The sequence below is a fragment of the Actinoplanes awajinensis subsp. mycoplanecinus genome (genome assembly GCF_001509495.1).
Lineage (GTDB): Bacteria > Actinomycetota > Actinomycetes > Mycobacteriales > Micromonosporaceae > Actinoplanes > Actinoplanes palleronii.
In genome coordinates this window covers 1-54,575 of sequence record NZ_LLZH01000342.1, presented here as the reverse complement: position 1 = coordinate 54,575, position 54,575 = coordinate 1, and the positions used below count along the sequence as shown (strand labels likewise).

The following is a 54,575-nucleotide window of genomic DNA, read 5'->3' as shown; positions in this document are numbered from 1 at the left end:
CAGGCCGTCGCCCAGCCGAACACCGGCCCGAAGGCGAGATCGACCAGCCGGCCCGCGCGCCCCCACCGCGTCCGATAGGCATAACCGGTCAGGAACCGCACCCCGCCGGCGACCGGGACGTACCGCCAGTACCCGGCGCCCTCCCGGATCGGTGACCGCCGGTCCGCCGAGCCGAACCGCAGCGACGACACCGCCTCGCCGCCGTCGCGCTGCCGCTCGCCGCTGTGCACGCCGTAGCCGGCGATCTCCACGCCGGGCAGCACCGCGGTGGCATAGGTGAACGCGGCCGGCTCGCTGCCCGGCACCGGATCGATCCGCCCGAACCGCGCGTCCCACCGCGGATGCTGCCGGTGATCCTGCGTCGCCGCCCAGATCCGCTCCATCGGCGCCGCGATGATCGTCTCGACATAGATCCTGGCCACGACACACCTCCCACAGGTTTGAGCGACCGCTCAAACCTAGCAGATTTGAGCGACCGCTCAAGACCCCCGGTCTTCGGCTGGCGCTCAGGGGTGCCTCGGCACCCCTGAGGCACCCCTCAGACCCAGCCGCCGACAGCGAGCTGGGCCGGTTCTGGAGTGGGCTGGCGGCCAGGGGTGTCTCAGCGTCGCTGAGACACCCCTGGGAGCCAGCCGGATTCCGGGGGCGCGCTGCGGCCGGGAGTGGGCAGCATCTCGCGCGAGGCCACCGCGGACGTGGCGGCGCGGCGTGGTCCGGAGTGGGCGCGGTCTCGCGCGAGGCCACCGCGGGACTCGGCTCGTAGCCTGCGGGCGGGCGCTCCGTATGCGTACCAAATGGGGTTTAGGGTTTGAGAACGATCGGGCTTTCGATGAGGCGGGCGTGCAGTTTGTCCTGCGGGGCCAGCCAGGACTCGTGCGGCTGGCCCTCCGGGGTGACGCGCCAGCTGCGGGAGACCTTGCGGACGCCGATCGGATAGATGGTCAGCGTGCCGTCGGCGGCGACGTGCAGGCGCAGGAACGACTTCGAGTCGACGATGCCCTGTGCGGAGAACAGCTCGTTGAGGTTCACGTTGAAGCGGGCGGCGATCAGCAGGTAGACGGCGACCAGCTCGGTGGCGGCCAGGCCGGAGAGCACGCCGTAGATGCCGATCTCGGCGATCAGCGACCAGGGCCACGGCCAGGCGTGCAGCGGCAGGACCCACCAGGCCCAGGTGCCGAGCGCGGCCAGGCCCAGGTGGGCGATACCGTGCAGGACGCCCAGCACCCGGCGCCGCAAGCCGCCGAGGACCGAGTCGCTCAGGTGGGCGAAGGCGTAGGTCCCGGCCATCACCAGCGACATCAGGAACACCAGCGGGACCAGGGCGAACTTCTGCAGCGGACTGCCGAAGTCGCTCTTGATGACGCCGCTCGCGGCCAGCAGGATCGCGGTGTGCAGGGTGCCGACCATGGCGATGAAGCTCGGGTTGTCCTTGGGGAGGCGGGCGAAGATGCTTGCCGCGTACGCCTGGGACAGCCGCTTGCCGGGGAACCGCGAGCGCAGGCTGAACGTCTCCCGGGGCGTCGGCGACGGCAGGTCCGCGGGCGGCACCTCGATCGTCTCCGGCAGCTGGTGGGTCGGGAAGAGGTACGCGCCACCGCCGCCACAGGTGATCAGCTCGCGCTCGTCGTTGCCGTAGCGCGCGTAGTGGTGCCAGTCGCCGGAGAGCATCACCCGGACCTGCGCCTCGGTGGGCGCGACCACCGACCGGACCAGGTAGTCCAGCGACGCGTAGACCCCGGGCACGTCGTCGCCCTGCACCCAGGTCGGGCTGGCCGACGCGACGATCACCTTGGTCTGCGGGCCGAAGTTCGCCGCCACCCGGCTGAAGTAGGCCAGCTGCGGGTCGTCGATGTACGTGGAGTCCTGGTCGTCCACGGCCAGCAGCCACCAGTCGCCGGGCAGCTCCACGGCGAAGTACGACCGGTGCTGCGGCAGCCGCCAGCCACCGATCCCGGTCCGCCGGGTGCCGGTGAACAGGCGCAGGAACGCAGTGAGCCCGTCGTACCAGTCGTGGTTGCCGGGCAGCGCGTACATGTTCGGGTGGTCCTCGCCGGGCGCCACCGCGGGCAGCGCGGCGTGATAGGGCCCGACCATCCGGTTCTCGTACCGTTCCGCGTTCGGCGTCGGGTAGACCTCGTCACCGCCGAGGATCAGCGCCCGGCCCCGTGGCAGCACGTGCTCACCGACGGTGAGCTGCGGCTGGGCCAGCAGGTACGCGATCGAGTAGGTGGCGTCGAACCCGTCGCCGAGGTCGGCCACGAAGTCGATCCAGCAGTCCCCGTCCGGGCCGATCTCTCGGTGCACCTCGTCCGGGAAGGACGCCTGCAGCTCGCGTTTGTCCAGGTAGCCGCCCTGGATCGAGGAGAGCGCGACCCGCAGCCCGGTGCCGGCCAGCTGGACCGGTGACAGCCAGGCGACCGGGGAGGCCGGGATGAAGCCGAGTTCGGCCGGGGTGGTGTCGCGCGGCCGGTGCGCCGGGGTGGGCGCTGCCTGCTCGGGTCCGTTGACCATGGGTTCACCGGTTCCTTCCCTGAGTGCTGGGAGGAGTATCCAGAACGTGAATCCGGGTCCGGCACCGGGCTCGTGCGTACCATCGACGGGCATGACTACGGAGTCGGAGCTGCAGACGGACGTGCCGCACGCGGCGCGGATCTGGAACTACTGGATGGGCGGGACGGACAACTTCCCCGCCGATCGGGCCGCGGGCGACGCGGTCGTACGGGTCTATCCGGAGATCGCGGTGATGGCGCGGGAGTCGCGCCGCTTCCTGACCCGGGTGGTGCGGTATCTGGCCGAGGAGGCCGGGATCCGGCAGTTCCTGGACATCGGGACCGGGCTGCCGACCATGCAGAACACCCACGAGGTGGCCCCGGCGGCCCGCGTCGTCTATGTGGACAACGATCCGCTGGTGCTCGCGCACGCCCGCCGGCTGGGCACCGGTTCCTACATCCACGCCGACTACCACGAGCCGGAGCGGATCCTGGCCGAGGCGGAGCTCGACTTCAGCCAGCCGGTCGCGGTGATGTTCATGGGGGTGCTCGGTTACGAGCCGGATCTGGACGTGGTGCGCTCCATCGTGTCGCGGACGCTCGCCGGCACCGCGCCGGGCAGCCATCTCGTGCTGTGGGACGGCACGAACACCACGCCGGCCGTGGTGGAAGGGGCGAAACGGCTCGCGGAGAGTGGTGGGGTGCCGTACATCCTGCGTGGCCCGGACGAGCTGGCGAGCTGCTTCGACGGGCTGCCGCTGATCGAACCCGGGCTGGTGCCGATCACGCGGTGGCGGGCCGAGGGGGACTTCATCGACGCGTACGGCGCGGTGGGTCGATCATTGGGGGCATGAGTGTTCTGGTGACCGGGGACGGTTTTCCGCTCGCGGTACAGGTCAGTGGGCAGGTGGACGGGCCGGTGCTGCTCCTGCTGTCCGGGCAGGCGAACTCGCACGTGTGGTGGACCGGGTTGCGGGAGGCGTTCGAGGATCGCTTCCGGGTGATCACTTTCGACTATCGCGGGACGGGTTCCAGCCGCGGCCCGGTCGGCGAGTGGAGCACGGCCGGGTTCGCCGACGACGCGGCGGCCGTGCTGACCGGGGCCGGGGGTGGGCCGGCCGCGGTCTACGGCACGTCGATGGGCGGCCGGGTCGCGCAGTTCCTCGCCGCCCGGCACCCCGATCTGGTCTCCCGGCTGGTGCTCGCGTGCACGTCACCCGGCGGTCCGCATGCTCAGGAGCGGTCATCCGAGGTGCGCCACCGCCTCGCCGACCCGGTCCTTTCGGCGCGGCTGCGGGCCTTACGCGAGCTGTTCTACACCGATGGCTGGACCGGTCGCAGCCATCTGTTCGGCGATCCGGCGATGAGTGCCGCGGAGAGCCGCGCGCATCTGCGTGCCAGCAACCGGCACGGCGCGTGGGACCTGTTGCCGCAGATCACGGCGCCGACGCTGGTCCTGCACGGCAGCGACGACCACATGGTCCCGACCGCGAACGCCGCGCTGCTCGCCGGCCGCATCCCGCACGCGGAGCTGCACCTGCACGAGGGCCGGCACGGCTTCTTCGACGAGTTCGCGAGCGGGGTGGCCCCGCTGATCAAGGACTTCCTGCGCTGATCACAAACCGTCCGGCACGCGCGAGGTCCGCGCCCCCGAGTGCTCGGCTGGTGCTCAGGGGTGCCTCACCATCCGCGAGACGACCCTGAGCGCCGGCCGGGGTCGGGCAGCGGGCGGCCGCTAGTCGCGGCGGAGCACGACGATCAGGACGCGCAGGACGAGGACCACCGAGATGGTCAGCAGGCCGTAGCCGAGCAGCGGGAACAGGCTGATGCCCGCGCTGACCCGCGGGCCTTCGCCGCTCCCGAGCAGCAGCGTCGCCATCACGCCGGCCGCGGCGCCGATCACCGTGAGCAGCGTGCGGTGGATCAGGCCGGTGACCAGGCGGCGGTCCTGATCGTCGGAGAAGAGGCGGACGTTGAGGCGCAGACGTCCGTTCTCGATCGTGTCGCCGATGCGGTCCAGGCGGCGCGGGAGGCCGCGCATCATCGGCAGCAGCGTGATCAGTTCTTCCTGGAGGGTGCGGGGGAGGTGCTGCGGGTCGAGCATCTCGGTGAGGCGGCGTCCGGCGACGGCGCGGGCCTGGCCGATCAGGTCGAAGCCGGGGCGCAGCAGGCCGAGGGTGCCCTCCAGGGTGGTGAAGGCGCGGAAGACCGCGGCGACCGGTGCGGGCACGCCGAGGCCGTGCGACGTGAACGTCCGCAACAGTGCGGAGACCGCCGCGACGCCGGCGCTGCTGCCGGGCGCCGCGTAGCGGACCAGCAACATGCCGAGCGCCCGCTGCAGCTCCCGCTCATCGACCTCGCCACCGCGGTCGGCCAGGTCGAGCAGGGCGTCGCTGGCGGCGACCGGGTCACCGCGGCCGACGGCGGCCAGCAGCCGCCCGACCGCGGCCCGGGTCACCGTGTCGAGCCGGCCGACCGAGCCCAGGTCGAGCATGCCGAGCGTGCCGTCCGCGCCGACCAGCAGGTTTCCCGGGTGCAGGTCGGCGTGGAAGATGCCGTGGATCAGCACCTGGTCGAGCAGGCTGTCGAGCAGGTCCGCGGCGATCGCCTGCCGCCGGTCGTCGTCGAGCCGGGCCAGCACCGGCTCGGCCGCGCCGAGCGGGGTGCCGGGGAGCCGGCGCATCACCAGGACGCGTTCCGAGCTGAACTCCGCGTACGCGAGAGGCACCTGAACGCCCCGCCGCGGTGACATCGCCAGGGCCGCGGCCATCGTCTGCAGGTTGTCGCGTTCGACGGTGAAGTCGAGTTCCTCACGCAGCGCCTCGGCGAAGCCGAGCGCCAGTCCGCGCACGCCGAACGACCGCCCCCACGACGTGCGCGCCTCGAGAGCCTCGGCGAGCCGGACCAGGATGTCGAGGTCCCGTTCCACTACGGCCCCGATGCCCGGCCGCTGCACCTTGACCACGACCGGGGTCCCGTCCGGCAGCCGGGCGGTGTGGACCTGCGCGATCGACGCCGCCGCGAGGGGCTCCCGGTCGATCTCGGCGAAGACCCGGTCGCCGAGTTCGGCCTCGAGGACGGCGGCGATCTGGTCCCACGGCACCGGGGTGGCCCGGTCCTGCAGCGCGGTCAGCTCCTCGACGAACTCGGCGGGCAGCAGGTCCCGCCGGGTCGATAGCAGCTGGCCGACCTTGACGAACGTGACACCGCCCTCGTCCAGTGCGTCCCGCAGCGACCGGGCGAGCCGGCGCCGGGCGGCGGCCGAGGTCGGCCCGGCCTGCGGGCGGCCGCGCAGGAACCGGCCGAGGCCGTGCCGGAGCGCGATCCGCACGATCGTCGAGTACCGCCGGGTCCGCGCGATCCGCCGCCGGGTGCCGCGCCACACCTCCACCGGCCCGGGCATCGACCCGGTCGGCAGCAACACCTCCAGGACGACCAGGGCGGCCATGGCGAGCAGCGCCGCGAGGCCGGCCGCCGCGAGGACGAGCAGGACGCCCTCGGCGAGCCCGACGTTCTTCGGGTCCGGCGGGGCCAGCCCGGCCAGCACCGGGGACGTCACGAGCAGCGCCAGCACGGCCGCGAGCAGGGTCCGGCCGGGTCCGACCCGGACGCCGAGCAGCCGCCGGATGATCGCGGCGAACAGCCACACGATGAGGGCCAGGAACGGGATGAACAACAATATCGAGAACACGTTCGCCACCCGGCGACCATAGGCGAGTTTCGCTACGTCATGGGGGCGCGGCGCCGTCGCAGGTGCTCGCGTTCGGCGTGGTCGTGGGTGAGGCTGATCGCGGTGTCGTAGGCGGATACCGCCTCCGCGGCCCGGCCGAGCTTCGCCAGCAGGTGGGCGCGGGTGACCCAGGCCGGCTGGAAGCGGCCCGGGTCGGTGAGCAGCGCGAGCCCGGCCGCCGGACCGTGCACCTCGGCGGACACCGCGGCCAGCGCGACGGCGCCGCCCCGCGACGGGGCGATCTCCTGGAGCACCCGGTGCAGGCCGAGCAGCGACTCCCAGTCGGTCGGGGCGGTGGCGGTTCGCGCGCAGTGCACCGCCTGGATCGCCGCTTCGAGCTGGAAGCGGCCGAGCTGCCCGCGGGCGTGTGCGGCGCGCAGGTGCCGGTGCGCGCGGTCGATCAGCGACCGGTCCCACGACGCCGGGTCCTGATCGGCGAGCGGCACGAACCGGCCCCGCTCGTCGAGCCGGGCCGCGGACCGGGCGGTGGAGAGCTGGATCAGCGCGGCCAGCCCGTGCGCTTCGGGGTCCGCGGGGACCAGCGTGGTCAGCACCTCGGCGAGGTGCACGGCCTCGGTGGGCAGCGGGCGCTCCTGCGGGCCGGTGGTGCCCCAGTCGATCACGTGCACGCCGTAGACCGCTTCCAGCACGGCGGTCATCCGGTCCGGCAGGTCGCCGCGGTCCGGGATGCGGAACGGGATGCCGGCCGCCTTGATCCGCCGTTTGGCCCGGACCAGCCGGGTGGCCATCGTGGTGGCCGGCATCGAGAACGCCCGGCCGATCTGCTCGGCGGTGCAGCCGAGCACGGTGTTGAGCATCAGCGGGGTGTGCACCGTGCTGTCGATCGCCGGGTGCGCGCAGACCAGCATCAGTTCCAGGCGCCGGTCAGGGATCGCCTCCGGATCGGCGGCCGGCGCGGTCACGTCGAGCGCCGTGTCCAGGGCGACCGTGCGCTGGAAGCCGGCCGACTTCCACAGGTCCCGCAGCCGGTTGCGGGCCACGGTGAGCAGCCACGCGTCCGGGTTGGCCGGCACGCCCCGCTCCGGCCAGGTCCGGACCGCCTGCTCGAACGCGTCGGCCAGGGCGTCCTCGGCGGCGGCGAGGTCGTTCGTCGACGTGGCCAGCAGGGCGAGGAGGCGGCCGTAGCTGTCCCGGGCGGCGTGCTCCGCCGCCCGGGACGCAGATGTCAGCTCGTCCACCGGCCGTCGAGGAAGGCGGTGGCGACCGGGCGGATCTCCACCACACCCCACTGGCTGCCGGGGCACTTCTCGGCCCAGCCGATCGCGGCGTCCAGATCGGGCACGTCGACCAGGAACAACCCGGCGAGGGCCTCCTTGGTCTCGGCGAACGGGCCGTCCTGCACCCGCAGGCCACCGTCACGGCGGGTCACCGTGGTGGTGGTGTCGGAGGGCCGGAGCACGTCCGCGGAGCGCAGCACGCCGGCCTCTTCCAGTGCCGTCGCGTACGCGGCGAAGGCCTGCTGGGCCTCGGCGATCACGGCTGCGTCGAGTTCGCCCGGGGCCGGCTCGCCGTAGTGCATCAACAGTGCGTAGCGCATTGTCGTCTCCTCTCAGGTCGAGTATCACCAGGATGACGAGCGAGCCCGGCCCGGATCGTCAGGCGCGGCGAAGAATCGTCAGCGTGGTGACGTCACCCGGCTCGACGTGGGTGAACCGGAACTCGGCGGGCCGGCCGGCGGCGAAGAGCGGATCACCCGACCCCGTGACGATCGGGAACGTCACCAGCCGGTACTCGTCGACCAGGTCGGCGGCGGCCAGTGCGTGCACCACGCTGAGACTGCCGATCACCACGATGTCGCGATCGGCCCGTTCGGCCTTGGCCCAGGTGATCGCGTCGCCGTCGATGGCTTGCGAGTGCTGCCAGGCGGCGGCGTCGATGCCGGTCCGGGTCGCGACGGCCTTGGGTACGGCGTTCATCCGCCTGGCGTAGTCGCCCTCCCGGGACGGCCAGACCTTGGCGAAGTTCTCCCAGGTCTTCCGCCCGTACAGGTGGACACCCCGGTCCATCCGCGGGCCGAGACCGAACCTGTCGTCGCTGACCGGGCCGGTCCCGTGCCGGAAGGCCCAGCCGCCGTGCGAGGTACCGCCGCGGCCGTCCGGGTCGGAGGCCACGCCGTCCAGCGTGCAGAATGCGATGACGATGATGTCGCCCATCAGGGGCTCCCTCTGCTCGTGGCGGCTCGGTTCCGGGCCGCTCACCCGGTATCTACCGGCGCCGGGCGGCGAACTCATCGCCCCAGTGGCAGGGAGTTTCCGGTGAGCCTCGATCGGCACGAAGAGTTCCGCGGTGACCTGCTCGCGCACTGCTACCGGATGCTCGGTTCGTTCCACGAGGCCGAGGACGTCGTCCAGGAGACCATGGTGCGGGCCTGGCGGGCCGCCGACCGGTACGACCCCCGGCAGGCCTCGGTGCGCACGTGGCTCTACCGGATCGCCACCAACGCGTGCCTGACCGCGCTGGAGGGCCGGACCCGGCGCCCGTTGCCGAGCGGGCTCGGCCCGGCCGGCGACGACCCGCACGTGGCGCTCACCCCGCGCCGGGACATCCCGTGGCTGCAGCCGTTCCCGGACGCCCGGCTCGGTGACCCGGCGGACGCCGCCCAGCAGCGTGCCGGGCTGCGGCTGGCCCTGGTCGCGGCTCTGCAACTGCTGCCCGCCCGGCAGCGCGCGGCGCTGTTGCTGCGGGACGTGCTGCGGATGCCGGCCGCCGAGGTGGCGCAGATCCTGGACAGCAGTGTCGCTTCGGTGAACAGCAGTCTGCAGCGGGCCCGGGTCACGCTCCGGGCGGCCGCGCCCGACATCGACGAGTTGCGCGAACCGGTGGATCCCGGCGAGCGCGCCGTGGTGGAGCGCTATCTGGCCGCGTTCGAGGCGGCCGACGTGCCCCGGCTGACCCGGTTGCTCGCCGACGACGTGGTGCTGGAGATGCCGCCGGTCGCGCTCTGGCTGGCCGGGCGGGTCCACTACCGGCAGTTCATCGAGCGGGTCTTCGGCATGCACGGCGCCGGGTGGCAGATGGTGCCGGTACCGGCGAACGGGGGCCCGGCGCTGGCCGCGTTCACCCCGGACCGGAAACCGCACTCGGTGCAGCTGTTCACCGTCGCGGGCGGGCTGATCCGACGCTGTGTCACGTTCGTCGACCCGGCCGTGGTCGGCGTGTTCCTGCCGCCGGGGGATGGGAAAGCGTATTCCCGCTGACGCGAGGCGTTGCACCCATTTGCCTTCATCGATAGCATCGGCCTGTCAAAAGTTACGGTCCGGTTAACTGGGCGGTGTGCTGAATCCCCGTCAGCGCATCGCCTCATCCCCAGTCCCCCATCCACGTTGGGATCCCCCATGCCCCGAATCAGAATGCTGTCCGGTATGACCGCGGCCGCCGCCGCGGTGCTGCTGGCCGTCGGCGGCGTCCCCGCCGCCGAAGCCGCTTCCCCGGCCGAAGCCGCGTCCCCGGCGGTCACGACCGACAACCTCGACCGCGGGCTGATCAGCCTGCGCACCCCGACCGGCAACTTCCTGTCCTGGCGGTTGCTGCAGGCCGACCCGGCCGGCGTCGCGTTCCACGTGTATCGCGGCGGGACGCTGGTGAAGACCACGTCCGGCACCAACTTCACCGACACCGGTGCGCCGGTCGGCGCGTCGTACACGGTGCGTCCGGTGGTGGCCGGCGCCGAGACTCTCGCCGCTGCCACTCCGGCCGTGGCGCTGGCGGCGGCGTACCAGGACGTGCCGATCCAGGTGCCGGCCGGTGGGACGACGCCGGACGGGGTGGCGTACACGTACTCCGCCAACGACGCGTCGGTCGGTGACCTGGACGGCGACGGGTCGTACGAGATCGTCCTCAAGTGGGATCCGTCGAACGCCAAGGACAACTCCCAGTCCGGCTACACCGGCAACGTCTACATCGACGCGTACAAGCTCAACGGCACCCGGCTGTGGCGGCTCAACCTCGGCAGGAACATCCGGGCCGGCGCGCACTACACCCAGTTCCAGGTGTTCGACTACGACTCGGACGGCAAGGCCGAGGTGGTGATGAAGACCGCCGACGGCACCACCGACGGCACCGGCGTGGTGATCGGCAGCTCCAGCGCCGACTATCGCAACTCGTCGGGATACGTGCTGTCCGGCCCGGAGTACCTGACCGTCTTCAACGGACAGACCGGCAAGGCGATGGCCACCGCCGACTACGTGGTGCCGCGGGGCACCGTCTCGTCCTGGGGTGACAGCTACGGCAACCGGGTCGACCGGTTCCTGGCCGGCACCGCGTACGTGACCGGCTCGTACCCGAGCATCATCATGGCCCGCGGCTACTACACCCGCTCGGTCGTGGTGGCCTGGGACTACCGCAACGGCGCGCTGACCCGGCGCTGGACGTTCGACAGCAACTCGTCCACGAACGGTTCCGCCTGGACCGGTCAGGGCAACCACCAGCTCTCCATCGCCGACGTCGACGCGGACGGCAAGGACGAGATCCTCTACGGCGCGATGGCCATCGACGACAACGGCGCCGGCCTGTGGGTGAACGGCCAGGGGCACGGCGACGCGTACCACGTCGGCGACCTGATCCCGAGCCGCTCCGGCCTGGAGATCTTCAAGGTCGACGAGGGCACCACGAAGCTCGCCGCCTGGATGGCCGACGCCCGCACCGGTCAGATCATCTGGTCGAACGCGTCGTGCGGCTGCGACAACGGCCGCGGCGTCTCCGACGACATCTACGCCGGCAGCCCCGGCGCGGAGTCCTGGTCGTCCGCGGTCTCCGGCCTCTTCAACACGTCCGGCCAGAACATCGGCCGCAAACCGTCCAGCGCCAACTTCGTCATCTGGTGGGACGGCGACGCCCAGCGCGAACTGCTCGACGGCACCCACATCGACAAGTACGGCACCAACGCCGACACCAGGCTGCTGACCGCGAGCGACGTCCACTCCAACAACAGCACCAAGGCCACCCCGTCGCTCCAGGCCGACATCCTCGGCGACTGGCGCGAGGAGGTCATCTGGCCGACCACGAACAACACCGCCCTGCGCATCTATTCCACAACGGATGCCACGAGCATCTCGCACGTCTCCCTGATGCAGGACCGCATGTACCGCGAGGCCGTGGCCTGGCAGAACACGGCTTACAACCAGCCGCCGCACCCGTCGTTCGCCATCGGCTGAGGTTCGCTTAAAGATCAAATTCAAGATGTCGTGCGTCCGCCGGGATGCAGATCGTCGCTCCCGCCGGGACCCTCCGGGCTTCGCTGGCCGCTGACGCGTCCAGAACGCGAAGCCCTCCGGGCGACGTCCGCGTGTGGTCAAGGTCAACCCTTGTGCGTGTGAAGTTCGGGTGCGCTCCGCACCCGAACTTCACACACACCGTCGGTCACCTGACAGGCCGGCCCGCCCAACCGCGCTGACCATCGCGTGCCGCTCCCGGCTGGCCGTGAGCGCCGTTATCCGACCCCGATAGGGGCCGCCGTGACCAGCCAGCAACGCGGAGCACGCGGGCGGCGCGGGGGTGCCGGCGGTCCGGGCGGCCCGGGCGGCCCGGGCGGTGCGAGCGGTGCGGGCGGTGAGAGTCCGCATTGCCGGATTGCGTGCGGCTGCCGCCCGCCTGGGGGCGGTGAACGCACGCACAGCCCGACCGCGGACCGCCACCGCCCCCGAACCCGGCCCCACGCGGAGCTCGGCCGCCCCTGAGGTTCACACGCAAGGGCCTGGCGCTCACGCGCTGGGTTTCCGGGAGGGGGCGCATCAGCCCGGATGCGGCGTCGCGGTCCGGAGGGGCCGGCGGCGTCGCGTTCAGCCACGGGACGGGGCAGTGCGGTTGGGGAGGTGTAGGTCGTACCGAAGACGTTTGTGAATTATTGTTCCACTGTGGACGAGGTTAGTGCGGCGGCGGCGGGGCTGGCGCCGGAGGTGGCGCATCCGGCTCGGCGGTATGACTACTGGCTCGGTGGGGCGGACAATTTCGCCGCGGATCGGGCTTCCGGGGATGAGCTGGAGCGGCTGTTCCCGAAAGTGCGGCTCGGGGCGCTGGCCAACCGGGCGTTGCTGGGGCGGGCCACCCGGTTCTTGGCCGCGGAGGCGGGGATCCGGCAGTTCCTGGACATCGGGACCGGGCTGCCGACCGCGGGGAACACCCATGCGGTGGCGCAGCGGTGGGCGCCGGACAGCCGAGTGGTCTATGTGGACAACGATCCGCTGGTCACGGTGCATGCGCGGGCTCTGCTGGACAGCGCTCCGGAAGGCCGGACGGCCTATCTCGAGGCCGATCTGAACGATCCGGAGTCGATTCTCGCCGATCCGGTGCTGAATGCGACGCTCGATCTGGGGCAGCCGGTCGGGCTGATGCTGATCGCGGTGCTGCATTTCCTGCACGGCGACGGCGCTGCTGAGGGAATCGTGCGGCGGCTGCTGACCGCACTGCCGCCGGGCAGTTATCTGGTGGCCACGCATGCGACGTCCGACTTCGGGACTCCGGAGCAGCAGGCGCTGTATCGGCAACTTGTCGAGCAGGGGAAATCCGACGTGTGGACGCGCGGGCGGGACGAATTCACCGGGCTGTTCGACGGGCTCGAGCTGGTCGACCCGGGCGTGGTGCCGGCCAGCGAGTGGCGGCCGGAGCCGGGGGCGGAGATCCCGCCGCGCTCCGACATCAACATCTGGACGGCTGTCGGCCGGAAACCTTGACCCAGCCATCGGTGATCACCCAGGCTGATCCGCTGTGCGGAGAATCGCGGTGGTGCTGGCCCTGCTGGTGACGATGGTGGTGATTCCCGCGTCCCCGGCCGTGGCGGCGATCCCGGCCGGGCTCACCCACCTCGGTAACGCCCGGCAGGTGATCGTGGTGTCCGGGACGAGCTGGGGCTCGACCCGGGCGACGCTGCGCGCCTATCAGCGCGGGACCGACGGTAGGTGGCGGCAGGTCTTCGCGGCGATGACCGCCAGGACCGGGTACGGCGGGTGGGCGTGGGCGTCGCAACGCGTCCAGGACACCGGGCAGACACCGGCCGGGACGTTCACCATCACGCGGGCGTTCGGGGTGCGGGCCGACCCGGGGACGCGGCTGCCGTACCGGAAGGTGGACGGGAACGACTACTGGGTGGGTGACCGGCGGGACCCGCGGACGTACAACGTCTTCCAGCCGTCGGCGTCGAAGAACCGCACCTGGCGCATCTCCCAAGTTTAGTGGCGTTAGAACCCATGTAACTGAGGAGCACTCATGCAACCGACCACGACCACCGCCAGCAGCAACGGGCACAAGCGGATCGATCAGCCGGTGCTGACCAGCCGCGCCGAGCTGCAGCGCATGATCCGCGCAGAGGTCGCCGCGGTAGCGGCGCGGCCGCAGCGGGGCACCTCGGTCGCCACCATCGTCGCGCTGATCTGGCTCGGGCTCACGCTCGCCGCGGCCCTGACGGGTGCGATCGACTTCGTCTAGAACATCCGTACGAAGAAACGCCCGGGCAGAGGGAGCGCCATCCCCCGCCCGGGCGTTCGTCTGTGAGGGCCCTACAGCGGCCGTAGGTACTTCACCCGGAAGAACGACGTGGAGGTGGCGTTGACGAACGTGCTGGCCGCCGCGGCCGCGGTGTTGGTCTGAAGGCCGTACAGCTCGAGGTAGTCCGTCGTCCCGTTCATGGCGATCTCAACCGGCGAGTGGTGGACGGAGCGCACCGTGTTCGTGGCGTTCGGGCCGACCCGGTGCGGGGTCTCCAGCGTGGTCGAGCCGTTCTTTTTGATCGAGGCCTGGAGCGTGGTGTAGTCCGCCCTGGCCGCCCAGTACACGGCGCCGACCGCCTCGTAGATCCCGGCGATGTTCGGCGTGATCCGGGAGTTGTTCGTCGTCTCCGAGTGCCAGCCGTGAGTATCGAACAGCTCCGAGCTCGTCCCGAACGTGATCAGGACATCGGCGTTGTTCGTGAACGCGGCGGACTGCGCGGTGGTCTGGATCAGGCGGCAGATCGGCACGTAGATCGTGTTGGCCACGTCGGACCAGAACGCCTTGTCGCCTGCGCTCATCTCACAGTCCCCATCTCTTGTAGTCGTTGACGGTCACCTGCGTGCCCGCGCTCTGTGCCTTGATCACGCCGTTGACGGACCGGATGGCCGTGATCGTCTGGAGATAGGTGCCGCCGGATGGGACCGGTGCGGTGATCGCGGTCGCGGTGACGCGCTCGCCGCCGATCATCAGGTCGAGCGGCAGGGACGCGGGCGCGGTGGTCAGCACATCGGCGAGGTTGCTGGTGGTCAGCGCCAGACTTGTGGCAGTGCTGGTAGCGGCGGACGCCAGGGTGGTGGTCGCGGTGTCCCACCGCCAATCGGTGGCGTCCCAGATCCCGACCCGGTAGGCCTCGTAGGGCTCGACCTGGATCGTTACCCGGCGCTCGATCGCACCAGTGACGCCCTTCATACCGGTCACCAGCAGGTGGATATCGTCGGGCGGGTAGCCGGTGATCACGACATGGTGTCCGGGCCGGAGCGCGGCGACGGTGGCGATCAGCCCGGGGTTGGCCAGCAGGTCAACGGTGAACTCCCCGTAGCGCGGGCCCTCGGTGGTCAGGCGCGCCAGCTCCCAATTCGCCCGCTCGGTGACATCCGAGGCGGCGTAGAGGTTCACGTCGAGCGAGCCGCGCTTCTCGCTGATCCCGGCCGGCGGCGGCTGCGTCGAGTTGAGCCCGCTGGTCAGCGACGCCGTGTACTCGCCCTGGTCGCCGTTCTTGATCGTGATCGTGTTGACGACGTTGCTGGTGTCGGTGAGCCGGCGGAACGGGATGGCGATCTGCCCGGCTGCGTAGTCGAACGTGGCGTCCGGGGTCCGGGAGTACGAGCCGCGCCGGGTGAAGAACCGCATGCCCGCCACGGTCGGTTCGTCGTTGATTCGGCCGCCGTCCGTCTGGACGATGTCCTTCAGGATGTTCGCCACGGTGTCAATGGGCTGCGGGCCCATCTTCATGGTCGAGGGCGCGACGCCACCGGTGTAGAAAGCGCCGCCGGACAGGCCGATGTCCGCGAGGTTTCGGGTGTACCGGTCGAGCGCGCGCTCCCCCGTGTAGCCGTTGAAGACCATCAGGGCGTCGGCGGACTGCAGGTCGTCGGCGACGCCGGTCACCGCGAACACGTGCGAGAGCCAGCTCCCGTCCGCCGTGGCGTTCCCATCGTGCCACCAGCCCCTCAGCGCGCCCACCGTGCCGACGAAACCGTCCGTGGTGCCCAGCGGCGCGGTCGCACCCTGTTGGTACCAGGCGGGCTCGACGACCACGTTGCCGCCGGACTGCGACACCTTGAAGCGCATGGTCACCCAGCTGGTGGGCGGCGCCGCCGTGAACGTGATGTTGGACGACTGGAGCGAGACCCCGTTCACGTCGGCGCACGACCACCGCCAGGCGGTATCAGTGAACTCCGCGAGCCAGGTGTAGCCGTTGCTGGTGGTCCACCGCAGGATGCGGCCGTAGACCCCCGAGCCGGGGAGCGCGTCCGCCAGGAACGAGAAAGAGATCTGCCAGCCAGCGGTACTGCTGGCGGACTTGAAGGTGCCGGCCAACTGGGTGTCCGCGCTGAGGCGGACCGTGCTGGCCGCGCCGAACGGCCGCTCCGACTCCTCTAACGAGGGCGCGCCCTTGACCGTGCCGGCCTTACCTGCGGCGAGCGTGTTGGTCAGCGTGCGCGCGTACCGGGGGTCCTCGAGGGGCCAATGCCCGAGCGACGTCGCCCGGGCGGAGATGGTCCGGAACATAGGGGAGCGCACCGGGTCGGTCCAGCCGGAGATCCGATCGAGCTGCCCGTTCGCGGTGAACGAGACCCAGGATCGCCCCCGGTGCTGGCCCGGCTGGTGCTCGGGGGTCCGGTCCGGCACCCAGGAATTCGCCTCGCCGTAGACGTACGTGGTGCCGTCGATCCGCAGCCGCGCCGGGGTGGCGCGGCCGGCGACCCCGTAGATCGGCGACTCCGGCCGCGCCGGGTCCCAATCGAGCGAGTCGTTGTCGATCTCGCAGGTGATCTCCGACGGGTAGGGCCACGACGTGCCGTACGCCTCGTTCCCCCAGGAAAAGCTGGCAGGGGTCGCGGTGTAGAGCGGCACGTCGGTCCATACCCCGGCGAGCAGCACCTGAAGGGAGACGTCCTGGCTCATGCCCGCAGCGCTCCGCCCACGACCTTGACGCCGAGCGACGTCGCTCGGCCGCCGCGCCGCGCGACCTCCGGCGCGATGACGTCGAGCAGCGCGGCGCCCAGCGAGCCCATGTCGATCCGGAGCCACTGCTCCCCGCCGCCGCCGCCGCTACCCACTGCGGGCGTGACCCGCTCGCCAGCCTGGAGCACGGCGAGCTGCTCGCTGCCGGGCGGGCCCCCGACCACGCCACCAGAGTGGAAGTGCGGCAGCTGCGGCGCCGAGATGCTGTTCCCGCCGACCCCCGGGACCCACCCGGGCACCGACCAGTGCAGCCGGCCGATCGTGTTGTTCCACGCGTCGGCGACCAGGTTGAACGCGGCTTTGAACGGCGCGAAAATGAAGTCTTTGATCTTGGAGAACGAGGTCTTGAGCTTGCCGGGGAGGGTCTTCATCCACTCCCACACGTCCATCGCCTTGTTCTTGATCGAGTCCCATGCGCCCTTGATCCACTTGCCCCACAGGGTGTCGCGGAACCACCGACCGACCGCAGCAGCGGCGTCTTTGATCGCGCCCCACGCGGTCTTCCAGGCGGTCTGAAACCACGTCGTCTTGGTGGCGATCAGCACGATGATGGCGATCAGCGCGACTATGCCGAGGATGATCCAGGTCGTAGGCGAGACCAGCTGAGCGGCGTTCCACGCCAGCTGGGCCGCGGTGACCAGCCCGACGACCGCCATCAGTCCGGACAGTAGCGGGGTGACCATTGCGATCTGATCGGCCCACTTTTGCATGTCCGGCGGGTTGGCCGCCTTCTCCGCCTCGGTCAGGTCGAGCTGTGCGTCGGTCTGGTCGAGCATGGCGGTCTTTTCGTCGTCATGCGCGCGCTTACTGTCCTCCGTGGCCTGCTTGACGTCCTGCTTCGCGCGCTTAAGGTCGATCATGGCGCGCTTGGCATCGTCACTGTTCTTCCCGTGCTTCTTGACCGCCTTGTCGTAATCCTCTTGCGCGTCCGCGACGTCGAGATTTGCCTCTTCGAGATCGATCGCGGCCACGCCCGCGTCGAGCTGCGCCTGTTTCTGGTCGCGGATCGCCGTGTTGTAGTCCTGCTGGGCGCGCTTCACGTCCTGGAGAGCGCGCTTCATTTCCTGCGCCTTGGTATCCGCGGAGTTCTGGATATCCACGACCGCCTGAAGACCCTCGGACGCCGCACTAAAGGCGTCCGTTACGCCCGAGACGCCTGCGCCGAGGCTGCCGAGCTTCGTGGTCAGGTCAGCCGATTCGGTGCCGGATTTCTTGAAGCTGTCCGTGGTGTCGTCGGACGCCGTGGTCACGCCGTCGAGAGACTGCTCCGCCTTCTTGCTGGCCGCGGCCAGCTTGGTGGCGTCGCCGGCAAACTCCAGGTTGACGGTGTTGCCGGCCATCAGTCCACGTCCAATCCGGCGCCACGGGCCACCTCGGTAAGGCCATCGAGCAGCAGCTGCTGAATCTCCGGGGTGATCTCCGCGAGGGTCACGTAGACGTAGCGCCCCTCTCGGTAGAACGGGCGCACGACCGAACCGCGGATCCCGGTGCGGCCGCCGAAGTCGAGCCACGGGAAGTAAGGGGCTCGACGGCCGCCGACCGATACGCGCGCGGAAGTCCTGGTGCTCTTGGCCTTCATCGAGGCGACGGCGTTGCCGCTGATCCGGGGGACCTTCGGCGTGGTCCGCTTGATCAGCAGGTTCGCTGCCTCGTTGTGCACGAGGCGGAGCTGCTTCGGCGCCTCACTGTCGAGCTGGCGCAGGCTGCGGGAGAACTCCGCCAGGCCCTCGATCCTGATCACTGACTCCGGCATCGTTCACCCCGCTCTCATCTGTTCGCCAGCTCTTGGCGCTGCTGCTCACGTGCCAGGTAGACGTTCCAGTGCATCCATTCGCGCTGCGAGACCCGGCGCCGCATCTCCGCAACGGGCATCCGCAGCTTCGCTGCGAGGATGAAGTCGAAGTGGAACGCCGGGTCAGTCTCCAGACGCAGGTACGTCGCTTTTCTGGGCTCCCTCGCTGGTGCCGGCCAGCTCGCGGATCGCGTCGGACACCCGAGCGACATCGCCGGCCGCCGAGGGGCGCTTGCGCCACGCCTCCACCTGCTTCTCGGTCATCTTCGGCGAGATCATCGCCGTGGTGATCGCCTTGTTCTCGTAGTCGTTACCGTCGCCCTCCTGAGAGGTCTTGGCGATCAGGAACGACTCGTAACGGGACAGGGCTCGGACCGTGACGACCTTGCCGCCGGACAGGGTCACGTCGCGGGTTTCGTCCTCCCCGGCGAGCAGGTCGTCGGCGGTGGCGTGTTCGGTGCTCATGGAGTGGCGCTCCTCTGTGCTGGTTAGCTGGCCTGCGGGTCACTGTCGACGTCGCCGGAGAACTGGAGATCGACCGCCCACGTGACGATGTCGGCGACCGGGTGCGTCTGCGTGTACTTCGTGACGAGCGCCTGCACCACGTCCTGCGGCTTGCCGGTGCCGGTGCCCTCGGGGCGGTGGACGAACTCAACGACGGTGCCGACCAGCGGCTTGATCACGGCCCGGGGGCCGGTCACGGCGGTCGAGTCGTAGAAGCCCGAGATGGTGGCGTTGCCGTTGAGCAGACCGCCGCTGAAGACGTGCGAGTCATTCCCGTAGGTGGTCACGTCGTGAGAGTCCGCAGAGAACTCCAGCTGCGAGTTGTTGCTGTAGTCGGTCAGCTCGACCCCGTCGAGCTCGACTTCGGTCTTATTGCCGCGAATGATCACGGTCATTCCCTTCCGGACCCGATGATGTCTGCGGTGAACGCCGCGGCGAGGTAGTCGACGCCCGCGACGGTTTCGACGTCGAATGAGCAGGACGTGACCGTGAGGTCGTCGCACGACGTCCAGGTGTGTGCTTCCATGCGCGCCTTGACGCTCTGACCGCCCGCGCCGGCCGCCCAGGTGGCGACCTGGTCGCGGGTCGATGGTTCAGTGGGCTCGCCGGCCAGCAGGGCGATGGGCAGGCCGGTGATCCTGTCGACGCCCCGGCCGTACGCCGCATCGAAATCGACGGACGCGGGGTAGGAGACGTAGCCGGCCGGCGGCGAGAGGGTGGCGGGCGGGTAGGCGAAGACGTTGAGCCCGGTGATCTCGCCGAGCACACTGGCCACTTCATCCATGATCGCCGAGAGGTTCATACCGCCCACCGCTCCCGGCGCAGCCCGGCGACCGCGGTCCGGAGATCCGGGTCGAGGCTGGCGCCGAGCATCTTGATCTCCGTGCCCTGCGACGGCGACCCGGCGATGCCGAACGGTGAGTCCCGGCGTTTCGCCAGGCGGGCCGCCTGCAGCAGCGCGGCGTTGACGACCTCGGTCGGAACGGCCGGCCAGCCCCAGAGCGCCTCGATCGTGAGCACGCCACCGCGAGGCGAGCGCAGCTCCGTCCAGACGCGTCCCTCGGCCACCGCGTTGCGGGGGTAGAGGCTGGTGCCGGTGACCGCCAGCGCGGACTCGTCGAGCACCTCGACGGGCGCGGTGGCCAGGTCCGGGATCTCGTAGACGTGGCTGCCGAGCCGCCGGTCCCACACGCCCTCAACCTCGCGGACCGCCGGAGCGTCCACGACGCCGAACTGACGGTGCGTGTAGTTGTCGACGCAGCGAGAGGCGGTCGTGACGTGGATCGCCAGCTCCGCATCGCCGTTGGCGTGCGTGATGTTCAGGTAGTGCTTGAGCTGCGCAAGCGTGATGTAGTCCGGCTTCCAGGCCACGGCCGCCTCCCTCCTGCTACTCGTCGTCGGTGGTGGATCAGGCGACCGGGTCGTAGGTGACCTGGCGGACGCCGTTGATGTCGAGGTTGGCCAGGGCGATGTCGCCGTAGATCCCGATGGTCACGTGCGAGAGCTGCGGGATATTCGCGGTCTGCACGGTCGCGCCGAAGTTCCACTCGAGCCGCTCCGGCGCCGACGCCCACCCGCGCACCTTCTGCGGGTCGAACAGCCAGCTGTTCGCCGAGGCGGTGCCGGTCGCGCCGAGCGCGTACGAGGGCACCACGCGGGTGCCGGCGACGTTGAGGTAGCTGAAGAGCGCCTCGGCGGTGCCGTTCGCGTTGGTCGGGTTGATCATCGGGTACAGCGGCCGGCCGGCCGTGTCCTTGACCCGGGCCAGCATCTTGAACAGGTCAATGTGCGCGGCGAACGCCCGGAAGCGGTTTCCGCCCCGGACGAACTGAAGCGACGCGATGGCCGCCTCTAGGTCGCCGACGCTGATCAGGTCCGACGCGTTGGTGCCGGCACCGGCCGTGATGGCGATGTCCGCCGCCGCGGTGAGGGTGTTCAGGAAGGTCGCAACCGCGGCCTCCCGGTCCTCGTAGTACTCCCGCAGCATCTGGTCCCAGAGGATCCCGGACAGCTCCGGGCGGCCGCCGCGCCGCGCCGTCTGGCGGGTGATCTCGACCTTGCCCCACACCTGCGTGGGCGTGATGGTCTGCATGGTGAAGGCGGCCGCTCCGGCGGCGGGCTCGACGCCCTCGGTGGCAGGGCCGACCATTCCGCTGGAGGAGCCGAACTTCGGCACATCGAACGGGGCGCCATCCGTGGGGCCGGACCCGATCATGTCCCATAGCGGGGTCGCGTAGTCCATCTGCGGCTGCCACAGCTCGGGCGCGTAGCGGTTCGGGTTGAGCGCGGCCGTGTCGGCGCGGTCAACGTCGTTGCGCGGGCGGAACGCCGCGCCGAGCAGGGCGCTAACGCGCTTCTCCGCCTCGGGCGCACGGCCATCCTGGTTGATGATCGCGAACACGTCCGACGAGAAGTCGTGACCGTTGGTGCCCGGCTGGAAGATCGACCGGCCCGAGGTCCGGGCCACGTTGTACGGGAGCGGCTCGCGGGTCACGACCGCAGTGGCCGGCCGGGCCGTCATCGGGACGGTGTTGTACGCGGCGTTGCGGTTGCGGATCTCGTGGTCGCGCTGGGCGCCCTTGAGCTCCGTCTCCATGGCCTCGTACTCGGTGACCTCGTCGTCGGTGAGGCTACGGTCCGCAGCCCCGTCAACGAGCGCGGTCATCGCGGAGGTGATCTCCTCGATGGTGCGCATCAACCCTCCCGGGTTGTCAGGGCCCGAACGCGGGCCGTGATGAGCCGAGACCGGTTGTCCGGCCCGGAAGTCTTGGTGTCGCGGCCGCCGGTCACGCGGTCCGCGAGCTTCGCGGCCACGGCCTCGGCCGCCGAGTACCAGGTGGTGGCGGTCATCGCCTTACGCCAGGTGGCGCGGCTGCCGCCCGCTCGCGCGGTGTAGATGTCGGCGATGTCGTCGCTGAGCATGTCGACCATGTCGGCGATCTCGCGCAGCTCCGCCGGGTTCCCCTCGGCCACTACCGCGGCATCGTGGATCATCATCCGGCCGCCGGTCATGATGTCGACCGTGTCGCCGGCCTGCGCCAGGAACGAGGCGGCGGAGCCCGCCAGGCCATCGATCTTGACGGCGACCTTCGCCGGGTGCGACCGGAGCGCCTCGTACATCGCCATCGCGTCCCATGCGAATCCGCCGGGCGAGTTGATGTGCACGTCCATCGCCTTGGCGTCGAGCGCGTGCACGGTCCGGACGAAGTCGGTGGCGTCGTTGTCCAGCCCGCCGATCATGCCGAACACGGTCAGCTTCGGCACCGCGGCGTTGGTCACGGTGAAGCAAGGGGTGTCGTGGTTCGCGACCCCGTTGACGGCACGCCAGCTCGCGCGGAGCGCGGCGAGGTTACTCGGCAGGTGGCGCATCGTCGTCCCCCTCGTCGTCGGCCGGCGGCGCCGGGGCGGGAGCGGGCTCCGGGAGCGGCGGCAGGTTGCGGATGGCGCGAGCCTCGTTCTTGGTCAGTAGGCCTGCCTCAACCTGCTTGACCAGCAGATCGATCTCGACGGCGATGTTGGGCCGCTCGAGCGACGCGAAGTCGAACTCACACCACCGCGGGTTGGCCAGCAGCCGGGAGGCGCGCTGCTCGAAGCGGCTCGCCCAGTGCCCGAGCACGTACTTGCTCAGACCCCGGTTCTGCTCGTCGACACCGGTGCCCCAGCTGGTCTGCTTGTCGGTTTGCATGAGCAGGTGCGGCGGCACGCCGGAGTAGCGGGAGATCTCCTCGATCGAGAACTGGCGAGACTCGATGAACTGCGCCTGCTGCGCGGTCATCGTCCAGGGGGTGAACTTGAGCCGGCGCGCGATGACCGCGATCCTGCCCGCGTTCTCCACACCGAGCACCGCCCGGTCGAGGTCCTGCCGGATCTTGACGGGGTCGGTGTCGTTGACGTCGTCGTCGTACTCCGGCGTGACCATGCCGCTGATGAACGCGCCCTGTGAGAACGAGCGGCCCGCAGCCTCGTCGCCGGCCACTGCGGTGCCGAGCGCGTTCACGCCCGCGTCGAGGATGCCGATGCCGGTCTTGCCGTCCATGGACAGCGCCGGGACGTACCAGAAGTCGTCGCCGTCGAGCTTGACCTGCGAGTTGTTGTCGAGCGTGACCCAGAACCACAGTCCGCCGCTCGGCTGCTGCGAGTCGGCCGCGGTGGGCAGCTCGACGCGGAATGCCGACGGGGGCACCAGCGGTAGCGCGACCAGCGCACCGGCCGCGTTCCGGACCTTCAGGGCACCGCAGCGGCCGTGCAGAATGAGCTGCGCGAACGCAGTCTCTTTCCACTCGAACGGCGTCTGTCCGTCCGGGTCCGGGTTGTCGAAGATGCTCGGGACCTGCTTGCGCGCCTCGCCCGTGCTGCCGCCGGTGTACGACTTCAGCGCCAGGCTCGCCAGCGTGCCAGCGATCAGGTTGACCGCCCGCCAGACCGCGGACTGGCCGAGCGCCTCGCGCTCGCCGACGTTGACGCCGGAGAGGCTCCGGCCGCCGGGGGAGAACATCGAGGCGACCAGCTGATCGGTCACGGGCCGGGCGACGGCGTTCGTCGGCGACGCGAAGCGTCCCCGTGCGTCCCGCAGCCTCGCGCCCATGATGCTGAGGTTACCTCATTGCTGCTTCAGCAACTACTCTCGGAGCATGGCATTCCGCAGCGCAGGGTCTATGGAGAAGGCGGTGCGTGCCGCGCTCGGCGCCAAGCCTCCGGCGGACAGCGACAAGGCGACCGCTGAACTGGCACTGGTGCTGGCGCGGCAGGTGGACGAGTGCGGCGTGGACTACAAGACGTCCGGCGCGCTGCTGGCCGCGCTCGAGGCGCTGCAGATGTCGCCCCGAGCCCGGGCGGCCGCACCGTCGAGGGGCGGTGAGAAGCGCGATGACAAGCCCGCTGCAGCTGCCGGCCTCGACGAACTCCGAAACCGTCGTCTACGGAAGTCCAGTTCCGGTGATCGAGACACCGCCACGCCGTAGCGACCTCGAGACCAACGAGGACGCCTCGTGGGGGTACGACTTTATCGACTTCGTGGACTACATCGGCGCCGAGCTCGACCCGTGGCAGAAGCGCCTGAGTATCCACCTCGGCGAGCTTGACGCGCTGGGCCGGCCGATCTACGACACCGCGATCATCATGGTCCCTCGCCAGAACGGCAAGACGGTATGGACTCGACTGCTGATCGCCTACTGGATGACGCAAGAGCAGGTGCCGACCATCCTCGGCACGTCCTCGGACCGCGGCGAGGCGAAGCGATCGTGGGACGAAGTGGTCACGATGATGGAGGGGAACGAGGCGCTCGCGGAGACCCTCCCGGGGAAGCACACAACAGCATCGAACGGGTACGAATCGTTCTTCAACAGCTACGGCAGCAAGTACCGGTTCGCCGCCCCGAACCGGCGGGCTGGCCGCGGCGGAACGCTGCACCGATGGATCTGCGACGAGCTGCGCGAGCACAGGAACCGGGACTGCTGGAATGCGGCCATGGGTGCGATGGCCGCGGCGGCCAGCACCGAGGCCGGCGCCCTGGCGGTTTGCATCTCCAACGAGGGCGACGAAAACGCGACGGTGTTGCACACGGAAGCCGACGCGGCTGAGCTATTCGCGCAGACCGGCGAGGGCAACCCACGGACGTACTTCGCCGCCTGGCGGGCGGACAGCGACGCCGACCCGGAGGACGTGGAGCAGCTGATCAAGTCCAACCCGGGGCTCGGCCACCGCGTCTCGATCGACTGGCTGATCGGCAAGGGCAAGGCGGCGAAAGCGGCCGGCGGCCGGGACCTGGCGGACCACAAGACGGAGCACATGTGCGTGCGCGTCGACCGCCTCGACGCGGCCATCCGCCCGGAGGACTGGGCGGCGTGCGGCGTGCGGCCAGACAGGGTCGTCGACATCACGCAGCACCGGCGCCGGCTCGTGCTGGCGCTGGACATCGCGCACGAGGACGCGGCCCACGCCACGCTGACCGCGGCGGCCGTTATCGACGGCGCGACGCACCTGCAGGTCGTCAAGCAGTGGCAGGGGCACGATGCCCGGGCGCAGCTCCGGCGTGACCTACCCGGGCTGCTTGCAAAGGCGCGGCCACGGAAGCTGTTGATCCAGAGCGGTGGGCCGGCCGCGGCCATCGCCGCCGAGCTGCAACAGCGGTCCGGGTGGCCCGCTGGCGTCCGACTGGAGATGCTCGCCAGCGAGGATGTCGTACGCGCGTGCATGGGGCTGGAAGAGCAGGCCGCAGCGCGGCAGCTACAGCATCCGTTCGATCCGCTGCTCGACAAGCACGTGGCGCTATGCGAGCGCCTCCCGCAGGGCGACGGCTGGCGGTTCTCCCGCAGAGGCCCGGCGCCGATCGACGCTGCGTACGCCGGCGCGTTCGCCGTGCATGGTGCCCGGGCGCTACCGGTGCTGGCCGAGTACCGATCGGCGTACGACGACCACTCATAACCCTAATCCCTATGGGCCATATTCGTTTTTACGGTCCGAACTAATCGGGGCCCCTGGGCGGCCGGTTTCTGGCGGACGCCGGGGAGGGAAAAACACTTCAGCGGGTGGTTGGGGTGCCCTGAATCTTGAAGAATTCGGACATTCTTCTCACCACCATGGCAGTGCACGGTGCTCGGGTTGCGGCACCGGCTCGCGGTCACCGCGACCGAGGTTGCACGCTGAGCATGATGCCCGGCAGTTCGCAGGGTCGTACTTGTGTCCGCCTCGGGACAGCAGCTGAATGTGGTCCACGCAGTCCGCGGCGCCCGTGCACTTCGGGCCCGCGATGGTGCACGTCCATCTGTCCCGCTCCAGGATGGTCAGGCGGAAGCCACGCCACCGCGTATCGCTTCCGCCTGACCACTGCTTGCTCACTAGAACCTCGCCTCGCCGGTGTGTCCGCTCTTGGCGATGTCCTGCCAGAACTGCTCGACCTCGGCCTCGGTACCGAGGTACCCGCCGTGATCCTCGCTCAGCTCGCCGCACGTGGGCGTGATGGGTACGGGTAGTCGCGTGATGTCGCCCTCGGTGATGAGCCAGGCGATCACGGGCTCCGTGTGCAGCGTGCCGTTGTGGTGGGTGTGCACGACCCACAGCGGATATCCCTGAGGTGTGATCACGGTTTTTCGCCTTCCGTTGCGAGCACCACGGTTCCCCACCCTTATAGGGGTGGGGAAGACCGTTGTCCAGAGTGCTAATTGACCGTGGTCAACCGTTGCACACCGTTGTCAGTATCGGTATTAGGCCAGCTCAGCGGCGGTATGGCGAAAGCGTTGTCGACCGTTGCGGACCGTTGCGGCAAACCGTGGTCGGAACCGTGGTCGGCAACGGTCGCCGCAACGGTTCCGAAGAGCCCATCTTCCAGCCCCTCGGCGGGCTCGGTGAGCCGCCAGCGGCGACCCGCGTTGTCCGTTGCGCCCTGCTTTTTGCCGTGGTTCAGTGCTGCCCGCACGGAGGCATCCTTGAACGGCTCCCGCTTCGCGCTCTTGCAGGCCACCTTGACCTCACGAATAACCTCGGCAAGCGTCATCCCGAAGCGATGTGGATCGAGCTGGTCAAGCACGCGATGCACCACGCCGTAGCAGTCTGTCGAGCGTCCCTCGGCGACGGAAAGCTCAACCTGTTCCACTGCGGGCTCCGTGGTCCGCTTGTCGCGCTGCTGCCCGATGACCAGCGAGGAAATCTTGTCGCCGTCATCGTCGAGGCCGAGGTCGATGACGTCCATGATGAATGACCACTTCGCGTCGTCCGAGCCGTCTTTCATCTTGTCGCAGCTCAGCGTGAACGCGAGATTCTTGTCCTTGTCGACCCGCCATTCCGCGTCCTGTGCACCGTCGATCGCGGACGCACCTCGAGCGTCGCCACCGGCGCGCCCCGTGTGGTGCACGACCAGGACGCAGCAGTCCGCAGCTTTCTTGATCATGTCGACCGCGCGGACCCAAACGCCCATTTCGGAGTTGCTGTTCTCCTCCATGCCGACGCTCAGGCGAGCCTGCGTGTCCAGCACGACGAGGCCCGGCTTCCGCTTCGCCACCAGCGTCACCAGCTCGCGCCACTGTGCGGAGACGCTCGACTTGTCGTCGCCACGGGCCTGGACCGGCACAGGGAGGATGAGCAGGCTGTCCAGGTCCGTGCCGTGGCGCCTCTCCCATGCCGACACTCGATCCTGGAAGCCCTCGGCGCCCTCGGCCAGGACGTAGAGCACCTCGCGCTGCTCGACCTTCCGCTCCCGCCACTCCAGGCCGGCCGCCACGTGCGCAGCCCAGTCCAGCGCGACGAACGACTTGTACGACCCCGGCGCCCCGATTAGCCACGTCGCGGAGCTCAGCTTCAGCACCCCCTTGATCAAGTGCTTCGGCCGAGGCCGATTGCGGAGCTGCCCCGGCGTGAGCAGTTGCGATTCAAGTGAGGCCGGCTGCGCGGCCTCGACCGCGTGTACTCGGTCCGCCTGCAGCCTCGCTATGGACGCTGCGTACTCCGCGTCCTCGACGTTCGCGCAGGGCAGGCAGTACATCGGCCGCACGCTCCTGAGTGACTCGTTGAGCGACCGCGGATGCACCAGCTCGGCCTCCGTGGTGCCGCATTTGACGCAGGGGCGGGTCATGGGCCCACCGCCCGCAGGCGCACCAGCTCGGCCCGCAGGCTGCCGGACATCGTCGACCAGGCCGCGGCCGCAGCAGCAGCCAGCTCCGGCGTGGCCACGTCGACCGGCCCGATCAGCCGCAGGCCGGCCGTGACCCACTCCGTCCGGTACACGCCACCGGCGACCGGCATGAACGCGATCTCCCGCATCCGTGTCCGACCCTCGTACAGCTCGATCGGACCGACCCAGAGCACGCCGAGGTGCTCGCCGAGGTACCAGAACCGATCACCCACCTGCAGGTCGAGCATCGTCGACCGGGAGTGGTCGAGGCCGTGCAGGCGCATCAGGTCGCCGAGCTCGAAGGATTCCGCCTCGGTCAGCAGCGCGCTACCATTCACCTCAGTGTTTGCCACACTTTGAGGGCCGCCTACCGGGATGGGGCGGCTCTCGCCATTTCCGGGGTTGATCACTTCGCACCACCGGCCAGCAGCGGGCGCAGCTTCTCGACCTGCTCGGGAGTGAGCTCCGGGGCTCGCCGGACGATCGAGTCGATGTACGCGTCGAGCGAGTGCCGGGCCGCGGCGGCCTTACGGCCGCGATCGGACAGCTGTTCGGGGGACAGGGTTTTGGCCGCAGCCATCGGGACCTCATCAGGGATTTCAATGAGGCTTGGCAGTCGAAGCCGAGTTCATGCCTGCCGCGTGACGCCCTGATAAGGGGTGCTCGCCTACGCCAGCCGGGGTAATTTCCTGCGTCCCCGCAGGGCGGTCCCGTCGTTCCGCTAGCCGCTTTCGCGTTGCGGCCAACGATAGACACTAACTAGCAAGTCCGTCAAGCCCGATCATGGCGCTGACCTGCGGAAACCTGCTAGGTACCTGCTATGTGGACTACTCCTCGGCCCGCTCCGGCCGGTGCTCGCGGACCCATGCCTGCACTTCGTCGATCAGCCAGACCTGCACGCCGCCCGGCAGCGTGTCGAATGGCTCCGGGAAGTCCTCGCGGCGGTCGTTGACGATCTGATTCACGCGCTGCCGGGCGACGCCGAGCCGGTCGGCGATATCGCCGGTGGTCCACAGCTTCCGCGCCCGCGCCATCACGTTGATCACCGTACGTACGGGCGAACTTGCTTATTGTCCGTTCGGAGGTCCTTTACCACCAGCAAGGTTGCGCGTAGCTTGCTACCTAGGTCGCGGCGCTCGGCTGACCCCCCATGTCCCGGGCGCCGCTTCCTCTCAAGGCCGGAGGCGCAGGATGGACCGAGAGCAGTGGTGGCGGGTGCTCGACGAGCGGATGCGCGAGCTCCTCGACGAGACCAGGCCGGCGCCGGAGGACGGGATCGACATCCTGCGCGCCATCGCCGTCGAGCCGGGCTCCGGCCTGGTCGAGATCGCGGACGGCGTGTACAGCGCTCAGCGCGACGGCGGATGGGGGTCAACCGGCTAGGCGTAGCTCGCGCCACGTCCGGTCGTCGCCTACCCAACGGGACTCGTCCAGGCGCATCAGCGCATCCTCGGCGCGCTCCTCTGGCGTCGCCCAGCGAGAGAAGCGGCGCAGGGACGGTCCGAGCCTGATCTCCGCCAGGTGCCGGACCACGCTGCGCTTCGCCGCGATCTCCATTCCTGCCCATACCTGCCCCGGGTCCACCGCGCCGGTGAGGTCGTCGAGCAGCCCACCCACCCCATCGGGCCGCGCTCGGCGTTTCGCGTCCTCGATCAGCGGCGCAAGGGCGCGTTCCTTGCGCGCCAGTGCTTCCGCGCTGATCCCGTCGACCGCCTCGAAGCTCTGGCGCGCTTCCTCGAGCTGCTGCTCATATCGAGCCTGCTCCGCCTGCGCCTGCTCGAGGTCCGCACTGTCGCGTGCGAACAGCCCCCGGGCGTTCGGCAGCGCCAGGCGAGCCAGGATTAGGCGCTCGACGACCGCGTCCAGATCCTCGCGGACGATGCCGACGCAGCTGTCCGCGAGGCACTTAAGCCGCGGGCGGTGCCCGGCCCGCTCGTCGTGACTGCCGAGGCGGCCGCCGCACGGCGCCTGCGCGATATTGGTCAGTAGCCACTTCGCGGAACCCGGACGGGTCGTCCTGCGCTCGGGAGCGGACAGCAGCGCCTGCACGCGCCAGAACTGCGCCTCCGGGACGATCGCCGCCCACTGCGCCGGGTAGTCCGTGCCGCGGTGTCGACGGATGCCGGCGTACGCGCGATTGCGCGCGATGGCGCGGAGCGAGTTGCGGTGCCACCCGGGGCCCGTCGGTCCGGGGACATCCCGGGCGCGCAGGTCGTCGACGAGCGTGATTATCGGCGTGTGAGCGTCGAGCCGAGCGAAGATCTCGCGGATGGTGTCGGCACGCTCGTTCGGCGTCCACCGTGGCCTGCGCTTGTCGTCGTACTCTGCGGTGTAGCCCAGCGGCGGCCGTCCGTGCGGGCGGCCCTCGGCGGCAGCCTTGTCCACGCCGCGGCGTACGTCCTTACTGAGCGCGCGAGCGTAGTACGAGGCGTTGACCGCCTCATCGGCAAGGGTCTTCCAATCGCGATCGTCGCTGGGGTCGTACGTGCGCCGGTCAGCGAGCACGTGGATCAGGATGCCCATCTCCGCGCAGGCGCGCAGCAGCGGGAACCAATCGATCTCGTCGCGGGAGCCGCGTGCGATCTTCCAGAGCACGACCACGTCCAGCTTCCGGGCGTGCAGGTCTGTGATCAACCGCGCCCAGTTCTCGCGTTCCTTCTGTCGGTAGAGGCTCGCGGACGAGTCGTCCTGATATTCCCCAGCCAGCATCCAGCCCTTGCCCGCGACCGCCTCGCGGCCGAGGTCTAGCTGATCCTCGATCGACTTTGCCTCGCCTTTTGAGTTCCGGCCGTAGACCCCTGCCCGCGTCGCTCTCATGGGCTGTACAGTAGCCTCTAACGACATGCCACTCAGGCGGAACGCCTCGCCGCGTACCCGACCCAGTACGCCTACGCCGCGGTGATCAATTTCAACCGCCCGGCCGGGGTGCACTGGGACGCGAAGCGCGGCGAGTACGTGACGAGCACACCGTCCCGGATCGGCGGTGGGTCGGCGGTGTTCCTGCACGCCAGCGGCAAGGGCTCGACCGCCGGGTGCGTGTCGGTGAGCCGGGCGAACGTGGCCCGCCTGCTGAAGTGGCTCGACCCGGCCCGGCACCCGCGGATCGTGATGGCCCCCGCGTCGGCACTCACCCGCGCATAGAACTACTTGTTCTAGTTGGCATAGAACAAGTAGTGTCATCGTCATGCTCTGGAGGATCGACCCCACGAGCGACGAACCGCTCTATGCGCAACTCGTCGTGCAGGCACACCTCGCGGCGGCCCGCGGCGAGCTCACCCCGGGTGACCGGCTGCCGTCCGCGCGGGAGCTGGCCGAGTCGCTGGATCTCAACGTGCACACCGTGCTCAAGGCGTACCAGCAACTGCGCGACGAGGGGCTGATCGAGCTGCGTCGCGGGCGGGGAGCGGTGGTCGCCGCCCGCGACGCCGCCGACCTCTCCCCGGTCGAGCAGGCGCTGACCGCCCTGGTGCGGGTGGCCCGCGAGGCGAAACTCTCCACAGAGACCCTGACCGTGCTCGTCAAGGAGGCCATGAACCGATGATGACCCGAATCGTTCCCACCCTCGACGATCGTTCCTGGCAGCCGCGAGCCCGGCGGGTGGTGCTGTGGTCGTCGGTGTTCGCGCTGGTGGCCGTCGCCGTGGCGCTCGCCGTCGTGTGGTCCTGGCGGGACACCCTCCCGGACCCGCTCGCCTCGCACTGGGGGCCGGGCGCCGACGCGCCGGACGGCTTCACCTCGTTGCCCGGGCTGGTGTTCCCCACGGTCGCCCTGGTGATCCTGGGGTGCGCCGCGTTCGGTGCGATCGGCCTGCTCCGGGGCGCCGCCGCGGTGACCCGGCGGATGGTCGCGGGGTCGTCGGTCTGGCTCGGCGGGTTCACCGCGAGCCTGCTGCTGTTCGTCACCGGCACCCAGCGCGACCTGGCGGACCCGAGCCAGGCGCGGTTGAGCGGGTGGGCGCTCGCCGCCGTGATCGTCCTTCCGCTGGTGCCGGCGGCCGTCGCGGCGCTGCTCGCCGGTGGGGACCGGCCCGCCCCGGCGACCACACCGGTGGCCGCGGACGCCGCGCGGATCGCGCTGACCGACGGTGAACGGGCGGTCTGGATCCGGCGGGCCAACGGCGGTCCCGGCCTGATCGTCGGCGCGGTCGTGGCCGTCGCCACCGTGGTGCTCGCCGTGGTGCTGCGCGAGTGGGCCCTGCTGACCGTGCCGGTGCTGCTGGCGGCGCTGTTCGCGGTGATGTTCGCCTATACGGTGCGGGTCGACGCGACCGGGCTGACGGTGCGGTCGCTGCTGGGCCGGCCCGGCACCCACATCCCGGCGGACGAGGTGGAGCGGGCGTCGGTCGTCCAGGTCGAGCCGCTGCGGGAGTTCGGTGGCTGGGGCTGGCGGGTGGGCCGCGGGGGACGGGTCGGGGTGGTGCTGCGGTCGGGCGCCGGGTTGCTGGTGGAGCGGACCGGCGGCCGTTCGTTCGTGGTGACCGTGGACGATGCCGCGACCGGCGCCGCGCTGCTGAACACCCTGGCGGACCGCTCCCGGCGGTGACCGACCGCCCGGCCGGGCGGTTCGCTGCCCGGCCGGCCGGCGGAGTGCCGGGCCGGCAGAGTGCCGCCGGCGGAGTGCCGGGCTGGCTCCCAGGGGTGTCACGACGGCCTTGACACACCCCTCAGCGCCAGCCGGGACCGCAACCGTCAGCGGGCGGTGGGTGACGGCGCGGGCTTGTCCAGGCTCGTGCGCAGGGTGACCGGTTTCAACAGGACGGCCGCCACCACACCGAGCAGCGCCACCCCCGCCGAGATCGCGAACACGTGCCCGGTCGCGTCCCCGTACGCGATCGGGGCCGGCACCCCGGCCGCGGTCCCCGAGGCCACCTGACGAGCCAGGATCGCGCCCAGCACGGCCACCCCGATCGTCCCGCCCAGGGACCGGAAGAACGACACCGTCGCGCTCGCCGCGCCGATGTCCGAGAGCGGCACCGCGTTCTGCACCACCAGCACGAAGTTCTGCAGGGTCATGCCGACACCGGCACCGATCAGCACCATCGCCACCGAGATCCACGGCAGCGGCGTGCTCGCGTCGAGCAGGCCGAGCCCGGCGAAGCCGATGGCCAGGCTGATCGCGCCGCCGACCAGGAACGGCTTCAGCCTGCCGTGCTTGCTGATCGAGCGGCCGGCCAGGATCGACGAGACCAGGATGCCGGCCATCATCGGGATGCTGAGCAGGCCCGCCTCGGTCGGTGTGTGGCCGCGGCTGACCTGGAAGTACTGGCTGAGGAAGACGGCCGCGCCGTACATCGCGGTGCCGGCCGCGAGGCTGCCGAGGATGGCCAGCGCGGTGGTGCGCTGCCGGACGATCCGGGGCGGTACGACCGGTTCGGCGGCCCGGGTCTCCACCCACGCGGCCAGCACCAGCAGCACCAGCGTGCCGCCGACCATCACGCCGGTCTGCCAGGACGCCCAGGCGAAGCTGTCGCCGACGAACGACACCCAGATCAGCAGCAGGCTGACCCCCGCGGTGATCAGCGTGGCGCCCCAGTAGTCGATCTTCACGTTGTCCCGGCGGAGCACCGGCAGGCGCAGGGTCAGCTGGAGCAGCACCAGGGCGATCAGGGCGAACGGCACGCCGATGAAGAAGCACCACCGCCAGCCCAGCCAGGACGTGTCGACCAGGAACCCGCCGAGCAGCGGCCCGCCGATCGTGGAGAGCGCGGTGACGCTGGACTGGTATCCGGCGTACCGGCCGCGCTCGCGGGGCGGGATCATCGCGCCGATCGCGATCTGCACCAGGGGTTGCAGGCCGCCGACGCCGATGCCCTGCAGCGCGCGGGCGGCGATCAGCTGCCCGCCGGTCTGTGCCAGCCCGGCCGCCACCGAGCCGGCGATGAAGACCACGGTGGCGATCTGGATCAGCGTCTTCTTGCTGAACAGGTCGGCGAGTTTGCCCCAGATCGGGGTGGCCGCGGTCGCGGCGAGCAGGGTCGCGGTGACCACCCAGGTGTACTGGGTCGGCGAGCCGTGCAGGTCGTGCAGCATCCGGGGGAGCGCGGTGGCGACGACCGTGCTGGCCAGGGTGGACACGAACAGCGCGAGCAGCAGCGCGCCGAGCGCCTCGAGGATCTGCCGCCGCTCCGGCGCGCTGGTGTCACTCATGAGATCCCCACGGGTAGCTGAAGGACCAGGCCGTCGGCGGCCAGGTGCAGGGTTCCGCCCGGGCCCGCGGCGAGTCCGGCGAACGGCCGCGGCACGCCTGGCAGACCGTGGGCGGTCAACAGCGGTTCTTCGGTACGACCGGAAGCCCCGACCGCCAGCCCTTCCGCGACGATCCGCGTCGAGGAGCCGTCCAGGGCGATCGCGAGCACCCGGCCGTTCCCGGTCTCGACCACGAACAGCTCGTCCCCGCTGATCGCCAGCCCCTGCGGCGCGGACAGTCCACTCGCGACCTCGACCGGGACACCGGCGTCGATCCGGTACACGCTCCCGCGCTCCTCGTCGCTGACGTAGCAGCGCCCGTCGGAGTCCAGCGCCACGTCCACCGGCCGGCCCAGCCCTTCGGCGAGCACGCTCACCGCGTCGTCGGCGTCGATGACCAGCACCCGCCCGGCACCCGCTTCGGCGACCACGAGGGCGCCGTCAGGTCGTACCGAAAGCCCTGTCGGCCGATCGAGGCCTGCCGCGCGCAGACGAGCGGACCCGGACCCGGGATCAAACGTCTTGACCTGGCCGTATTGGCTGGTCAGATGGAAGAGCCCGGCGGAGGCGGCGATGCCGTGGGCGAACGTGTGCAGCGCGAACGCGTCCGGCCCGGCGATCCCGTAGTGATCGGCCGCGTGCACCGCCCCGGCCAGGTCGACGGTGACCCCGTGCGGGCCGTTGAGCCCGCCCGGCACCACCTCGCGGGTCCGCCCGTCCGGCCGCACCTCGGTGATCCCGCCGCCGGCGTAGCTGGACACGAACATCCGGTTCTCGTCGTCGAACGTGGCGTTGTCCATCCCGACGATCCCGGTCGTGACCAGGCTGCGGCGCGCGCCGTCGAGCCGGGTGACCGTGCCGGCCGCGTCCCGGGACAGCACCAGCAGCGCACCGGCCCGGTCGAAGCGGACCGCGACCGGTTCGGGCAGGCCCTCGGCGACGAGTTCCGGGTCCCCGCCGTCGACCGGGATCCGCCACACCTCACCGGTGATCATGTGCGGGTAGTAGAGCCGTCCGTCCGGCCCGGCCTGCATGGCGTTGCCCATCGCGAGCGAGCCGGTCAGCACCACCGGCGCCCGGCCGTCGGTGAACAGCTCGAGCAGCCGCCCGCCCGGGATCATCTCGTTGACGAACAGCCGGTCACCGACGCAGGTGATCCCGTTCGGCAGCCGTACCTCGTCGGTGACCAGCTGGAACTCGCCGCCGGGTGAGCGCCGCCAGACCCGGCCGGGCACCAGGTCGGCGACGTAGAGCGAGCCGTCGGCGCCGAACGCGAGATCGTCCGGCGCCTGGATCGGCCCGTCCGGCGCGACGATCACCTCGACGTCGCCGGTGGCCGGGTCGACCGCGGCGATCCGCCCGGCCAGGAACTGGGCGACCCACAGCCGCCCGTCCGGGCCGAGGGTCACCCCGTTCGTGCCGCGCAGCGGGGTCAGTCCCGGCACAGCACCTCGTCCATCCCACCGGTCTCCCGCCAGCGGCGCAGCAGGTCGTGGAAGACCACCGGGCCCGGGCCGAACGAGTTGTTCACCGGTCGCGGCTTGCCCTCGCCGTTGTAGTACCCCGGCGTGCACTCGGCCTGGAAGGTGAAGTTGTTCGGCGCGGTCTCCCGGATCGTGGCGATCCAGCCCTCCTCGGCCTCCAGGCTCGGCTCGATCCACTTGGCGTTCTGCTCGGTGGCCGCGCCGATCAGGGCGCCGATGTGGGTGGCCTGCTCCTGCAGCACGTGGGTGAAGTTGACCGCGGCGGCGTTCTGCAGCGACCCGAGGTGGAACAGGTTCGGGAAGCCGTGCGTGTAGAAGCCGTGCAGCGAGCGCGGGCCGTTGCGCCACGCGCCGAGCAGCGGCATCCCGTCGCGGCCATAGACCGGCAGCGTGCCGGAGAGCACGCCGGAGATGCCGACCTCGAAACCGGTGGCGAAGATGATGCAGTCGACCGGGTATTCCTGGTCGCCGACCACCACACCGGTCGCGGTCATCGCGGAGATGCCGCCGAAGTCGGCGGTGTCGACCAGCGTGACGTTGTCGCGGTTGAACGTCTGCAGGTAGAAGTCGCTGAACGTCGGCCGCTTGCACATGTAGCGGTACCAGGGCTTCAGCAGCTCGGCGACGGCCGGGTCGGTGACCACCTCGTCGACGCGGGCGCGGATCTCGTCCATCTTGCGGAAGTCGGCGAGCTCGTCGTGGTACTCGCGCTCCTCGTCCGAGACGGTGCTGTCCCGGGTGCCGGTGAGCATCTGCCGCTGCAGCCGGGCGGTGCTGGTCCAGCCGTCGTCGATCAGGTCCTCGGCGACGTGGCCGCCGGTGACCAGGGTGAGGAAGTTCTCCATCCGTTCGCGCTGCCAGCCCGGCTCCAGGGTGCCGCCCCACGCCGGGTCGATCGGGCGGTTGCCGCGGACGTCGACGGTGGACGGGGTGCGCTGGAAGACGTAGAGGTGCTCGGCCTCCGCGGCGACGTGCGGGATGACCTGGATGCCGGTGGCGCCGGTGCCGACCACGGCGACCCGCTTGCCGGTCAGGTCGTAGGACGCGTCCCAGCGGCTGGTGTGGAACGTGTGGCCCTGGAAGTCCTCGACACCGGGGATGCCGGGGAGCTTCGGCTGGGTCAGGGTGCCCGACGACATCACCACGTAGCGGGCCCGGAACTGGTCACCACGGTCCGTGGTCACCGTCCACTCGGCGGCCGCCTCGTCCCAGCGCAGCTCGGTGACCCGGGTGTGGAACATGGTGTCGGCGTACAGGTCGAACTGCTTGGCGATCGCCACGGCGTGCTGGCGGATCTCCTCACCCGGCGCGTACCGCCACTTCGGGACGTAGCCGACCTCCTCGAGCAGCGGCATGTACACCGTGGACTCGATGTCGCAGTGCACGCCGGGGTAGCGGTTCCAGTACCAGGTACCGCCGAAGTCACCGGCCTCGTCGAGCATCCGCAGGCTCTGCACGCCGGCCTGGCGCAGCCGTGCGCCGGTCAGCAGCCCGCCGAAGCCGGCGCCGATGACCAGGGCCTCGACCCGATCGGTGACCGGCTCCCGCTCGGTGCGCTCGGTGTACGGATCGGTGGCGTAGTAGCCGAACTCACCGGCTGCGCGTCGATACTGACCGTTACCCTCGGGCCGGACGCGGCGGTCCCGCTCCAGCCGGTACCTGGCGCGCAGCGCCTCCAGTTCGTCGGCCTTGTAACGGTGCGGGATGTGGGAGGACATACACGGCCCTTTCACGGAGATCGTCCGGTGTGGTCAGAGCCAACCCAAGCGCTGAATTTAAAGCAACTGCTTGACTTAGAATGTGGCCCAGGGCACTCCGGCGGCGGAAAGGGTAGTCATGAACGCTACGGAGAGTCACGAATCTCGGCTGCTGGTGGTGGCGCCGGAACCCGGCCTGCGCGGCTCGCTGACCGCCCAGCTCAGCCTGGCCGGCTACCTGGTCACCTCGGCCGCGACCGGTGCCGCCGCGCTCCGGCTGCTCGGCGAGCACCACATCGACCTGATCGTGGTGGACGTGGAGATCCCGGACATGCCGGCGCTCGCCCAGGACCGCCCGGACTTCACCGGGACTCCCCGGCCGCCGGTCCTCTGTGTCACCGCCTGCGAGCTCCTCGGCACGCTGGTCCCGGTGCTCGGCACCGAGGTCGAGGACTACGTCACCAAGCCGTTCCGCGACGCCGAGCTGCTGGCCCGGGTGCAGGTGCTGCTGCGCGACCGCCGGATGGCGACGGCCGAGGTGCGGCACGGCGACCTGCTGCTCGACGAGATCACCTGCCAGGGCCGGCGCGGTGACCGGCCGCTCGACCTGACCCCGGCCGAGTACCGGCTGCTGCGGCACCTGATGCTCAACGCCGGCCGGGTGCTCTCCAAGGAGCAGCTGGCCCGGCACGTCTGGCAGGAGTCCCGCGGCGACAACACGGTGGAGCGGCTGGTCTCCCGGCTGCGGCAGAAGGTCGACGAGACCCCGCCCGCGCTGATCCACACCCATCGCGGGTTCGGGTACACGCTGCGTCAGTGAGCGGCGCCGCTGACCGGCGCCCGGTACAACCCCACGATCGCGTCGATCAGGATGGTCGCGGTCGCCGGCCAGTCCGGGTCCGCGGTGCGTTCGCGCTGCGCGCAGAAGTGCATGAGCAGCGTACGGGCCATGTCGTCCCGTTCGGCGCACACCGCCGCCGTCAGCTCGGGCAGGCAGCGGTGCAGCGCCGTGTGGATCGCCCGGAGCAGGGTGACCTCGCCGAGCTCGGTGGCGGCCAGCTCCCGCAGCTTGGGTTCGGTCATCACCTGGGCGGCGAAGCGGGCGTACCAGCTCGGTGCGCCCAGCTCCGCCAGGTGCCCGGTGACCGGCAGCACCACGCAGGCGACCCAGTCGCGTAGCTCGGTGCTGCCGTCGTACCGGGCCAGCAGCTCGCCGCGGATCCGGTCCATCCCCTCGGCGTGCCGCCGGACGATCGCCCGGATCAGGTCGGCCTTCGTGCCGAAGTGGTAGTTGACCGCGGCGTTGTTGCCCTGATCGGCCGCCTCGGAGATCTGCCGGTTGGAGATCGAGAAGACGCCGTGCTCGGCGAAGAGCCGCTCGGCGGTCTCGATGATGCGCTGGCGGGTGTGCTCCACCCGCCGGGTTCCCTCCATCGTCGCCGACATCCATCCTGGTGACTGTCTCCACTGGCGGCCCCGGGCAGACCGCGATATTACCGGGGCGACACGTGGTAGTGGGCGATCCGCCAGCCGTCGTCACCGTTCCGGGCGATCACCGTCAGATTGACCGGGACCGGTTGTCGCTCGGGCTGGGCGAACGTGAAGTCGGCGGCCACCCAGCCCAGCACCACGTCGTCGGCGAGCCGGCGGGCCAGCCGGACCCGGTAGGCGACGGTCATCCCGGCCGGTTGCGCCGCGTAGTAGTCGGCCACCCCGGCCGGCCCGATCGTGTACGGCCGCAGCCCCTGGAAGACCGCATCCTCGGTGAAGAGCGCGGCCACCCGCCCGGAGTCGTGCTCGCCGATCGCCTGCTGCCAGCTGTCCAGCAGGTCGCCCACGATGATCTCGTCGCTCGTCATCAGTGACCCGCGCTCTGGCCGCCGTCGACGTGCAGGATCTCGCCGGTGACGAACCCGGCCTGCTCCAGGAAGAGGATCGCGTCGGTGATGTCGCTGATCTCGCCGAGCCGGCCGACCGGGTGCAGCCCGGCCAGGAACTCGTGCGTCTCCGCCGGGTGCATCGGCGTGCGGATCACACCGGGGGAGACCGCGTTGAACCGGATGTCGCGGGTGGCGTACTCGATCGCCAGCGACTTGGTCACCGCGTTCAGGCCACCCTTGGTGAGCGACGCGTACGCCGACGGCAGGCTGCTGTTGGCATGATCGGTGAGACTCGTGGTGATCGTGACGACGTGCCCGCCGCCACCGTGCGCCAGCATCGCCGCGACCGCGCGCTGGGTGACCGTGACGAACCCGCGCAGGTTGATCCCGGTGACCGCGTCGAAGTCCGCCGCGGTGTAGTCGGTGAACGGCTTCGCGATGAACACCCCGGCGTTGTTGACCAGCGTGTCGATCCGCCCGAACTCCGCCAGACCGGATTCGATCACCCGGATGCCGACCGCCGGGTCGGCGATGTCACCGGCCACCGCCAGCACGCCCGGATCGCCGGACGCCGTGATGTTCCGCGAGTTCGCCACCACCGACCAGCCGAGCTTCCGGTAGGCCGCGACGGTCGCCGCCCCGATACCCTGCGACGCCCCGGTGACCACTGCAACCTTGCTCATGACCTGCTCCTCGTGTCGTGCCACTTCCTTCTGCGACCGACGATCCCTCGCCCCGCGGCCACCGGCACGACCCGTTTCCTCCCGCCTGAGAGGCCGTAGCTACCAGGCGGTTGTCGGCTTGCGGTCAGCCCTATTCGGTACGAATGCCGAGCGCCCGTCCGTAGGCTACGAGCCGGGTCCCGCCCGTGAGGCCGCCGCGACACCGCTGCCGGCCCCGGACCGCAGCGCGCCTCCCGGTTTTCGGCTGGCTCTCAGGGGTGCCTCGCAAGCTCGGACACACCCCTGAGAGCCAGCCGGGGTCTCGGGGCGCGCTGCGGCCGGGAGTGGCTGCGGTCCCGCGTTCGCCTCATGGGCGGGACTCGGCTTGTAGCCTGCGGACGAGCGCTCCGTATTCGTACCGTAAAGGGGTTGATGTGGAGCTTCGGCAGTTGCGGTATTTCGTGGCGGTGGCGGAGGAGCTGAGTTTTGCGCGGGCGGCGGAGCGGCTGCGGATCGCCGGGCCTTCGTTGTCGCAGCAGATCAAGGCGTTGGAGCGGGATCTCGGGTCGCGGCTGTTCGATCGGGATCGGCGGAGCGTGGCACTGACCCCGGCCGGGACGCTGCTGCTGCCGCGGGTGAAGGCGCTGCTGGAGCAGGCCGACGAGCTGCGGCGGACGGCGGCCGGGCTGTCGTCGTCCGGGCCGGTGCGCCTCGGGTATGTCAACTGGCGCCCACCCGACCTGGAACAGCAGACCGCCGGCGCGGCGCAACTGCTCGTCGACGCGTGGGTGTTGCCGTCGCACGCGCAGGCCGCCCGGGTGGTGGACGGCAGCATCGACCTGGCGATCTGCTGGGCGCCGGCGACCACGCTGGCCGACGAGAAACTGGAGGCGCGGCTGCTCGGCGCGGATCGGCTGTATGCGCTCAGCGCCGGTACCGGAACCGGTCCGGTGCGAGCCCGGGACACCGTGGTGCTGATCGACGCCGACGAGACCAGCTGGTCGTCGTGGAACCGGTGGGCGCTGGCGCTGGCAGCGGCGACCGGCGCCCGGGTGGAGCACGTCACCGAGGGCGGGGCCACCGGGGCGGCGTTTTTTGATCACGTACGACGGCTGGGCCGTCCGGTGGTCAACAACCCGAAGAGCCAGACCGCGCCGGTGCCGCCGGACCTTCTCGCGCGGCCGATCCGGCACCCGGCGCCCTATTGGACGTGGTCGCTAGTGTCCCGCGGCGACGAGCCGCGCGCGGCGGTGCGAGCGGTGATCGAGGCGTTGACACGATCGGTGGACCGGCACTGCCTCGACGACCCGGACGCCTGGCTGCCCCCGAGGACCCACACCACCGCAACGGCTGACCGCCGTCTTCCGGTCCCCGGCTGGTCCTCAGGGGTGCCTCGCAAGCTCGGACACACCCCTGAGGACCAGCCGGGACCCTGGGGCGCGCTGCGGTCTTGCGTGGGTCAGGCCAGGCCGGTTTCCTTGGCCAGGATGGCGGCCTGGACCCGGGAGGTGCAGCCGAGTTTGGCGAGGACCCGGGAGACGTGGGTCTTCGCGGTCGCCTCGCTGATCGACAGGGCGGTGGCGAGGTCCGCATTGGACAGGCCGCGGCCGAGGGCGGCCAGCACGTCGTGTTCCCGGTCGGTCAGGCCGTCGAGGGTCGGGGGTGGCGCCGGGGCGGGCGGGGTGGCGACGAACGCGGTCAGCAGCCGGCGGGTCACCTCCGGGGCCAGGAAGCCGTCGCCGGCCGCGATCCGGCGCACCGCGTCGACCAGGGCGGCCGGCTCGACCGATTTGAGCAGGAAACCGGCGGCACCGGCCCGGAGCGCGCCGAACAGGTAGTCGTCGAAGTCGAACGTGGTCAGGACCAGCACGTCGGCGCTCCCGGACGCGACGATCGCGCGGGTCGCGGTGATCCCGTCGGTGCCCGGCATCCGGATGTCCATCAGGACGACGTCCGGGCGCAGCGCCGCGGCCTGCCGGATCGCGACCGCGCCGTCGGCGGCCTCACCGACCACCACGATGTCCTCGGCCTGTTCGAGCATGAGCCGCATCCCGGCCCGGATCGCGGCGTGGTCGTCAGCGAGCAGGACGGTGATCACGAGACGCCGGCCGGGTGCAGGGGCAGCGTCGCGTGGACCGTGAACACGTCGCCGTCGCGGCCGGCGGTGAGCTCGCCGCCCAGCACCGCGGCCCGTTCCCGGATCGACTGCAGGCCGGTGCCCGAGCTCAGCACCCCGGGCTCGACCGCGTCCCGGCGGGTCAGCGTGTTGGTGACGGTCACCGTCACGGTGTCGCCGGCCGGGCGGACGTCGAGGCGCACCTGCGACTCCGGCGCGTGCTTGCCCGCGTTGGTCAGCGCCTCCCGCACGATCCGGTAGACGGTGTGCGAAACCACGGCCGGCACCTGCGGGACGTCCCGGGTGCGCGCCTCGATCCGCAACCCGCCGGCGGTGGCCGCCGCGACCAGCTCGGGCAGCCGGTCCAGGCCGCCGGGCAGGGTCGGGTCGAGCGCCGCCGGATCGCCGGCCCGCAACAGCATGATCATGGAGCGCATCTCCTCGAGGGCGGCCAGGCTGCTGGTCCGTACGGCGCGCAGGGTGTCCCGGTCCCGGCCGGTGTCCGGCGGCCGGGCCAGGGCCGCGCCGGAGTGGATCGCCGTGGTGGACAGGTGCGCCGCGATCACGTCGTGCAGGTCGTGTGCCATCGCGGCGCGTTCGGCGAGCACCGCCTCGCGGGCCGTACGCTCCGCGTCGAGCAGGCCGATCGCGCGCTGCTGGCGGATGTTCGCGGCCCACCACAGCGGTACGAACAGCAGCGTGGTCAGCTGCAACCCGACGAAGACGGCGATCCGGAACTCCCCACTGGCCAGCCCGCTGACCACCGCGGCCGTGCCGATGGCCACGAACACCACGGTGGTCACCGCCGTCCGGGCCCGGGCCGAGGCGAACAGCGCGGCCGAGAACAGCAGGTCGAACAGCACCAGGACGAGCGCGACGCTGCCGCCGAGCAGGGTGTCGGCGACGACCGCGGCGACACCGGCACCGAGGGCGAGCAGCGGGTGCCGGCGCTTGCCGAGCATGGCCAGGCACCCGGCCGCCAGCGGCACGGTGTGCCACCAGGCCGGCCCGCCGATGCTGGGCAGGGACCACAGGCCGGTCAGCCCGACCAGGTTGAACGCGACCCCGGCCGCGAACGTCCCCGCCGCCGCGCCGGTGTCCTGCAGCCGGGTGCTGCCCCGCCAGCGCTCTTTCAGCCCCACCGGGCCATCCCACCACGGAACGCCGCTCCCGTCGTACATCAAAAGGTTGAGGCCGGAGTGGACCGCACACCTTTCGCCGGACGCATCCCGGGGTGTCGCGCCAGCAGGCTGGCGGCATGGACATCGCCCTCCTCGGATCGCTCGCCGCGCTCGCGCTGATCGACTCGACAAGCTTCGGCACCCTGCTGATCCCGATCTGGTTGCTGCTGGACCCCGGGCCGGTGCGGGCCGCGCGGCTGCTGATTTTCCTGAGTACGGTCGCCGCGTTCTACTTCGCTCTGGGCGTCGCGGTGGCGCTGGGCGCCGACGCGTTCCTGCCGCAGCTCGACCGGCTGCTGGACAGCACACCGGTGCTGTGGGGTCAGCTGGTCGCCGGGGTCGCACTGTTCTTCTGGAGTTTCCGGCTGGACCGCAAGCACCGGCCGGCCGGCGGCGGCGGGCGGCTGCTGCGCTGGCGGGAACGAGTGCTGTCGGAACGCGGCGGTGTCGTCGGCCTGGCGCTCGCGGCGGCGGCCGCCGAGGTGACCACGATGCTGCCCTACCTGGCCGCGATCGGGCTGCTGACCACCGCGGAGCTGCCGGGCGGGCAGATCGTGGCGGTGATGGCCGGGTACTGCGTGCTGATGACGGCGCCGGCCCTGGTCCTGCTGGCGGCTCGGCTGGCGTTCGGTGAGCTGCTGGCCGGGCCGTTGAAACGGATCAGCGACGCGATGGCGAACAGCAACACGCTGTCGTGGATCGTCGGGATCGTGGGATTCCTGCTCGCCTACGACGCCGCCGGGCGGCTCGGCCTCGCGCACGTCGCCGGCTGAACCTAGCCCTCGAATCCGGCCCGCAACTTCAGCAGAGCCCGGGTGAGCAGCCGGGAGACGTGCATCTGGGAGATGCCGAGCTGTGCGGCGATCTCGGCCTGCGTCTGGCTCCCGTAGAAGCGCAGCACGACGATCTTCCGGTCCCGCTCGTCCAGCCCGGCCAGGGCGGGCCCGAGGGTGAGCCGCAGGTCGGCCTCGTCGAAGCCGCTCTCCGCCATCCCGAGCGTGTCGCCGAGGGTGACGTTGCCGTCCTCGCTCGCCGGGGTGGACAGGCTTGTCGAGGTGTACGCCCTGGCACCCTCCAGCCCCTCCAGCACGGCCTCCTCGGTGACGCCGAGGTGCCCGGCGATGTCCGCGACGGTGGGGGAGCGGCCCAGCTCGTGGCGCAGGTCGTTGTTCGCCGCGGTGATCGCCAAGCGCATCTCCTGCAGCCGGCGCGGCACCCGGATCGACCAGGTCCGGTCGCGGAAGTGCCGCTTCAGCTCACCGACGACGGTCGGGATGGCGAAGCTGGCGAACTCGATGCTGCGCTCCGCGTCGTACCGGTCGACCGCCTTGATCAGGCCCATCACCGCGACCTGCCGCAGGTCGTCGGTCGGCTCGCCGCGCCCGGCGTACCGGTTCGCGAGGTGGTGGGCCATCGGCAGCCAGGCCTCGATCGCCCGGTCGCGCGCGCGTGCCCGGAACGGATCATCGACGGGGAGCGCGGTCATGGCGAGGACGAGCTCACTGGCCCGAGCGGTTGCGGCGGCGATCATGGGAGTGCTCCCTGCGTTCGCTGCCGGACCGGCAGATGACAATCAGTACCCACCCGCGCCCACCCGGCAAACCCCCGGGTCACCCGGGCCGGTGATTGTCCGCCCCACCCGGTGCCGATCATGGCGAAGCGGGCCGCATGGGGCAGCATGGTCCTGTCCGGTCGCCCGTCGTTGTCGTCACCTCTGGAGGTGTCACGTGGATCAGCCGCCCCTCTGGCGTCACCACCTGACCAGCCGGTCCGGGGTCGTCACGATCGCGCTCAGCGGCGAGCTCGACCTCGCCTGCACGTCGACGGTCCAGTCGCTGCTGTTCGACCAGGCGCAGTCCCCCGAGGTCGAGGACGTGCGGGTGGACCTGGCCGAGGTGGCGTTCCTGGACTCGTCCGCGCTGGGGGTGCTGGTCGGGGCGTTCCACTACGCGCAGGAGCAGGGCTGCGGGTTCGCGGTGGTGAACCCGAGCCCGGTGGCCCGTCGCGTCCTGGCCATGACCGGCCTGACGGAGGTCCTGGTCCGCCCCTGACCGCCAGGTCCGCTCCCCTCCCGGCCGCCTTGATTCCCACGGTACGACGGGGAGCCCGCGACGCCCGCCCCCCGTCACGACCGCTACGCGAGTCCCGCCCCGGCTGGTTCTCACGGCCGTTTCGCGGCCCGGTTGAGGGCCGTCAGGCCCAGCCGGGTTCCGGTGGTTGGCGGGTCCGGGTCCCGGCTGGTTCTCACGGCCGTTTCGCGGCCCGGTTGAGGGCCGTCAGGCCCAGCCGGGTTCCGGTGGTTGCGCGTGTTGCGGGCTTGGCTGGTGCTGACGGCGGTGTCCTGGCTCGGGAGGGGACCGCAGGGCCGGCTGGGGTCAGTGCTGAGGGGCCAGGCCCAGGGCTTTGTCGACGCGGGTCAGGGCGTCGGCGTCGGGCTGGCCGGTGCCGCGGAGCAGGTCGATGGCGGTGGCCCGGATCTGGCCGACGATCATCGTGACCGGCAGGTCGGGTTCGGCGGCCAGCAGGCCGGCGGCGATCCGGACGGCGGTCAGCGCGAACTCGTCGGCGCGGGCGGCGTGCGCGGCCGCGTCGTCGGGCTCCTTCAGATCGGCGATCAGGGCGTCGCCGGCGGCACGGACGGCGGCGCTGAGCGCTTGCAGGGCGCGGCTGAGCGCCGGCGGGGTCGCCGAGTGCAGCCGGGTCAGGGTGCTGGCGCTGCGGCACAGCACCCAGATGTTGCCGACCGCGTGGTCGAGCTGCCGGGTCGTCGCGGCGACGGCGCGCAACTGGGCGAGCCGCCGCTGCCGGCGCGGGCTGACCTGGACCGCTTCGGTGGCGGCCAGCACCGCGGCGTCCAGGCGGTGGACGCAGCTGGTCATCCGGCGGGCGCGGTCGAGGGCGCGCTGCGCGGCGTCCTCGTCGCAGGCGGCCACCGCGGCGTCGACGTCGTCGAGCAGGTCGGCCAGGTCGGCGAAGGACTGCCGGGCCTCGGTGACCAGCGGGGCGAGCTGCCGGTGTGCGGCGACGATCTGACTCGCGACCACGGCCACCGCGCCGCCGATCAGCGCGTCGACGAACCGGTAGGGGATCAGGTGGTCGGGCGGCTCGGCCGACACCACCAGGTAGACCGCGGAGACCGCGGCCTGGGTGATCAGGGTGTTGCTCGCGCCGAAGGCGACCATCGGGCCGACGGTCAGCAGCAGCACGACGACGATCGCACCGGTGCCGGGGTGCAGGGCTTGCACCATGAGTTCGGCGACGAGGACCCCGGCCGCGACGCCGAGCACGATCTCGACGCACTGGCGTAGCCGGCCGCCGCGGGATTCGCTCAGCACGATCAGCGCGGTCGCCGGGGCGAGCACCGGGTCGGGGTGGCCGACCAGCCAGGACGCGACCATCCACGCGGCGGTCGCGGCGATCACCGCCTCCATGGTGGGCAGTGCGCCGCGTTTGAGTCGCCCGGGCAGGGCTTTCCGGGTACGCGACCAGCTCTGCCGCAGGTGGATGATCATGGGAAGTTGATCTACCCGAGGCGGGCTGGGGTGTAACGGGTTGTCGCGCATGCCACTCCTTTCCGGACGGCGCCGCGGTCGTCGCGAACGCCCGGCGTGGGCGGTGCGGGGGTGCGCGCGGTGCGGCGGTGCGGCGGTGCGGGCGGTGCGGGCGGGCCGAAGGGTGAGTGGCGGTGGGATATCAACCCAGGTTCCTAGGATGCCTAAGCGGTCGTGACCCCCGCACGCCGGGTGCGGGAGGGGCCGCGCCGATCGCATTGGCTGTCCGGCGATTTCGGGAGCGGATCGGATTCGCCGGTGGAGGCATGAACGGGTGTCGTTCTGGGTAGGCGGCGCGGGAGCGGAAAACGGCCACCGGGGGAGTGCGATGACGACGAACGGGCGTGACGAGGCCCTGGGCGGCGCGGCCCGCTGGTTGCTGCGCCGGGTCTGGGCGGTCTGTGTGCTCTCCGGCGCCTACGTGACCGGGCACCACCTGGGCTGGCCGCGGACCGCGCTGACCGTCGCGGCGATCCTCGGTGCGGTTGCGGTGGCGGCTGCCGTGGTGCTGCTGCCGACCTGGTCGCGGGAGCGTCCGACCGGTGTTCCGCTGCTCGACGTGGGGCTGCGCCTGGTGGTCTGGACCGGTATCGCGGTGGGTGTGCTGGCCCTGCTGGTCAGTGAGCCGGCGCTGGGTGCGGCGGCCGGTGCGCTGTTGCTGACCGCGGTGTGGCGAACGTTCGCGCGGCCGCCGGTCGGGGCTGCGACGAATTGATGGTTGGCGATATGGTGGCGCGATGCGAATCGTCGCGTCGCTCGCCGTTGTCGCCGTCCTGCTGACCCCGGCCGCTGCCGCTGCCGCGCCGTCGGAGAAGCATCCGCCAGGTACCCAGTCAGGCACGCAACCGGTGCACGACTACGCGCAGGCGATCCGGGAGCGCGTCTGGGTGCAGACCGGTGTCGACAGTGACTTCGACGGCAAGCCCGACCGGGTGGCGGTGCGGATCATCCGGCCGGCTGCCAGCGGCGCCGGCGTGCGGGTTCCGGTGATCTTCCAGGCCAGCCCCTACTATGCCGGGCTCAACGACGTACCCAATCATGACGATGTCGACCGGAGCGGCGCCGCCGGTCTCACCGCGACCGGGACCACCGACCGGGCCGAGACGATCACCTTCGCCGGGTATCTGGACAACTATTTCGTGCCGCGCGGCTACGCGGTGGTCTTCGCCGACAGTCTGGGCAGCGGCGGGTCGGACGGCTGCCCGACCTCCGGCGGGCGCAACGAGACGCTGGGCATGAAGGCGGTCGTCGACTGGCTGAACGGGCGGGCGCGGGCGTTCGCCGAGGACGGCACGCCGCGCCGGGCGGACTGGTCGACCGGCCGGACCGGGATGATCGGGGTCTCCTACAACGGGACGCTGCCGAACGCGGTCGCGGCGACCGGGGTGAAGGGGTTGGAGACGATCGTGCCGATCGCCGGGATCTCCAGCTGGTACGACTACTACCGCGCCAACGGCGGTGTCGTCGCGCCCGGCGGCTATCAGGGCGAGGACACCGACGTGCTGGCCCGGGCCGTGCTGACCAGGGCGAACCCGGAGGTCTGCGCCGGGGTGATGGACGAGATCGAGCGCGCGCAGGATCGGGAGACCGGTGACTACAGCGCGTTCTGGGCGGAGCGGAACTACCTGCGGGACGTGGACAAGGTCCGGGCCAGCGTGTTCCTGGTGCACGGGCTGCACGACGACAACGTGCGCACGCTGCAGGCCGGTCAGTGGTGGGACGCGCTCGCCGCGCATCACGTGCCGCGCAAGATCTGGCTGCACCAGGCCGGGCACACCGATCCGTTCAACATCCGCCGTGACGCCTGGCTGACCGCTTTGCATCAGTGGTTCGACTACTGGCTCTACCGGATCGACACCGGGGTGATGCGGCAGCCGATGGCCGACGTGGAGGTGGCGCCGAACCAGTGGCGGACCGCGGCGACCTGGCCGATCCCGGCGAGCCGGCCGGTGTCGTTGCGCCTCGGGCAGGGTCCGCGGCAGACGTTCGTGGACAACCCGGCCCGCACCGCGGAGGACCTGGCCGCCAACGAGACCGTGTCCGATCCGAACCGCCTGACGTATCTGTTCGCTCCGTTGACACGAGAAACCCGCATTTCCGGTACGCCGGAGATCACCGTACGGGCGGACCTGGCCGGCGACTCCCCGTACCTGACGGCGTTGCTCGTCGACTACGGGCCGGCCGAGCGCTACGCCGGGACGCGCACGCTGACCGTGCAGGACTGTGTCGGCCCCGGTGTCGAGGGCGATCCGGGCTGCTTCAACCGGCGGGAGTACGTCACCGCGACCACCCCGTACGAAATTGTCACCCGAGGCTGGCTGGACGTGCGCAACCGGCTCTCCCCGGCGCGGTCCGTACCGGTGGTCGGCGGCAAGCCGTACACGTTCCGGTGGAAGCTGCAGTCCACCGATCACGTGTTCGCGCCGGGGCACCGGATCGGCGTGGTGCTGATCTCCACCGAGCGCGATCACACGCTGCGGTATCCGGCCGGCACCACGGTCGGCGTGCGGCCGGGCCTGTCGAGGCTGGAGTTGCGCCTGGCGTGACCGCGTTTTCCTCCGGATCTTCGGGGAATCCCAGGCGTATGCCTGGTGACCGTGGTCGTCCGTCGGCCCCTCGCCGGGTGGTTTCGGCGGGGATGTGCGAGAGTCCACCCCCGGAGCTTCTGGTGAAGAGTGTGGGGTGCCGGGTTCGATGACGTCGCCCGAGGAGTTGTTCGCGGCCGGCGGTACGACCGGCCGGCTGATGGCCCGGCTGGACTGGTCCGGCACCGCGCTGGGCCCGGTGGCCGGCTGGTCGCAGAGCCTGCGGGCCGCCGTCCGGACGGTGCTGTCGTCGCGCTACCCGATGCTGCTGCTCTGGGGCCCGGAGCTGGTCCAGCTCTACAACGACGCGTACTCGGCGCTGATCGGTGACAAGCATCCGGCGGCGCTGGGCCTGGACGTGCGGATCACCCTGGCCGAGGGCTGGGACGTGCTGGGCCCGCTGATCGACGAGGCGATGGCGACCGGGGTGGCCAGCTGGGTGCCGGCCCTGCAGTTGCTGCTGGACCGGGCCGGGTTCCGCGAGGAGGCGTACTTCAGCGTCTCGCACGCGCCGGCCCGCGACGACGACGGCCGGACCGCCGGGGTGCTGACGGTGTGCAGCGAGGTCACCGAGCAGGTGGTGGGGGAGCGGCGGCTGCGGCTGCTGCGGGACCTGGCGCTGCCCGGTGGGACCGGACTGGAACAGACCTGCGAACGGCTCTGCGCGGTGATCGGGGAGCACCCGCTCGACGTGCCGTTCGCCGCGGTCTACCTGCGCGACGGCGCGGTGCTGCGCCGGTACGCCGCGGTCGGCGCGGACGCGTCGGCCCTGCCCGATGCGGTGCCCCTGGACGCCGCCGGTGACGACTCCTGGGGGTTGCGGGCCGCGGCCGGTGGGTCGGGCGCCGCAGTGGATGACGTGTTGGAGCGGTTCCTGCTGCCGGGCGGCGCTTTCGGCGATCCGGTGCGGGTCGCGGTCGCCGAGCCGCTGCCGTCGGCGGACCGGTCGCAGCCGGTCGGGGTGCTGCTGACCGGGTTGAGTCCGAGCCGGGCGGCCGACGAGACGTACCGGTCGTTCGTGCAGTTGCTGGCCCAGCAGGTGGCGGTGGCGGTGCGCAACGCGCGGGCCTATCAGGAGGAACGGGACCGGGCGGCGGCGCTGGCCGAGCTGGACCGGGTGAAGACCGAGTTCTTCACGAACGTCAGCCACGAGTTCCGGACCCCGCTCACGCTGATGCTGGGTCCGCTGGCCGACGCGCTCGCCGACCGGGCCGAGCCGCTCGGCCCGGCGCAGCACGCCCGGGTGGACACCGCCCGGCGCAACGCGACCCGGCTGCTGACGCTGGTCAACGAGCTGCTGACGTTCGCCAGCGTCGGCGCCGGTGCGGCCGGTACGGCGCCGCGGGTGCTGGATCTGGCGGCGTTCACCGCGGATCTGGCCGGGGTGTTCCGGGCAGCGGTGGAACGGACCGGGCTGCGGCTGGTGGTGCGCTGCCCGCCGCTGCCGCGCCCGGTGGCGGTCGACCCCGCGCACTGGGAGAAGATCGTCACGAATCTGCTCTCCAACGCGCTGAAGTTCACCTTCGTCGGGGAGATCCGGGTGTCCCTCGACGCGGATGCGGCCGGGATCCGGCTGCGGGTCGCGGACACCGGCATCGGCATCGACGCGGCCGAGCTGCCGTTGCTGTTCGACCGGTTCCACCGGGTACGCGGCGCCCGGTCGCGCAGTCACGAGGGCACCGGGATCGGGCTGGCGCTGGTGCGGGAGCTGGCCCGGCTCGAGGGCGGCGACGTCGAGGTGAGCAGTGTGCCGGGGCGGGGCGCGACGTTCGACGTGGTGCTGCCGTGGGCCGCGGTGGCGCCGGGCGGGGCGCCGGAGCTGGAGACCGTGCCGGATCGGCTGGCCGGGGCGCGGGCGGCGGTGTCGGTGAGCGCCGGGTGGACGGCGGGGACTCCGGTCGTGGCGGATGGTCGTACCGGAAAGCGGATTCTGGTCGCCGATGACAACGGTGACATGCGGGATTACCTGGCGCGGCTGCTCGCCGCGCAGGGCTGGCGGGTGCAGACGGTGACCGACGGGGAGGCGGCGCTGCAGGCGATCCGGCTGGACCGGCCGGACCTGCTGATCACGGACGTGATGATGCCGCGGCTGGACGGGTTCGCGCTGGTGCGGGTGCTGCGCGGGGACGAGGCGACCCGGGATCTGCCGGTGGTGATGCTGTCCGCGCGGGCCGGTCAGGAGTCCGGGGTGGAGGGGTTCGCGGCCGGCGCCGACGACTATGTGGTCAAGCCGTTCCACGCCGGGGAGTTGATCGCGCGGGTGCGCAGCACCCTCGAACTGGCGAGTGTGCGGGCGGCGCCGGGGCGGCCGACCGCGTCGGTGACCGGGGTGGCGGCGGCGATCGCTGCCGGTCGGGCGCTGGAGGCGGCGTTCCGGGTGGCCAATGAGCTGGTCAGGGTGTTGGCGAACGCGGTTTCGGCGGTGACCGTGCTGGACGGCGACGATGCCCGGCCGGCGTTGTCGTTCGAGAGCGAGCGCCAGGTGCCACCGTCGTCGGGAAGCGGCTCGGAGTCTCCTGCCAGCGGGTCGCCGCTGATCGGAAGCGGACCGCTCTCCTCCCGGACCGCCGAGATCCGCGACCGTGACGGGGTTCGGATCGGCGCGGTCACGGTCAGTTTTGATCATGCAGACCCGCCGGGGGAGCTGCTCGACATGGCTGCGGCGATGCTCGGTGCGCTGGCTCGCAGCACCGCCGATCCGGAGCAGCAGCGCCTGTTGACCCTCGCCCTGCAGCAGAGCGTGCTCCCGGTCGACGCGTCCGCCCCCGACGGGCTGACTCTGCACACCGCGTACCGCCCGGCGGCCATTCGCGCCGGTGGCGACTGGTACGACCTGCTCGACGCCCCGGACGGCACCCTGCTGATCAGCGTCGGTGACGTGGCCGGGCACGGTCCGGCCGCCGCCGTGGCCAGCGGGCTGCTGCGGTCCGCGGTCCGCTCCCGGGTCGCGGCGGGGCAGTCCCCGGCCCAGATCGTCACCGGTCTGTCCGAGCTGCTGAGCACCCTGCTCTCCGCGACGCTGCTGGTCGTCGCCGTCGACCCGGGTGACGGCCGGTTGGTCTGGTGCAGTGCCGGGCATCCGGCCCCGCTGCACTCCGCGCCGGGCGCGGTGACCCGGTCACTGTCCGGCGTGGTCGGGGCGCCATTGGGCCAGGACGGCGGGGACTACCGGGAGCACGCGGAGCTGCTCGGGCCCGGTGATCAGCTGGTGCTGTTCACCGACGGGCTGGCAGATGGCCCTGCCGAGCTGATCGATAGCGGTCTGGAGCGGTTGCGGCGGCGCTGTCAGGACGAGTTCGCCGCCGGGTCGTCGCTGAGCGCGCTGGTCGAGGCGGTGCTGGCGCAGGTCCGGCAGCCGCAGGAGGACGACGTCGCGGTGGTCGCGGTCCGCCGCCTGCCGTCGTCGGTGCCGGCCGCCGTCGATCTGGCGCCGGTGGATGTGGCGTGGACGTACCCTCTCGATCCGACCGCGGCGGCCGCGGCCGCCGCGATCTCAAGGACGTCTTGGACATCGACCCCGATCTTTTGTACGACCTGCAGGTCGCGACGACCGAGGCGATCAACAACGCGGTCGAGCACGCGCAGCAGCCGAGCCGGCCCGAGGTGCTGGTGCGGTTGCGGGTGCTCGGCGATCTGATCCGGGTCGAGGTGCAGGACTTCGGTGGCTGGCGGGCCCGGCCCCCGGCGCGTGACCGGGGCCGCGGCGCGATCCTGATGAACGCGTACGGCGAGGTCCACGTCAGCACGTCCCCGGTGGGCACCCTGGTGACGATCGAACGCCGCGGCGCCTGACCGCCCGTCAGCCGGTCTATTGCGACAAGAGTGGTGAACCGCAGGTGGCGGCCTGACGGTTCCGGCGCCGTCGGCCCGCGATGATCGCTAGTTTCCTGCACAGACCCATCTGGTGGACGGTCTTTGAAGTGCATTTGTTCGGGGATAGGCTCGGCTCGTCGCATTGCCTCGAACGATGTGGGGTTGCTCATGGAACCGGCATGGCGGAAGAGCTCGTATTCAGTGGCGAACAGCGCATGCGTGGAGGTCGCCTTCAGTGATGACCGGGACGTGGTCCTGGTGCGTGATTCGAAGAATCCGGCGGGGCCGGTTCTCGCCTATGGCGCCGACGTCTGGCGCTCCTTCATCGAGGACGTTCGCGCCGATCGGATTCGGCGCCCGTAGACGTGTCCGAGCGCCGCCGCGACGGCCAGCACGGCGAGCCCGGTGACGGCGAATGCCCTGGTGTTGGCGGTCGTCGGCCGGATCGGAATGTCCGGAGGGCCCGTCGTTGACGCGGCCGCCTGGCACTCCAGGGTGATGATTTCCAGAAAACGACCACGTTCGGGGTGCAGCCGCGTTCCGATCCAGGTTCCGCCTACCCTCGTCCACCATCGTCGAGTTATGGGACTGCGGAACATGCTCGCGGACATTCGCCGTAGCTCGTCGTCGTCGATTTCGCCGAGTTGCCAGATGGCGAGCCAATACATGAGCGTGAGGTTCGCGTAGACCTCGTGCCGTGGATGGTCGCCTGCGGCTGTATCGCTGTCCAGAACTTCAATCAATTCCGGATTCTCGATGGCCAGCTTCAGCAATTCCATGTGCTGCTGCCGGTCCAGGTCGGCGAGTTCCTGCCGGATCTGCCGCTGCTGGAATAGCAGCGAGGCACCCACCCCGCTGAGCGCCACCGCGGACAGCACCGCCGATGCGCCGCCGAAAGCGTCGCCCACGTCGGCCAGTTTGGTCCACGGCAGTGCCGCGCCGGAGAGCGCCACCATCACCAGGGGGACGGTCAGTACCAGCGTCACGGCCAGAATCGATCCGGCCGTCCATATTCCCCATCGCACCTGCCGGAAGCTGGCCGGCCTCGTCTCGTTCATCCATGCGACCACCGCTTCAGCATGCACACGCAATGCAATTGCTTTGTAACCATGAGTGAGTGTGTGGTGCCGTGAGTGTCGACCGGGACATCCGGCTCCGGTGTGGACCGGGATGATGGCGGCCATGACGGGGATGAAGAACGATGTACGGCCGGCGGGGCTGCGCACCGGGTCGGTCGTGGCGCTGACGTTCGGCACGGTGTTCGTGGTGGCCAACAGCGGTGGGCTGGCCGCGCCGTGGCCGTTGGTGATCAGGGTGGCCGGGGTGCTGGTCGCGGTGGTGCTGGCGGTGCTGCTGTACCTGCGGACCCGGGCCGCGACGGCGGTGACGTCCAGTGGCGGCGCCGGGTTCGCCGACCGGCGGTACTGGTACGTGGTCGCCGCCGAGGTGGTCGCGCTGTTCGGCGGGCTCAGCGTGATCAACCGGGTGTTCGAGGCGCCGGCGGTCGCGGTGGCCTGGGTGGCGGTGGTGGTCGGTGTGCACTTCTTCGCCCTGGCCTGGGCCTGGCGGATGCCGCTCTACCACTGGCTGGGCGGGGCCATGACGGTTCTCGGGCTGGCCGGGTTCCTGGTCTACGCGGCGGGCGCCTCGGCCGCGACGGTCGGGCTGATCGCCGGCGTGGGGTCGGGAGTCGCCCTGTTCGCCACGGTCGCGGTCGCCCTGCGCACCGCCTGAGCCAAGGCCGCGGTGCCGCCTGAGCCAAGACCGCGGCCCCGCCTGAGCCAAGACCGCGGCCCCGCCTGAGCCAAGACCGCGGTGCTGCCTGAATCACGGCGGCGGCGCCGTGGGAGCGGCGGGCGTCCCCCACCCTCATCGTCGGCCCGCGACCACGGATAACCTCGGTACACGGGTGGTGGGAGGGGGACGGGCCGGGTGGGTGACGAGGACGATCTGCTCCTGCTGCGTGCCTACGAGCCGGTGGTCAGGTTCACCGAGGGGGAGTGGTTCTACCCGGTCTCGGTGGAGCGCTACGTCGGCAGCGCCGGCCTGTGGCGGGCCGAGGCGGGGGCGAACCCGGGCCGGGGGGGGGGGCCGGGCCAGCTGACCCCGG

At 71.0% G+C, this 54,575-nt stretch carries 57 protein-coding genes and 1 pseudogene (1 of these 58 running past the window's edge); 23 read left to right on the top strand and 35 right to left on the bottom strand.

Translation table 11 applies throughout. The features are described 5' to 3' along the window. Together ADL15_RS48430 and ADL15_RS48425 are read right to left on the bottom strand one after the other, a co-directional pair. On the bottom strand, window positions 1-422 hold the 5' portion of the coding sequence (locus tag ADL15_RS48430; RefSeq protein WP_198171344.1) for an SRPBCC family protein. Its footprint begins 235 nt before the window's first position; the window shows 422 of its 657 coding nt (coding positions 1-422); the start codon lies at window positions 420-422; its stop codon lies beyond the left edge, outside the window. 379 nt (window positions 423-801) lie between these two features. Further along, entirely contained in the window at window positions 802-2,511 is a 1,710-nt protein-coding gene (locus ADL15_RS48425) for a metallophosphoesterase (protein WP_067707462.1), read from the bottom strand. 91 nt (window positions 2,512-2,602) lie between these two features. Between ADL15_RS48425 and ADL15_RS48420 the strand changes: the two genes are divergently transcribed. Both ADL15_RS48420 and ADL15_RS48415 read left to right on the top strand, forming a co-directional pair. Next, window positions 2,603-3,343, top strand: coding sequence for an SAM-dependent methyltransferase (locus ADL15_RS48420; protein ID WP_067707459.1), 741 nt, complete (start codon window positions 2,603-2,605; stop codon window positions 3,341-3,343). Continuing rightward, window positions 3,340-4,104 (top strand): alpha/beta fold hydrolase, encoded by a 765-nt coding sequence (locus ADL15_RS48415; protein WP_067707457.1) that lies wholly within the window; start codon window positions 3,340-3,342, stop codon window positions 4,102-4,104. Before ADL15_RS48420 ends, ADL15_RS48415 begins: the two co-directional genes overlap by 4 nt. A 120-nt stretch (window positions 4,105-4,224) precedes the next feature. Here the strand turns inward: ADL15_RS48415 and ADL15_RS48410 are convergent, their stop codons facing one another. The 4 genes from ADL15_RS48410 to ADL15_RS48395 are packed head-to-tail and all read right to left on the bottom strand — an operon-like array spanning window position 4,225 to window position 8,393. After that, window positions 4,225-6,189 carry an ABC1 kinase family protein gene (locus tag ADL15_RS48410; RefSeq protein WP_067707454.1) on the bottom strand — a complete coding sequence of 655 codons (1,965 nt, stop codon included), beginning with the start codon at window positions 6,187-6,189 and terminating at the stop codon, window positions 4,225-4,227. Window positions 6,190-6,212: 23 nt separating this feature from the next. Beyond that, the gene (locus tag ADL15_RS48405; protein ID WP_067707452.1) at window positions 6,213-7,418 is read right to left on the bottom strand and encodes an RNA polymerase sigma factor; all 1,206 of its coding nucleotides are present in this window, start codon (window positions 7,416-7,418) and stop codon (window positions 6,213-6,215) included. After that, complete coding sequence (locus tag ADL15_RS48400) at window positions 7,406-7,777, bottom strand: YciI family protein (protein ID WP_067707449.1); 372 nt, start codon at window positions 7,775-7,777, stop codon at window positions 7,406-7,408. Before ADL15_RS48400 ends, ADL15_RS48405 begins: the two co-directional genes overlap by 13 nt. A gap of 58 nt (window positions 7,778-7,835) precedes the next feature. Then, window positions 7,836-8,393, bottom strand: a complete 558-nt coding sequence (locus ADL15_RS48395; protein ID WP_067707446.1) for a dihydrofolate reductase family protein — start codon at window positions 8,391-8,393, stop codon at window positions 7,836-7,838. Between the two features lie 102 nt (window positions 8,394-8,495). On the opposite strand from ADL15_RS48395, the gene ADL15_RS48390 reads away from it, so the two are divergent. From ADL15_RS48390 to ADL15_RS48370, 5 genes are all read left to right on the top strand, one after another. Continuing rightward, on the top strand, window positions 8,496-9,437 hold the full coding sequence (locus ADL15_RS48390) for an RNA polymerase subunit sigma-70 (protein ID WP_067707443.1): 942 nt from the start codon (window positions 8,496-8,498) through the stop codon (window positions 9,435-9,437). 138 nt (window positions 9,438-9,575) lie between these two features. Further along, a complete protein-coding gene (locus ADL15_RS48385; RefSeq protein WP_067707440.1) occupies window positions 9,576-11,393 on the top strand; it encodes a rhamnogalacturonan lyase in 1,818 nt (605 codons plus the stop codon). 699 nt (window positions 11,394-12,092) lie between these two features. Next, on the top strand, window positions 12,093-12,908 hold the full coding sequence (locus ADL15_RS48380; protein ID WP_067707438.1) for an SAM-dependent methyltransferase: 816 nt from the start codon (window positions 12,093-12,095) through the stop codon (window positions 12,906-12,908). A 34-nt stretch (window positions 12,909-12,942) separates the two neighbouring features. Next, a complete protein-coding gene (locus ADL15_RS48375; protein ID WP_157442076.1) occupies window positions 12,943-13,407 on the top strand; it encodes a hypothetical protein in 465 nt (154 codons plus the stop codon). 33 nt (window positions 13,408-13,440) lie between these two features. Next, window positions 13,441-13,659 (top strand): hypothetical protein, encoded by a 219-nt coding sequence (locus tag ADL15_RS48370; RefSeq protein WP_067707432.1) that lies wholly within the window; start codon window positions 13,441-13,443, stop codon window positions 13,657-13,659. 71 nt (window positions 13,660-13,730) lie between these two features. Here ADL15_RS48370 and ADL15_RS48365 read toward each other — a convergent pair whose 3' ends face one another. The 11 genes from ADL15_RS48365 to ADL15_RS48315 form a co-directional block, all read right to left on the bottom strand. Further along, window positions 13,731-14,240 carry a hypothetical protein gene (locus ADL15_RS48365; RefSeq protein ID WP_067707429.1) on the bottom strand — a complete coding sequence of 170 codons (510 nt, stop codon included), beginning with the start codon at window positions 14,238-14,240 and terminating at the stop codon, window positions 13,731-13,733. 1 nt (window position 14,241) lies between these two features. Beyond that, window positions 14,242-16,350, bottom strand: a complete 2,109-nt coding sequence (locus tag ADL15_RS48360) for a hypothetical protein (protein WP_067707426.1) — start codon at window positions 16,348-16,350, stop codon at window positions 14,242-14,244. Beyond that, window positions 16,347-17,750 carry a phage tail tape measure protein gene (locus tag ADL15_RS48355; protein WP_067707424.1) on the bottom strand — a complete coding sequence of 468 codons (1,404 nt, stop codon included), beginning with the start codon at window positions 17,748-17,750 and terminating at the stop codon, window positions 16,347-16,349. The genes ADL15_RS48360 and ADL15_RS48355 overlap by 4 nt, the downstream gene beginning before the upstream one ends. Next, on the bottom strand, window positions 17,750-18,163 hold the full coding sequence (locus ADL15_RS48350; protein ID WP_067707421.1) for a hypothetical protein: 414 nt from the start codon (window positions 18,161-18,163) through the stop codon (window positions 17,750-17,752). The genes ADL15_RS48355 and ADL15_RS48350 overlap by 1 nt, the downstream gene beginning before the upstream one ends. A gap of 162 nt (window positions 18,164-18,325) precedes the next feature. Beyond that, window positions 18,326-18,667 (bottom strand): hypothetical protein, encoded by a 342-nt coding sequence (locus ADL15_RS48345; protein ID WP_067707418.1) that lies wholly within the window; start codon window positions 18,665-18,667, stop codon window positions 18,326-18,328. Between the two features lie 23 nt (window positions 18,668-18,690). Next, window positions 18,691-19,095, bottom strand: a complete 405-nt coding sequence (locus tag ADL15_RS48340; RefSeq protein WP_198171343.1) for a hypothetical protein — start codon at window positions 19,093-19,095, stop codon at window positions 18,691-18,693. A gap of 2 nt (window positions 19,096-19,097) precedes the next feature. Then, the gene (locus tag ADL15_RS48335; RefSeq protein ID WP_067707413.1) at window positions 19,098-19,508 is read right to left on the bottom strand and encodes a hypothetical protein; all 411 of its coding nucleotides are present in this window, start codon (window positions 19,506-19,508) and stop codon (window positions 19,098-19,100) included. Further along, window positions 19,505-20,077: a head-tail connector protein gene (locus ADL15_RS48330; RefSeq protein ID WP_067707410.1), complete on the bottom strand. Its 573-nt coding sequence runs from the start codon at window positions 20,075-20,077 to the stop codon at window positions 19,505-19,507. Before ADL15_RS48330 ends, ADL15_RS48335 begins: the two co-directional genes overlap by 4 nt. Before the next feature lie 37 nt (window positions 20,078-20,114). Beyond that, window positions 20,115-21,401 (bottom strand): hypothetical protein, encoded by a 1,287-nt coding sequence (locus ADL15_RS48325; RefSeq protein WP_067707407.1) that lies wholly within the window; start codon window positions 21,399-21,401, stop codon window positions 20,115-20,117. Beyond that, window positions 21,401-22,075 carry a head maturation protease, ClpP-related gene (locus tag ADL15_RS48320; RefSeq protein ID WP_067707405.1) on the bottom strand — a complete coding sequence of 225 codons (675 nt, stop codon included), beginning with the start codon at window positions 22,073-22,075 and terminating at the stop codon, window positions 21,401-21,403. The genes ADL15_RS48325 and ADL15_RS48320 overlap by 1 nt, the downstream gene beginning before the upstream one ends. Beyond that, window positions 22,056-23,291 (bottom strand): phage portal protein, encoded by a 1,236-nt coding sequence (locus ADL15_RS48315; protein ID WP_067707402.1) that lies wholly within the window; start codon window positions 23,289-23,291, stop codon window positions 22,056-22,058. The genes ADL15_RS48320 and ADL15_RS48315 overlap by 20 nt, the downstream gene beginning before the upstream one ends. Before the next feature lie 46 nt (window positions 23,292-23,337). Between ADL15_RS48315 and ADL15_RS52415 the strand changes: the two genes are divergently transcribed. Both ADL15_RS52415 and ADL15_RS48310 read left to right on the top strand, forming a co-directional pair. After that, the gene (locus ADL15_RS52415) at window positions 23,338-23,667 is read left to right on the top strand and encodes a hypothetical protein (RefSeq protein ID WP_157442075.1); all 330 of its coding nucleotides are present in this window, start codon (window positions 23,338-23,340) and stop codon (window positions 23,665-23,667) included. Continuing rightward, window positions 23,642-25,129, top strand: coding sequence for a hypothetical protein (locus tag ADL15_RS48310; RefSeq protein ID WP_083972627.1), 1,488 nt, complete (start codon window positions 23,642-23,644; stop codon window positions 25,127-25,129). The genes ADL15_RS52415 and ADL15_RS48310 overlap by 26 nt, the downstream gene beginning before the upstream one ends. Window positions 25,130-25,276: 147 nt before the next feature. On the opposite strand, the gene ADL15_RS57320 is transcribed toward ADL15_RS48310, so the two are convergent. From ADL15_RS57320 to ADL15_RS48290, 6 genes are all read right to left on the bottom strand, one after another. After that, window positions 25,277-25,420, bottom strand: a complete 144-nt coding sequence (locus tag ADL15_RS57320) for an HNH endonuclease (protein WP_394327005.1) — start codon at window positions 25,418-25,420, stop codon at window positions 25,277-25,279. Between the two features lie 122 nt (window positions 25,421-25,542). Further along, window positions 25,543-25,788 (bottom strand): hypothetical protein, encoded by a 246-nt coding sequence (locus ADL15_RS54830; protein WP_067707399.1) that lies wholly within the window; start codon window positions 25,786-25,788, stop codon window positions 25,543-25,545. Window positions 25,789-25,862: 74 nt separating this feature from the next. Then, window positions 25,863-27,272: an AAA family ATPase gene (locus ADL15_RS48300; RefSeq protein ID WP_067707395.1), complete on the bottom strand. Its 1,410-nt coding sequence runs from the start codon at window positions 27,270-27,272 to the stop codon at window positions 25,863-25,865. Beyond that, a complete protein-coding gene (locus ADL15_RS48295) occupies window positions 27,269-27,664 on the bottom strand; it encodes a hypothetical protein (protein WP_157442074.1) in 396 nt (131 codons plus the stop codon). Before ADL15_RS48295 ends, ADL15_RS48300 begins: the two co-directional genes overlap by 4 nt. A gap of 53 nt (window positions 27,665-27,717) precedes the next feature. Continuing rightward, on the bottom strand, window positions 27,718-27,891 hold the full coding sequence (locus tag ADL15_RS53790) for a hypothetical protein (RefSeq protein WP_157442073.1): 174 nt from the start codon (window positions 27,889-27,891) through the stop codon (window positions 27,718-27,720). A gap of 247 nt (window positions 27,892-28,138) precedes the next feature. Continuing rightward, the gene (locus ADL15_RS48290; protein ID WP_232345073.1) at window positions 28,139-28,357 is read right to left on the bottom strand and encodes a helix-turn-helix domain-containing protein; all 219 of its coding nucleotides are present in this window, start codon (window positions 28,355-28,357) and stop codon (window positions 28,139-28,141) included. 145 nt (window positions 28,358-28,502) lie between these two features. On the opposite strand from ADL15_RS48290, the gene ADL15_RS48285 reads away from it, so the two are divergent. Continuing rightward, entirely contained in the window at window positions 28,503-28,694 is a 192-nt protein-coding gene (locus ADL15_RS48285) for a hypothetical protein (RefSeq protein WP_067707390.1), read from the top strand. Here ADL15_RS48285 and ADL15_RS48280 read toward each other — a convergent pair. Beyond that, window positions 28,683-30,128 carry a recombinase family protein gene (locus ADL15_RS48280; RefSeq protein WP_067707388.1) on the bottom strand — a complete coding sequence of 482 codons (1,446 nt, stop codon included), beginning with the start codon at window positions 30,126-30,128 and terminating at the stop codon, window positions 28,683-28,685. The genes ADL15_RS48285 and ADL15_RS48280 overlap by 12 nt on opposite strands. An 81-nt stretch (window positions 30,129-30,209) precedes the next feature. Here ADL15_RS48280 and ADL15_RS48275 point away from each other — a divergent pair, with 81 nt between their 5' ends. Genes ADL15_RS48275 through ADL15_RS48265 form a run of 3 tightly spaced genes read left to right on the top strand, consistent with a single transcriptional unit; the run spans window position 30,210 to window position 31,853 of the window. Then, the gene (locus ADL15_RS48275; RefSeq protein ID WP_198171341.1) at window positions 30,210-30,452 is read left to right on the top strand and encodes a L,D-transpeptidase family protein; all 243 of its coding nucleotides are present in this window, start codon (window positions 30,210-30,212) and stop codon (window positions 30,450-30,452) included. Between the two features lie 43 nt (window positions 30,453-30,495). After that, entirely contained in the window at window positions 30,496-30,852 is a 357-nt protein-coding gene (locus ADL15_RS48270; protein ID WP_067707386.1) for a GntR family transcriptional regulator, read from the top strand. After that, on the top strand, window positions 30,849-31,853 hold the full coding sequence (locus ADL15_RS48265) for a hypothetical protein (protein WP_067707383.1): 1,005 nt from the start codon (window positions 30,849-30,851) through the stop codon (window positions 31,851-31,853). Before ADL15_RS48270 ends, ADL15_RS48265 begins: the two co-directional genes overlap by 4 nt. A 146-nt stretch (window positions 31,854-31,999) precedes the next feature. Here the strand turns inward: ADL15_RS48265 and ADL15_RS48260 are convergent, their stop codons facing one another. The 3 genes from ADL15_RS48260 to ADL15_RS48250 are packed head-to-tail and all read right to left on the bottom strand — an operon-like array spanning window position 32,000 to window position 36,698. After that, window positions 32,000-33,457: an MDR family MFS transporter gene (locus ADL15_RS48260; protein ID WP_067707381.1), complete on the bottom strand. Its 1,458-nt coding sequence runs from the start codon at window positions 33,455-33,457 to the stop codon at window positions 32,000-32,002. Next, a complete protein-coding gene (locus ADL15_RS48255; protein WP_067707378.1) occupies window positions 33,454-34,941 on the bottom strand; it encodes an NHL repeat-containing protein in 1,488 nt (495 codons plus the stop codon). Before ADL15_RS48255 ends, ADL15_RS48260 begins: the two co-directional genes overlap by 4 nt. Further along, a complete protein-coding gene (locus tag ADL15_RS48250) occupies window positions 34,929-36,698 on the bottom strand; it encodes a flavin-containing monooxygenase (RefSeq protein WP_067707375.1) in 1,770 nt (589 codons plus the stop codon). The genes ADL15_RS48255 and ADL15_RS48250 overlap by 13 nt, the downstream gene beginning before the upstream one ends. 118 nt (window positions 36,699-36,816) lie before the next feature. Between ADL15_RS48250 and ADL15_RS48245 the strand changes: the two genes are divergently transcribed. Next, on the top strand, window positions 36,817-37,497 hold the full coding sequence (locus ADL15_RS48245; protein WP_067707372.1) for a response regulator transcription factor: 681 nt from the start codon (window positions 36,817-36,819) through the stop codon (window positions 37,495-37,497). Here ADL15_RS48245 and ADL15_RS48240 read toward each other — a convergent pair. From ADL15_RS48240 to ADL15_RS48230, 3 genes are read right to left on the bottom strand one after another with little or no spacing between them, the layout of a single operon-like run. Next, complete coding sequence (locus ADL15_RS48240; RefSeq protein WP_198171340.1) at window positions 37,491-38,111, bottom strand: TetR/AcrR family transcriptional regulator; 621 nt, start codon at window positions 38,109-38,111, stop codon at window positions 37,491-37,493. The two genes, ADL15_RS48245 and ADL15_RS48240, sit on opposite strands and share 7 nt — an antisense overlap. Window positions 38,112-38,170: 59 nt before the next feature. Beyond that, complete coding sequence (locus ADL15_RS48235; RefSeq protein ID WP_067707367.1) at window positions 38,171-38,536, bottom strand: SgcJ/EcaC family oxidoreductase; 366 nt, start codon at window positions 38,534-38,536, stop codon at window positions 38,171-38,173. After that, window positions 38,536-39,240, bottom strand: coding sequence for an SDR family NAD(P)-dependent oxidoreductase (locus ADL15_RS48230; protein ID WP_067707364.1), 705 nt, complete (start codon window positions 39,238-39,240; stop codon window positions 38,536-38,538). The genes ADL15_RS48235 and ADL15_RS48230 overlap by 1 nt, the downstream gene beginning before the upstream one ends. Before the next feature lie 185 nt (window positions 39,241-39,425). Between ADL15_RS48230 and ADL15_RS56950 the strand changes: the two are divergent. Continuing rightward, window positions 39,426-39,824, top strand: a pseudogene (locus ADL15_RS56950) (LysR family transcriptional regulator); the annotation flags it as partial. A gap of 854 nt (window positions 39,825-40,678) precedes the next feature. On the opposite strand, the gene ADL15_RS48225 reads toward ADL15_RS56950, so the two are convergent. Further along, window positions 40,679-41,317 (bottom strand): response regulator, encoded by a 639-nt coding sequence (locus tag ADL15_RS48225; protein WP_067707361.1) that lies wholly within the window; start codon window positions 41,315-41,317, stop codon window positions 40,679-40,681. Further along, a complete protein-coding gene (locus ADL15_RS48220) occupies window positions 41,314-42,477 on the bottom strand; it encodes a sensor histidine kinase (RefSeq protein WP_067707358.1) in 1,164 nt (387 codons plus the stop codon). The genes ADL15_RS48225 and ADL15_RS48220 overlap by 4 nt, the downstream gene beginning before the upstream one ends. Window positions 42,478-42,593: 116 nt before the next feature. Here ADL15_RS48220 and ADL15_RS48215 point away from each other — a divergent pair, with 116 nt between their 5' ends. Next, the gene (locus ADL15_RS48215) at window positions 42,594-43,289 is read left to right on the top strand and encodes a GAP family protein (RefSeq protein WP_067707355.1); all 696 of its coding nucleotides are present in this window, start codon (window positions 42,594-42,596) and stop codon (window positions 43,287-43,289) included. A gap of 2 nt (window positions 43,290-43,291) precedes the next feature. Here ADL15_RS48215 and ADL15_RS48210 read toward each other — a convergent pair whose 3' ends face one another. Continuing rightward, on the bottom strand, window positions 43,292-44,047 hold the full coding sequence (locus tag ADL15_RS48210) for a SigB/SigF/SigG family RNA polymerase sigma factor (RefSeq protein WP_067707352.1): 756 nt from the start codon (window positions 44,045-44,047) through the stop codon (window positions 43,292-43,294). A gap of 196 nt (window positions 44,048-44,243) precedes the next feature. Here ADL15_RS48210 and ADL15_RS54825 point away from each other — a divergent pair, with 196 nt between their 5' ends. After that, the gene (locus ADL15_RS54825; RefSeq protein ID WP_198171339.1) at window positions 44,244-44,567 is read left to right on the top strand and encodes an STAS domain-containing protein; all 324 of its coding nucleotides are present in this window, start codon (window positions 44,244-44,246) and stop codon (window positions 44,565-44,567) included. A gap of 324 nt (window positions 44,568-44,891) precedes the next feature. Here the strand turns inward: ADL15_RS54825 and ADL15_RS48200 are convergent, their stop codons facing one another. Then, on the bottom strand, window positions 44,892-46,028 hold the full coding sequence (locus ADL15_RS48200) for an FUSC family protein (RefSeq protein WP_067707350.1): 1,137 nt from the start codon (window positions 46,026-46,028) through the stop codon (window positions 44,892-44,894). 367 nt (window positions 46,029-46,395) lie between these two features. On the opposite strand from ADL15_RS48200, the gene ADL15_RS48195 reads away from it, so the two are divergent. The 5 genes from ADL15_RS48195 to ADL15_RS52400 all read left to right on the top strand — a co-directional run bounded on the left by ADL15_RS48195 (window position 46,396) and on the right by ADL15_RS52400 (window position 52,828). Next, window positions 46,396-46,782 carry a hypothetical protein gene (locus ADL15_RS48195; protein ID WP_067707347.1) on the top strand — a complete coding sequence of 129 codons (387 nt, stop codon included), beginning with the start codon at window positions 46,396-46,398 and terminating at the stop codon, window positions 46,780-46,782. A 22-nt stretch (window positions 46,783-46,804) separates the two neighbouring features. Beyond that, complete coding sequence (locus ADL15_RS48190) at window positions 46,805-48,613, top strand: Xaa-Pro dipeptidyl-peptidase (RefSeq protein WP_067707344.1); 1,809 nt, start codon at window positions 46,805-46,807, stop codon at window positions 48,611-48,613. 148 nt (window positions 48,614-48,761) lie between these two features. Continuing rightward, window positions 48,762-52,289: a SpoIIE family protein phosphatase gene (locus ADL15_RS56785; protein ID WP_269748447.1), complete on the top strand. Its 3,528-nt coding sequence runs from the start codon at window positions 48,762-48,764 to the stop codon at window positions 52,287-52,289. After that, on the top strand, window positions 52,178-52,444 hold the full coding sequence (locus ADL15_RS56260; protein WP_232345099.1) for an ATP-binding protein: 267 nt from the start codon (window positions 52,178-52,180) through the stop codon (window positions 52,442-52,444). Before ADL15_RS56785 ends, ADL15_RS56260 begins: the two co-directional genes overlap by 112 nt. A gap of 189 nt (window positions 52,445-52,633) precedes the next feature. Next, window positions 52,634-52,828, top strand: a complete 195-nt coding sequence (locus tag ADL15_RS52400; RefSeq protein WP_083972645.1) for a DUF397 domain-containing protein — start codon at window positions 52,634-52,636, stop codon at window positions 52,826-52,828. Here ADL15_RS52400 and ADL15_RS48180 read toward each other — a convergent pair. Next, a complete protein-coding gene (locus ADL15_RS48180; protein ID WP_157442072.1) occupies window positions 52,762-53,535 on the bottom strand; it encodes a DUF6082 family protein in 774 nt (257 codons plus the stop codon). The genes ADL15_RS52400 and ADL15_RS48180 overlap by 67 nt on opposite strands. Before the next feature lie 112 nt (window positions 53,536-53,647). On the opposite strand from ADL15_RS48180, the gene ADL15_RS48175 reads away from it, so the two are divergent. Further along, the gene (locus tag ADL15_RS48175) at window positions 53,648-54,199 is read left to right on the top strand and encodes a hypothetical protein (RefSeq protein ID WP_198171338.1); all 552 of its coding nucleotides are present in this window, start codon (window positions 53,648-53,650) and stop codon (window positions 54,197-54,199) included. Window positions 54,200-54,575 lie beyond the last annotated feature (376 nt).

Bases quoted from the DNA above. Each gene is read 5' to 3' on its own strand.
- ADL15_RS48425 (WP_067707462.1), bottom strand. From the start codon at position 2,511: ATGGTCAACGGACCCGAGCAGGCAGCGCCCACCCCGGCGCACCGGCCG.
- ADL15_RS48420 (WP_067707459.1), top strand. From the start codon at position 2,603: ATGACTACGGAGTCGGAGCTGCAGACGGACGTGCCGCACGCGGCGCGG.
- ADL15_RS48415 (WP_067707457.1), top strand. From the start codon at position 3,340: ATGAGTGTTCTGGTGACCGGGGACGGTTTTCCGCTCGCGGTACAGGTC.
- ADL15_RS48400 (WP_067707449.1), bottom strand. From the start codon at position 7,777: ATGCGCTACGCACTGTTGATGCACTACGGCGAGCCGGCCCCGGGCGAA.
- ADL15_RS48395 (WP_067707446.1), bottom strand. From the start codon at position 8,393: ATGGGCGACATCATCGTCATCGCATTCTGCACGCTGGACGGCGTGGCC.
- ADL15_RS48385 (WP_067707440.1), top strand. From the start codon at position 9,576: ATGCCCCGAATCAGAATGCTGTCCGGTATGACCGCGGCCGCCGCCGCG.
- ADL15_RS48370 (WP_067707432.1), top strand. From the start codon at position 13,441: ATGCAACCGACCACGACCACCGCCAGCAGCAACGGGCACAAGCGGATC.
- ADL15_RS48365 (WP_067707429.1), bottom strand. From the start codon at position 14,240: ATGAGCGCAGGCGACAAGGCGTTCTGGTCCGACGTGGCCAACACGATC.
- ADL15_RS48360 (WP_067707426.1), bottom strand. From the start codon at position 16,350: ATGAGCCAGGACGTCTCCCTTCAGGTGCTGCTCGCCGGGGTATGGACC.
- ADL15_RS48355 (WP_067707424.1), bottom strand. From the start codon at position 17,750: ATGGCCGGCAACACCGTCAACCTGGAGTTTGCCGGCGACGCCACCAAG.
- ADL15_RS48350 (WP_067707421.1), bottom strand. From the start codon at position 18,163: ATGCCGGAGTCAGTGATCAGGATCGAGGGCCTGGCGGAGTTCTCCCGC.
- ADL15_RS48345 (WP_067707418.1), bottom strand. From the start codon at position 18,667: ATGAGCACCGAACACGCCACCGCCGACGACCTGCTCGCCGGGGAGGAC.
- ADL15_RS48335 (WP_067707413.1), bottom strand. From the start codon at position 19,508: ATGAACCTCTCGGCGATCATGGATGAAGTGGCCAGTGTGCTCGGCGAG.
- ADL15_RS48325 (WP_067707407.1), bottom strand. From the start codon at position 21,401: ATGCGCACCATCGAGGAGATCACCTCCGCGATGACCGCGCTCGTTGAC.
- ADL15_RS48320 (WP_067707405.1), bottom strand. From the start codon at position 22,075: ATGCGCCACCTGCCGAGTAACCTCGCCGCGCTCCGCGCGAGCTGGCGT.
- ADL15_RS48315 (WP_067707402.1), bottom strand. From the start codon at position 23,291: ATGGGCGCGAGGCTGCGGGACGCACGGGGACGCTTCGCGTCGCCGACG.
- ADL15_RS52415 (WP_157442075.1), top strand. From the start codon at position 23,338: ATGGCATTCCGCAGCGCAGGGTCTATGGAGAAGGCGGTGCGTGCCGCG.
- ADL15_RS48300 (WP_067707395.1), bottom strand. From the start codon at position 27,272: ATGACCCGCCCCTGCGTCAAATGCGGCACCACGGAGGCCGAGCTGGTG.
- ADL15_RS53790 (WP_157442073.1), bottom strand. From the start codon at position 27,891: ATGGCTGCGGCCAAAACCCTGTCCCCCGAACAGCTGTCCGATCGCGGC.
- ADL15_RS48285 (WP_067707390.1), top strand. From the start codon at position 28,503: ATGGACCGAGAGCAGTGGTGGCGGGTGCTCGACGAGCGGATGCGCGAG.
- ADL15_RS48280 (WP_067707388.1), bottom strand. From the start codon at position 30,128: ATGAGAGCGACGCGGGCAGGGGTCTACGGCCGGAACTCAAAAGGCGAG.
- ADL15_RS48270 (WP_067707386.1), top strand. From the start codon at position 30,496: ATGCTCTGGAGGATCGACCCCACGAGCGACGAACCGCTCTATGCGCAA.
- ADL15_RS48265 (WP_067707383.1), top strand. From the start codon at position 30,849: ATGATGACCCGAATCGTTCCCACCCTCGACGATCGTTCCTGGCAGCCG.
- ADL15_RS48260 (WP_067707381.1), bottom strand. From the start codon at position 33,457: ATGAGTGACACCAGCGCGCCGGAGCGGCGGCAGATCCTCGAGGCGCTC.
- ADL15_RS48250 (WP_067707375.1), bottom strand. From the start codon at position 36,698: ATGTCCTCCCACATCCCGCACCGTTACAAGGCCGACGAACTGGAGGCG.
- ADL15_RS48245 (WP_067707372.1), top strand. From the start codon at position 36,817: ATGAACGCTACGGAGAGTCACGAATCTCGGCTGCTGGTGGTGGCGCCG.
- ADL15_RS48240 (WP_198171340.1), bottom strand. From the start codon at position 38,111: ATGGAGGGAACCCGGCGGGTGGAGCACACCCGCCAGCGCATCATCGAG.
- ADL15_RS48235 (WP_067707367.1), bottom strand. From the start codon at position 38,536: ATGACGAGCGACGAGATCATCGTGGGCGACCTGCTGGACAGCTGGCAG.
- ADL15_RS48230 (WP_067707364.1), bottom strand. From the start codon at position 39,240: ATGAGCAAGGTTGCAGTGGTCACCGGGGCGTCGCAGGGTATCGGGGCG.
- ADL15_RS48215 (WP_067707355.1), top strand. From the start codon at position 42,594: ATGGACATCGCCCTCCTCGGATCGCTCGCCGCGCTCGCGCTGATCGAC.
- ADL15_RS48210 (WP_067707352.1), bottom strand. From the start codon at position 44,047: ATGATCGCCGCCGCAACCGCTCGGGCCAGTGAGCTCGTCCTCGCCATG.
- ADL15_RS48200 (WP_067707350.1), bottom strand. From the start codon at position 46,028: ATGATCATCCACCTGCGGCAGAGCTGGTCGCGTACCCGGAAAGCCCTG.
- ADL15_RS48195 (WP_067707347.1), top strand. From the start codon at position 46,396: ATGACGACGAACGGGCGTGACGAGGCCCTGGGCGGCGCGGCCCGCTGG.
- ADL15_RS48190 (WP_067707344.1), top strand. From the start codon at position 46,805: ATGCGAATCGTCGCGTCGCTCGCCGTTGTCGCCGTCCTGCTGACCCCG.
- ADL15_RS56785 (WP_269748447.1), top strand. From the start codon at position 48,762: ATGACGTCGCCCGAGGAGTTGTTCGCGGCCGGCGGTACGACCGGCCGG.
- ADL15_RS52400 (WP_083972645.1), top strand. From the start codon at position 52,634: ATGGAACCGGCATGGCGGAAGAGCTCGTATTCAGTGGCGAACAGCGCA.
- ADL15_RS48175 (WP_198171338.1), top strand. From the start codon at position 53,648: ATGACGGGGATGAAGAACGATGTACGGCCGGCGGGGCTGCGCACCGGG.